At 42.6% G+C, this 55,295-nt stretch carries 59 protein-coding genes and 2 tRNA genes; 60 read left to right on the top strand and 1 reads right to left on the bottom strand.

The window, feature by feature from the left end:
- The first annotated feature begins 194 nt into the window (after nt 1–194).
- The 13 genes from AXI57_RS18975 to rsmI all read left to right on the top strand — a co-directional run bounded on the left by AXI57_RS18975 (nt 195) and on the right by rsmI (nt 9,547).
- Nucleotides 195–389 carry a sigma factor G inhibitor Gin gene (locus tag AXI57_RS18975; RefSeq protein WP_003328611.1) on the top strand — a complete coding sequence of 65 codons (195 nt, stop codon included), beginning with the start codon at nt 195–197 and terminating at the stop codon, nt 387–389.
- Nucleotides 390–541: 152 nt separating this feature from the next.
- Nucleotides 542–1,156 carry a 5-bromo-4-chloroindolyl phosphate hydrolysis family protein gene (locus AXI57_RS18970; RefSeq protein ID WP_061670939.1) on the top strand — a complete coding sequence of 205 codons (615 nt, stop codon included), beginning with the start codon at nt 542–544 and terminating at the stop codon, nt 1,154–1,156.
- A 19-nt stretch (nt 1,157–1,175) separates the two neighbouring features.
- Nucleotides 1,176–2,375, top strand: coding sequence for a toxic anion resistance protein (locus AXI57_RS18965; RefSeq protein ID WP_061670938.1), 1,200 nt, complete (start codon nt 1,176–1,178; stop codon nt 2,373–2,375).
- Between the two features lie 95 nt (nt 2,376–2,470).
- Nucleotides 2,471–3,910 (top strand): aminotransferase class I/II-fold pyridoxal phosphate-dependent enzyme, encoded by a 1,440-nt coding sequence (locus tag AXI57_RS18960; RefSeq protein ID WP_061670937.1) that lies wholly within the window; start codon nt 2,471–2,473, stop codon nt 3,908–3,910.
- Nucleotides 3,907–4,545, top strand: coding sequence for a dTMP kinase (gene tmk / locus AXI57_RS18955; RefSeq protein ID WP_003328607.1), 639 nt, complete (start codon nt 3,907–3,909; stop codon nt 4,543–4,545). The genes AXI57_RS18960 and tmk overlap by 4 nt, the downstream gene beginning before the upstream one ends.
- Before the next feature lie 71 nt (nt 4,546–4,616).
- The gene (gene darA, locus AXI57_RS18950) at nt 4,617–4,946 is read left to right on the top strand and encodes a cyclic di-AMP receptor DarA (RefSeq protein ID WP_003328606.1); all 330 of its coding nucleotides are present in this window, start codon (nt 4,617–4,619) and stop codon (nt 4,944–4,946) included.
- Between the two features lie 12 nt (nt 4,947–4,958).
- On the top strand, nt 4,959–5,399 hold the full coding sequence (locus AXI57_RS18945) for a YaaR family protein (RefSeq protein WP_003328605.1): 441 nt from the start codon (nt 4,959–4,961) through the stop codon (nt 5,397–5,399).
- An 11-nt stretch (nt 5,400–5,410) separates the two neighbouring features.
- Nucleotides 5,411–6,400: a DNA polymerase III subunit delta' gene (holB, locus tag AXI57_RS18940; RefSeq protein ID WP_010787388.1), complete on the top strand. Its 990-nt coding sequence runs from the start codon at nt 5,411–5,413 to the stop codon at nt 6,398–6,400.
- 2 nt (nt 6,401–6,402) lie between these two features.
- A complete protein-coding gene (gene ricT / locus AXI57_RS18935) occupies nt 6,403–7,230 on the top strand; it encodes a competence/sporulation regulator complex protein RicT (RefSeq protein WP_003328602.1) in 828 nt (275 codons plus the stop codon).
- 14 nt (nt 7,231–7,244) lie between these two features.
- Nucleotides 7,245–7,604, top strand: coding sequence for a replication initiation-control protein YabA (yabA, locus tag AXI57_RS18930; RefSeq protein WP_003328601.1), 360 nt, complete (start codon nt 7,245–7,247; stop codon nt 7,602–7,604).
- A 60-nt stretch (nt 7,605–7,664) separates the two neighbouring features.
- On the top strand, nt 7,665–8,408 hold the full coding sequence (locus AXI57_RS18925; protein WP_003328600.1) for a tRNA1(Val) (adenine(37)-N6)-methyltransferase: 744 nt from the start codon (nt 7,665–7,667) through the stop codon (nt 8,406–8,408).
- A complete protein-coding gene (locus tag AXI57_RS18920) occupies nt 8,395–8,694 on the top strand; it encodes a GIY-YIG nuclease family protein (RefSeq protein ID WP_003328599.1) in 300 nt (99 codons plus the stop codon). Before AXI57_RS18925 ends, AXI57_RS18920 begins: the two co-directional genes overlap by 14 nt.
- A complete protein-coding gene (gene rsmI / locus AXI57_RS18915; RefSeq protein WP_034717636.1) occupies nt 8,669–9,547 on the top strand; it encodes a 16S rRNA (cytidine(1402)-2'-O)-methyltransferase in 879 nt (292 codons plus the stop codon). The genes AXI57_RS18920 and rsmI overlap by 26 nt, the downstream gene beginning before the upstream one ends.
- Nucleotides 9,548–9,598: 51 nt before the next feature.
- Here rsmI and abrB read toward each other — a convergent pair whose 3' ends face one another.
- Nucleotides 9,599–9,889, bottom strand: a complete 291-nt coding sequence (gene abrB / locus AXI57_RS18910; RefSeq protein WP_087941801.1) for a transition state genes transcriptional regulator AbrB — start codon at nt 9,887–9,889, stop codon at nt 9,599–9,601.
- A gap of 486 nt (nt 9,890–10,375) precedes the next feature.
- On the opposite strand from abrB, the gene metG reads away from it, so the two are divergent.
- The 47 genes from metG to lysS all read left to right on the top strand — a co-directional run bounded on the left by metG (nt 10,376) and on the right by lysS (nt 55,045).
- On the top strand, nt 10,376–12,370 hold the full coding sequence (gene metG / locus AXI57_RS18905; protein WP_061670936.1) for a methionine--tRNA ligase: 1,995 nt from the start codon (nt 10,376–10,378) through the stop codon (nt 12,368–12,370).
- Nucleotides 12,371–12,448: 78 nt separating this feature from the next.
- Nucleotides 12,449–13,216, top strand: coding sequence for a TatD family hydrolase (locus AXI57_RS18900; RefSeq protein ID WP_061670935.1), 768 nt, complete (start codon nt 12,449–12,451; stop codon nt 13,214–13,216).
- 157 nt (nt 13,217–13,373) lie between these two features.
- Nucleotides 13,374–14,699, top strand: a complete 1,326-nt coding sequence (locus tag AXI57_RS18895) for a G5 and 3D domain-containing protein (RefSeq protein ID WP_061670934.1) — start codon at nt 13,374–13,376, stop codon at nt 14,697–14,699.
- Nucleotides 14,700–14,845: 146 nt separating this feature from the next.
- Entirely contained in the window at nt 14,846–15,406 is a 561-nt protein-coding gene (gene rnmV / locus AXI57_RS18890; protein ID WP_003328592.1) for a ribonuclease M5, read from the top strand.
- Entirely contained in the window at nt 15,399–16,277 is an 879-nt protein-coding gene (gene rsmA, locus AXI57_RS18885) for a 16S rRNA (adenine(1518)-N(6)/adenine(1519)-N(6))-dimethyltransferase RsmA (protein ID WP_061670933.1), read from the top strand. Before rnmV ends, rsmA begins: the two co-directional genes overlap by 8 nt.
- A 175-nt stretch (nt 16,278–16,452) precedes the next feature.
- A complete protein-coding gene (gene yabG / locus AXI57_RS18880; protein WP_010787394.1) occupies nt 16,453–17,328 on the top strand; it encodes a sporulation peptidase YabG in 876 nt (291 codons plus the stop codon).
- A 209-nt stretch (nt 17,329–17,537) separates the two neighbouring features.
- Entirely contained in the window at nt 17,538–17,798 is a 261-nt protein-coding gene (gene veg / locus AXI57_RS18875) for a biofilm formation stimulator Veg (RefSeq protein ID WP_003328589.1), read from the top strand.
- A 161-nt stretch (nt 17,799–17,959) separates the two neighbouring features.
- Nucleotides 17,960–18,145 carry a small, acid-soluble spore protein, alpha/beta type gene (locus AXI57_RS18870; protein ID WP_003328588.1) on the top strand — a complete coding sequence of 62 codons (186 nt, stop codon included), beginning with the start codon at nt 17,960–17,962 and terminating at the stop codon, nt 18,143–18,145.
- Between the two features lie 147 nt (nt 18,146–18,292).
- The gene (ispE, locus tag AXI57_RS18865) at nt 18,293–19,162 is read left to right on the top strand and encodes a 4-(cytidine 5'-diphospho)-2-C-methyl-D-erythritol kinase (RefSeq protein WP_003328587.1); all 870 of its coding nucleotides are present in this window, start codon (nt 18,293–18,295) and stop codon (nt 19,160–19,162) included.
- A 56-nt stretch (nt 19,163–19,218) separates the two neighbouring features.
- A complete protein-coding gene (purR, locus tag AXI57_RS18860) occupies nt 19,219–20,076 on the top strand; it encodes a pur operon repressor (RefSeq protein WP_061571119.1) in 858 nt (285 codons plus the stop codon).
- Nucleotides 20,073–20,450, top strand: a complete 378-nt coding sequence (ridA, locus tag AXI57_RS18855; RefSeq protein ID WP_061670932.1) for a 2-iminobutanoate/2-iminopropanoate deaminase — start codon at nt 20,073–20,075, stop codon at nt 20,448–20,450. The genes purR and ridA overlap by 4 nt, the downstream gene beginning before the upstream one ends.
- 194 nt (nt 20,451–20,644) lie before the next feature.
- On the top strand, nt 20,645–20,938 hold the full coding sequence (spoVG, locus tag AXI57_RS18850) for a septation regulator SpoVG (RefSeq protein WP_003328583.1): 294 nt from the start codon (nt 20,645–20,647) through the stop codon (nt 20,936–20,938).
- A 191-nt stretch (nt 20,939–21,129) separates the two neighbouring features.
- Entirely contained in the window at nt 21,130–22,506 is a 1,377-nt protein-coding gene (gene glmU, locus AXI57_RS18845) for a bifunctional UDP-N-acetylglucosamine diphosphorylase/glucosamine-1-phosphate N-acetyltransferase GlmU (RefSeq protein WP_061670931.1), read from the top strand.
- 16 nt (nt 22,507–22,522) lie between these two features.
- Complete coding sequence (locus AXI57_RS18840; RefSeq protein ID WP_010787401.1) at nt 22,523–23,476, top strand: ribose-phosphate diphosphokinase; 954 nt, start codon at nt 22,523–22,525, stop codon at nt 23,474–23,476.
- Nucleotides 23,477–23,558: 82 nt separating this feature from the next.
- Complete coding sequence (locus tag AXI57_RS18835; RefSeq protein WP_003328580.1) at nt 23,559–24,176, top strand: 50S ribosomal protein L25/general stress protein Ctc; 618 nt, start codon at nt 23,559–23,561, stop codon at nt 24,174–24,176.
- A 101-nt stretch (nt 24,177–24,277) separates the two neighbouring features.
- Nucleotides 24,278–24,844 carry an aminoacyl-tRNA hydrolase gene (gene pth / locus AXI57_RS18830; protein WP_003328579.1) on the top strand — a complete coding sequence of 189 codons (567 nt, stop codon included), beginning with the start codon at nt 24,278–24,280 and terminating at the stop codon, nt 24,842–24,844.
- Between the two features lie 56 nt (nt 24,845–24,900).
- Nucleotides 24,901–25,131 carry an anti-sigma-F factor Fin gene (locus tag AXI57_RS18825; protein WP_003328578.1) on the top strand — a complete coding sequence of 77 codons (231 nt, stop codon included), beginning with the start codon at nt 24,901–24,903 and terminating at the stop codon, nt 25,129–25,131.
- Between the two features lie 69 nt (nt 25,132–25,200).
- On the top strand, nt 25,201–28,734 hold the full coding sequence (gene mfd / locus AXI57_RS18820; RefSeq protein ID WP_061670930.1) for a transcription-repair coupling factor: 3,534 nt from the start codon (nt 25,201–25,203) through the stop codon (nt 28,732–28,734).
- A 134-nt stretch (nt 28,735–28,868) separates the two neighbouring features.
- Nucleotides 28,869–29,405, top strand: coding sequence for a stage V sporulation protein T (gene spoVT / locus AXI57_RS18815; protein ID WP_061571124.1), 537 nt, complete (start codon nt 28,869–28,871; stop codon nt 29,403–29,405).
- Between the two features lie 183 nt (nt 29,406–29,588).
- Nucleotides 29,589–31,190: a putative polysaccharide biosynthesis protein gene (locus AXI57_RS18810; RefSeq protein WP_061670929.1), complete on the top strand. Its 1,602-nt coding sequence runs from the start codon at nt 29,589–29,591 to the stop codon at nt 31,188–31,190.
- Nucleotides 31,180–32,667 carry a bifunctional methyltransferase/pyrophosphohydrolase YabN gene (yabN, locus tag AXI57_RS18805; RefSeq protein WP_061670928.1) on the top strand — a complete coding sequence of 496 codons (1,488 nt, stop codon included), beginning with the start codon at nt 31,180–31,182 and terminating at the stop codon, nt 32,665–32,667. The genes AXI57_RS18810 and yabN overlap by 11 nt, the downstream gene beginning before the upstream one ends.
- A complete protein-coding gene (locus AXI57_RS18800) occupies nt 32,654–32,914 on the top strand; it encodes an RNA-binding S4 domain-containing protein (RefSeq protein WP_003328572.1) in 261 nt (86 codons plus the stop codon). The genes yabN and AXI57_RS18800 overlap by 14 nt, the downstream gene beginning before the upstream one ends.
- Nucleotides 32,915–32,992: 78 nt before the next feature.
- Entirely contained in the window at nt 32,993–33,295 is a 303-nt protein-coding gene (yabP, locus tag AXI57_RS18795) for a sporulation protein YabP (protein ID WP_003328571.1), read from the top strand.
- On the top strand, nt 33,292–33,927 hold the full coding sequence (gene yabQ, locus AXI57_RS18790) for a spore cortex biosynthesis protein YabQ (RefSeq protein WP_061670927.1): 636 nt from the start codon (nt 33,292–33,294) through the stop codon (nt 33,925–33,927). The genes yabP and yabQ overlap by 4 nt, the downstream gene beginning before the upstream one ends.
- A gap of 17 nt (nt 33,928–33,944) precedes the next feature.
- Entirely contained in the window at nt 33,945–34,322 is a 378-nt protein-coding gene (gene divIC / locus AXI57_RS18785; protein WP_003328566.1) for a cell division protein DivIC, read from the top strand.
- A gap of 80 nt (nt 34,323–34,402) precedes the next feature.
- Nucleotides 34,403–34,789, top strand: a complete 387-nt coding sequence (locus AXI57_RS18780; RefSeq protein WP_004264630.1) for a S1 domain-containing RNA-binding protein — start codon at nt 34,403–34,405, stop codon at nt 34,787–34,789.
- 167 nt (nt 34,790–34,956) lie between these two features.
- Nucleotides 34,957–35,033, top strand: a tRNA-Met gene (locus AXI57_RS18775).
- A gap of 10 nt (nt 35,034–35,043) precedes the next feature.
- Nucleotides 35,044–35,115 (top strand) — tRNA-Glu (locus AXI57_RS18770).
- Nucleotides 35,116–35,340: 225 nt separating this feature from the next.
- A complete protein-coding gene (gene spoIIE / locus AXI57_RS18765; RefSeq protein WP_061670926.1) occupies nt 35,341–37,830 on the top strand; it encodes a stage II sporulation protein E in 2,490 nt (829 codons plus the stop codon).
- Between the two features lie 85 nt (nt 37,831–37,915).
- Nucleotides 37,916–38,653, top strand: a complete 738-nt coding sequence (locus AXI57_RS18760; protein WP_003328561.1) for a vWA domain-containing protein — start codon at nt 37,916–37,918, stop codon at nt 38,651–38,653.
- Nucleotides 38,619–39,635 (top strand): serine/threonine protein kinase, encoded by a 1,017-nt coding sequence (locus AXI57_RS18755; RefSeq protein ID WP_061670925.1) that lies wholly within the window; start codon nt 38,619–38,621, stop codon nt 39,633–39,635. The genes AXI57_RS18760 and AXI57_RS18755 overlap by 35 nt, the downstream gene beginning before the upstream one ends.
- A 105-nt stretch (nt 39,636–39,740) precedes the next feature.
- Complete coding sequence (tilS, locus tag AXI57_RS18750; protein WP_061670924.1) at nt 39,741–41,159, top strand: tRNA lysidine(34) synthetase TilS; 1,419 nt, start codon at nt 39,741–39,743, stop codon at nt 41,157–41,159.
- Nucleotides 41,153–41,695, top strand: a complete 543-nt coding sequence (gene hpt / locus AXI57_RS18745; RefSeq protein WP_087941800.1) for a hypoxanthine phosphoribosyltransferase — start codon at nt 41,153–41,155, stop codon at nt 41,693–41,695. Before tilS ends, hpt begins: the two co-directional genes overlap by 7 nt.
- 97 nt (nt 41,696–41,792) lie before the next feature.
- Nucleotides 41,793–43,712, top strand: coding sequence for an ATP-dependent zinc metalloprotease FtsH (gene ftsH, locus AXI57_RS18740; RefSeq protein ID WP_003328556.1), 1,920 nt, complete (start codon nt 41,793–41,795; stop codon nt 43,710–43,712).
- Between the two features lie 196 nt (nt 43,713–43,908).
- A complete protein-coding gene (locus tag AXI57_RS18735; protein WP_003328555.1) occupies nt 43,909–44,685 on the top strand; it encodes a type III pantothenate kinase in 777 nt (258 codons plus the stop codon).
- Between the two features lie 9 nt (nt 44,686–44,694).
- The gene (hslO, locus tag AXI57_RS18730; protein WP_061670923.1) at nt 44,695–45,570 is read left to right on the top strand and encodes an Hsp33 family molecular chaperone HslO; all 876 of its coding nucleotides are present in this window, start codon (nt 44,695–44,697) and stop codon (nt 45,568–45,570) included.
- A gap of 50 nt (nt 45,571–45,620) precedes the next feature.
- Nucleotides 45,621–46,511, top strand: coding sequence for a peptidyl-prolyl cis-trans isomerase (locus AXI57_RS18725; RefSeq protein ID WP_061670941.1), 891 nt, complete (start codon nt 45,621–45,623; stop codon nt 46,509–46,511).
- Between the two features lie 79 nt (nt 46,512–46,590).
- The gene (gene cysK / locus AXI57_RS18720) at nt 46,591–47,517 is read left to right on the top strand and encodes a cysteine synthase A (RefSeq protein WP_003328552.1); all 927 of its coding nucleotides are present in this window, start codon (nt 46,591–46,593) and stop codon (nt 47,515–47,517) included.
- 170 nt (nt 47,518–47,687) lie between these two features.
- On the top strand, nt 47,688–49,103 hold the full coding sequence (gene pabB, locus AXI57_RS18715; RefSeq protein WP_061670922.1) for an aminodeoxychorismate synthase, component I: 1,416 nt from the start codon (nt 47,688–47,690) through the stop codon (nt 49,101–49,103).
- A gap of 13 nt (nt 49,104–49,116) precedes the next feature.
- Nucleotides 49,117–49,701 carry an aminodeoxychorismate/anthranilate synthase component II gene (pabA, locus tag AXI57_RS18710; RefSeq protein ID WP_003328550.1) on the top strand — a complete coding sequence of 195 codons (585 nt, stop codon included), beginning with the start codon at nt 49,117–49,119 and terminating at the stop codon, nt 49,699–49,701.
- On the top strand, nt 49,701–50,540 hold the full coding sequence (pabC, locus tag AXI57_RS18705; protein ID WP_061670940.1) for an aminodeoxychorismate lyase: 840 nt from the start codon (nt 49,701–49,703) through the stop codon (nt 50,538–50,540). The genes pabA and pabC overlap by 1 nt, the downstream gene beginning before the upstream one ends.
- A 17-nt stretch (nt 50,541–50,557) precedes the next feature.
- A complete protein-coding gene (gene folP / locus AXI57_RS18700; RefSeq protein WP_061670921.1) occupies nt 50,558–51,415 on the top strand; it encodes a dihydropteroate synthase in 858 nt (285 codons plus the stop codon).
- The gene (gene folB / locus AXI57_RS18695) at nt 51,408–51,770 is read left to right on the top strand and encodes a dihydroneopterin aldolase (protein WP_061670920.1); all 363 of its coding nucleotides are present in this window, start codon (nt 51,408–51,410) and stop codon (nt 51,768–51,770) included. The genes folP and folB overlap by 8 nt, the downstream gene beginning before the upstream one ends.
- Complete coding sequence (gene folK / locus AXI57_RS18690; RefSeq protein ID WP_003328544.1) at nt 51,767–52,270, top strand: 2-amino-4-hydroxy-6-hydroxymethyldihydropteridine diphosphokinase; 504 nt, start codon at nt 51,767–51,769, stop codon at nt 52,268–52,270. Before folB ends, folK begins: the two co-directional genes overlap by 4 nt.
- On the top strand, nt 52,222–52,440 hold the full coding sequence (locus AXI57_RS18685; RefSeq protein WP_003328543.1) for a helix-turn-helix domain-containing protein: 219 nt from the start codon (nt 52,222–52,224) through the stop codon (nt 52,438–52,440). Before folK ends, AXI57_RS18685 begins: the two co-directional genes overlap by 49 nt.
- A 13-nt stretch (nt 52,441–52,453) precedes the next feature.
- The gene (gene dusB / locus AXI57_RS18680) at nt 52,454–53,455 is read left to right on the top strand and encodes a tRNA dihydrouridine synthase DusB (protein ID WP_003328542.1); all 1,002 of its coding nucleotides are present in this window, start codon (nt 52,454–52,456) and stop codon (nt 53,453–53,455) included.
- Nucleotides 53,456–53,545: 90 nt separating this feature from the next.
- Nucleotides 53,546–55,045 carry a lysine--tRNA ligase gene (gene lysS / locus AXI57_RS18675; protein WP_003328541.1) on the top strand — a complete coding sequence of 500 codons (1,500 nt, stop codon included), beginning with the start codon at nt 53,546–53,548 and terminating at the stop codon, nt 55,043–55,045.
- Nucleotides 55,046–55,295: the final 250 nt, after the last annotated feature.

The following is a 55,295-nucleotide window of genomic DNA, read 5'->3' as shown; positions in this document are numbered from 1 at the left end:
AGTAGGACGCCGCCAAGCAACGCAACCCAGTTCATGTTGAACTGGGTTTTTTGTTTTATGACCATTTAAATATAAACATATACAGACACCGAAAGCCTAAGCTGCCCATATACTAATTGCAAACTTCAAAAACATCTAAATATTGTATACAACGTTTGTTTTGGGGGAAGGCTATACAGTACGGAGGTGGAATAATGAGCGAAACGTCCAATCATGGGGAAACTTGTATTGTTTGTGATCAAAAGAAAAATAGAGGGATTCATATTTATACAAAATTTATATGTTCAGATTGCGAAAAAAAGGTAATCTCCACTTCAACATCAGACCCAGACTATGCCTTTTATGTGAAAAAGCTAAAAAGTATTCATACACCGCCATTATATTCTTAGACCTGAATAGGTCTTTTTTTTATTGAGGATTTTGATCACCGCCTTTCACTTTAGACAAAGGAACTGATACTATAAAGAAGAAAACTTGTTTAGAGACCAAACGTAGTAGATAATAATAGTAAATAAAAGTATGTTATAGGAGTCGATCATGTATGAAACCATTTCTTCGTTTTTTGATATGGATCTTAGCAAGCGGTACGACTTCTTTTTTTATAGGAATCATAAGCTTTTTTGTATTGAATCAACCCTTTTTCTTATCACTTATCTATGGAGTAGCGGCAGGCGGAGCTGCACTTTCTGCCGGGAGCTGGTATTCCAAACGCCTCTTTTTGAAAAAACATCAGCTGACGAGAAAAGAGTATACCTATATCAAGAAGAATCTTGAGGAAGCAAGAGGTAAAATCATACGATTGAGAAAAGCGCTCTTTCAGGCAAAAAGCATTCAGATATTTAAACAAAATGCAGAAATACTGAGGATTGTAAGAAGAATTTATGTCCTTGTAAAAAAAGAACCGAAGCGGTTTTACCAAGCAGAGCGTTTTTTTTACCAGACTCTTGATTCAATTGTAGAACTGATTGAAAAGTACAGCTTTCTTTCAACTCATCCGCGAAAAAACAAAGCTCTTTCCATGTCGTTGAGTGAAACACGGATAACACTTGCTGAGCTGACGAAGCGTTTAGAAGAAGATCTAAACCTTGTGATGGAAGAAGATATTGATGACTTACACTTTGAATTAGATATAGCGAAGCATTCTTTAAAAAAATGAAAGAAAGGAGGAAAGTGAATTGAGTAAAGATCATCAGGAGGTTCAAAAGAGAGAAGCTGCATTTGACGATCTATTATCAGATCCATTTGGGGAAAATGGCATTCCTTCACCCGAGGAACGCCCAAAAAAGGAAGAACAGCAGATCAGGCTAGTTGATGTGCTGCCTGAAGAAAATAAAGAAAAGGCGTTTCAGCTTGCGAGGAAAATTGACCCAAAAAATATGCAAAGCATCGTTTTATATGGATCACAGGCTCAATCCAAGCTGTTGGACTTCTCACACTCTATGATTGACCATGTGCAAAAGAAAGATGTCGGGGAAGTGGGAGTTATTTTGGGAGAGCTGATGAAAAAACTTGAACAAGTGAACCCTGACGAGCTGCAATCGAAGAAAAAGCGCTTCCTTTCCCGTATGTTCGGAAAAGTATCAAACTCTGTCCAGGAGGTTCTCTCAAGGTACCAAAAAACAAGTGTGCAGATTGACAGAATCAGCTTGAAGCTGGAGCATTCTAAAAATGCTTTAATCAGTGATAATAAATTGTTAGAGCAGCTTTATGAAAAGAATAAAGAGTACTTTGCCGCTTTAAATATTTATATAGCCGCAGGCGAGCTGAAAATTGAAGAATTAAAAACAAAGATCATTCCTGAGCTGAAGAAACAAGCTGAATCAAGTGAGCATAATCAGATGGCTGTTCAAGAAGTGAACGATATGGTTCAATTTGCTGAAAGGCTGGATAAACGAGTTTACGATTTGCTGTTGAGCAGGCAAATTACCATTCAGAGCGCTCCGCAAATACGGCTTATCCAAAACACAAACCAGACATTAGCAGAAAAAATTCAATCATCTATCGTGACGGCCATTCCGCTTTGGAAAAATCAAGTGGCGATCGCATTAACTCTTTTGCGCCAACGAAGTGCCGTTGATGCTCAGCAAAAAGTTTCCGATACAACAAATGAACTGCTGGTGAAAAATGCTGAGCTGTTAAAAACCAATACAATTGAAACAGCAAAAGCCAATGAACGCGGTCTGGTAGATGTTGATACATTAAAAAAAGTGCAGGAAAGCTTGATCAGTACACTAGAAGAAACTATGACCATTCAAGAAGAGGGCAGGATGAAACGCCGGCAGGCTGAAGAGGAACTTATGATGATGGAAGGCGATTTAAAGCAAAAACTTCTGACTATGAAAGCCAGCCAAAACAATCAGTTACCAAAAGTCTAAGCTTTAAGTTCTGTCACATGCACGATATAATAAGAGCATGCCTCGGTTATTTAGAAACCGAGTGCTCTTGACCAACTATTCAAAGGATTGTTTCGATGAACACACCTTTATATACTGCATTAGTTAATCATGCGCAAACAAACGCTTATTCGTTTCACGTTCCGGGACATCACAATGGAGATGTCTTTTTTGATGAAGCTAAATCTATATATCAGTCCCTTCTCACTATTGATATGACTGAGATTGCAGGGCTTGACGACTTGCATCAGCCTTCAGGAGTGATTCGAGAAGCGCAAGATCTTGTCTCAAGTCTGTATAGGTCAGACGAAAGTTTTTTTCTCGTGAATGGCACCACAGTGGGGAATCTGGCGATGATTTTATCTGTTTGCGAACCTGGTGATTCAATATTGATTCAGCGAAATTGTCATAAATCAGTGTTTCATGCCGTAGATATGGCTGGGGCAAAGCCGATCTATGTATCACCCGAAATGGATGAAGTCATGAATGTGCCGACACATGTTCATTTAGCGATAATTGAAGAAGCCATTGCAGCTTATCCGACGGCTAAAGGTCTTGTGCTGACGAACCCAACCTATTATGGACATACCGCTGATTTGACGGCTGTCATTGCTAAAGCGCATAAGCACGGCATCCCCGTTCTTGTAGATGAAGCACATGGCGCACATTTTGTTCTTGGCGAGCCCTTTCCTGCATCTGCGTTGCAAATGGGAGCGGATGTGGTTGTTCAATCTGCGCATAAAACCCTTCCTGCTATGACAATGGGCTCTTATCTGCATGTAAACAGCCGTCTGATCAACAGAGACAAGCTGGCCTATTACTTGGGCAGTTTGCAGAGCAGCAGTCCCTCTTATCCCATTATGGCATCTTTGGATATAGCCAGAGCTTATGTACAGCATGTCATCGAGGAAAAAAAGCTTTCAGGAATTTTGCAGCATTTGGACCATTTTAAACAAACGTTTGCTTCAATCCCGCAGATTGAAGTAATTGAACCTGTCAGCCCCTATATTCAGACTGATCCTCTGAAACTTTCGATTCGGTCAAGGCGCGGTCATTCAGGTTATACGCTGCAAAGAATATTGGAAAGTGTAAATATATTTTCTGAACTTGCAGATGAAAAACAGGTGCTGCTTATTCTTCCGCTGGGAGGAAAAAGAAAAATACCTGCTAATGTAGTCCAACAAGTTCAGCAAGCGATCGAAGACACACCTCCAGATCTCGTGTCTGTTTCTGTTGATTTGGCGTTTCCGCCTGTGACTGCTCTTCCATATGATAAAAAGACTTTAATCGGTTTCAAAAAAGAATATATAGAGATTGAAGCAGCGGCGGGCCGGCTGAATGCAGAAAATATAATTCCGTATCCGCCGGGAATCCCGCTGATTATGGCGGGAGAAAGAATAACGGAAGAAAGCATCCAAAAGCTGTCCGGCTTAATCAACATGAACGCGCACATTCAGGGCAGTATGAAAATGAAAGAAAATCAATTACTCGTATATATAGAAGAGGAGAAATCATGAGCGGTTTATTTATTACATTTGAAGGCCCTGAAGGAGCAGGAAAAACGACTGTTCTTCAGGAAATCAAAAAATCACTTGCAGCTAGGGGCCTTCAGGTCACGGCTACGCGGGAGCCAGGCGGCATAGACATTGCAGAACAGATTCGAGAGGTCATTTTGAATGAAAAAAATACTCTGATGGATGCAAAAACGGAAGCTCTGCTTTATGCAGCAGCAAGACGCCAGCATTTGGTGGAAAAAGTGAAACCGGCTTTGGAACAGGGACATATCGTTCTATGTGATCGATTTATTGATAGTTCATTGGCCTACCAAGGTTATGCCAGAGGTCTTGGAATCGATGAGGTGCTCTCAATCAATGAATTTGCCATCGGAGATATGATGCCCAACCTGACCGTTTATTTCTCAATCAAGCCGGAAGAAGGCTTAAGCCGGATTCATGCTAATGGATTGAGGGAAAAAAACCGTCTTGATCTTGAAGAGCTCAGCTTTCATACAAGAGTGCGAGAAGGGTATCACGAATTAATGAAGCGTTTTCCTAAAAGATTCCGTACAATAGATGCTTCACAATCAAAAGAGCGCGTGATTGAAGACGTCCAAATCGTTATAAATGAAGCATTGAAAAAAATTCAGTTGTGACCTGTTTCTCATTAGTTGATATAATAAAGTAAGTGATTCATGTTGTTTCCAATCTAAAGGAGGCCTTCAAGATGAAATTAATAGTTGCAGTTGTACAGGATCAGGATAGCAACAGGCTTTTAAAGACGTTAACCGACCACAACTTTAGAGTAACCAAATTGGCTACTACCGGAGGATTTCTCAAGTCGGGAAATACGACATTTATGATTGGTGTGGAAGATATTCGTGTAGAAAAAGCGCTCAATCTCATTAAAGAAAATGGAAGAAAACGTGATCAGATGATTGCGCCTGTGTCTCCAATGGGCGGAAATGCAGATTCCTACGTCCCTTATCCAGTTGAAGTTGAAGTTGGCGGTGCGACGGTATTTGTCCTTCCGGTCGATGAATTTCATCAATTTTAAGGATTTGAAATCGTGAAAATTAATCAAGATATACGTACAATAGTAGAAAAAAAGCAGCTTCCTTCTGTTAAATCAGCAGAGATCTCTGCGTCTTTTAAAACATCCATGGACAGCCAAAGCAGCAAACTGAAGTTTGACCAGCTGACAAGGCTTTTAAGTGATATAGAAGCGTTCGGAAAAAGACTGACAAAATCCAGAAACTTTAAAGACCTGGCCAGATTCAAAGGATTAGTAAAGCGTTTTGTCAAAGAAGCTGTAGACAATGGTCTATCGCATGAAACAGCCAGAAGTTTCGATTTATATGGAAACAGCAGAAAACTGGGAATTGTAAAAGAAATTGATGAGAAACTGATTCAGCTCACAGAAGAGATGATGAATCAGGAACAGCCGGCAATTGACTTGCTGGAACGTATTGGCGAAATAAAAGGTTTATTGATTAACCTTTACACATAGAGAGTGATACAATGGCAATAACCTGGAAAGAAATGACGGAGCAGCAGCCCAGAGTGATGAGGCTTTTGCATAATAGTATAGATAAAGACAGACTGTCCCACGCTTATTTGTTTGAAGGAAGAAAAGGAACGGGGAAATTAGATGCGGCATTGCTGCTTGCCAAGAGCTTTTTTTGCCTTGAGGACGGTGCGGAACCGTGTGAGAACTGCCGGAACTGCAAAAGGATCGAGTCTGGAAACCATCCCGATTTACATGTTGTCCATCCCGACGGTTTATCTATAAAAAAGGCACAAATTCAGGCACTCCAAGAAGAGTTCTCAAAAACAGGGCTCGAATCGCATAAAAAGCTCTACATTATTTCGCATGCAGACAAAATGACGGCAAACGCAGCGAACAGTCTGTTGAAGTTTTTAGAGGAACCAAATAAAGATACAATGGCTGTCTTGATGACAGAGCAGCCGCAAAAGTTGTTAGATACCATTATCTCTCGGTGCCAAACCCTAGCATTTCAGCCTTTGCAGCCAAAAGCGATAGAAGACAGACTGACAGAACAGGACGTATCGCCGCATATGGCAAGGCTTTTGGCGAATATGACCAATAATGTATCGGAAGCCGTCGAATTAAGTCGAAATGATGAGTTTGCAGAGTCGAGAGCGAAAGTGATAAAATTGTATGAAGTCTTACACCAGCGGAAAGGACATGCCTTTTTCTTTATTCAAGATCAATGGATGCCCTTTTTCAAGGAGAAAGCCCATCAAGAAATGGGTCTTGATATGCTCTTATTGATATATCGTGATGTGTTATCCATCCAAATAGGAAATGAAGATAAACTGATTTATCAAGACTTATTCCAATCAATAAAACAGCACGCGCTACAATCAACACAACAAAGCGTTACGAACCAAATTCTCGCTGTTTTAGAAGCAAAAAAACGGCTTCATTCCAATGTGAATGTGCAAGGATTAATGGAGCACTTGGTGTTAACGTTGCAGGAGGGATAAGCTTGTACAACGTAATTGGAGTCCGCTTTAAAAAAGCGGGGAAGATTTATTATTTTGATCCAAACGGATTTGATATAGAACATGACAGCTGTGTCATCGTAGAAACCGTCAGAGGTGTAGAATACGGGCAGGTTGTCATAGCAAATAAACAGGTGGATGAGCATGATGTCGTGCTTCCGCTTCGTAAAGTAATCCGCGTCGCAGATGAGCGTGATCTTCTCATTGTAGAAGAAAATAAGCAAGAAGCCATTTCGGCATTTGAAGTATGTCAGAAAAAAGTAAGTGACCATGGCTTGGATATGAAACTGGTTGATGTGGAATTTACATTTGACCGGAATAAAGTGATTTTTTATTTCACAGCCGATGGAAGAGTCGACTTTAGAGAACTTGTTAAGGATTTGGCGTCCATTTTTAAAACAAGGATTGAACTGCGCCAGATCGGCGTCAGAGACGAGGCAAAAATGCTCGGAGGAATCGGTCCTTGCGGAAGAATGCTGTGCTGCTCAACGTTTCTGGGTGATTTTGAACCGGTATCCATCAAGATGGCGAAGGATCAGAATTTATCCTTGAATCCAACTAAGATTTCCGGTCTATGCGGCCGTCTGATGTGCTGTTTGAAATACGAAAACGATGAGTATGAGACAGCAAAGGAACAGCTGCCGGATATAGGGGAAATGATTAAGACAGCGAACGGCCCTGCGAAGGTTGTCGGACTTAATATTCTGGAACGGGTGCTTCAGGTGGAACTGAAGAACCGTGAAAAAGTGATAGAATATACTTGGGAAGAGCTCTTGGAAGAGGGCGTCGTATCCGCGCAAACCACAGATTAACGAGGTGTGGAACCTTGGATAAAAAAGAGTTATTTGATACAGTCATAAACCTGGAAGAACAAATCGGATCGCTTTACCGCCAGCTGGGTGATTTAAAGCAGCATATTGGAGAGATGATTGAAGAAAATCATCATTTACAGCTTGAAAACGAGCATTTGCGCAAAAGGCTGGAAGATACGACGCAAAGAATTGAAAAATTCGAAGCGGATCAAAAAGAAACAAAAAACCAAAAGACAGAGCAGACTGATATAGGAGAAGGTTACGATAATCTGGCCCGGCTGTATCAGGAAGGCTTTCATATCTGTAACGTTCACTATGGAAGTGTGCGAAAAGAAGATTGTCTCTTCTGTCTGTCATTCTTAAATAAAAAATAGGCAAAAAGGCTTCCGGTGCAGACGGAAGCCTTTTTCAAAGATTGCTGAAAGGGTAGGATTATGGTTTCATTACGTGATGACGAGAGATTGGATTATTTGTTGGCTGAAGACATGAAAATTGTACAAAGCCCCACGGTGTTTGCTTTTTCTTTAGATGCAGTGCTGTTATCGAAGTTTGCATATGTGCCGATTCAAAAAGGAAAAATAGTGGATTTATGTACGGGCAATGGCATTGTGCCTCTTTTGTTAAGCACGAGGTCAAAAGCGGACATCATTGGAGTTGAAATTCAGGAAAGATTGCACGATATGGCGGTTCGCAGTGTGGAGTTTAATAAGCTGCAAAACCAAATTAAGATCATTCATGATGATTTGAAAAATATGCCGGAAGAGCTGGGGCACAATAAATATGACGTGGTCACATGTAATCCGCCTTATTTTAAAACACCGAAACAAACAGAACAAAATTTGAATGAGCATCTCAGAATAGCCAGGCATGAAATTCACTGCACGCTTGAGGATGTCATTTCCGTCAGCAGCAAACTGTTAAAGCAGGGAGGAAAAGCTGCGCTTGTTCACCGGCCGGGAAGGCTTTTGGAGATTTTTGAGCTGATGAAGGCGTATCAAATTGAACCGAAACGTGTTCAGTTTGTGTATCCTAAACAGGGCAAAGAAGCAAACACCATTTTAGTAGAAGGCATAAAAGGCGGGCGTCCTGACTTAAAAATACTCCCTCCGCTATTTGTGTATGATGATCAAAATGAATATACAAAAGAAATCAGGACCATTTTATATGGAGACAAATAATCATTACTTTTACGTTTTGAAATGTAAGGACAACAGTCTATATGCAGGATATACAAATGATCTGCAAAAACGCCTGAAAACACACAACGATGGAAAGGGCGCAAAGTATACAAGAGCAAGACGGCCTGTTACATTACTATTTGCAGAAGCATACTCAACTAAGCGGGAAGCGATGCAGGTTGAATATTATTTCAAAACGCTGACACGCAAGAAAAAAGAACTTTATATAGAAGAAAAACGGAACAGTAAGGAGGCAGTCTATGTTAAGGCGCCAAATGAGCTTTAATGGAAAGTCAGAAATGGGGATTCTTTATCTTGTCCCAACCCCTATCGGTAATTTAGAAGATATGACATTCCGGGCAGTAAACACTCTGAAGTCAGTGGATGTAATCGCTGCCGAAGACACCAGACAAACAAAGAAACTCTGCCATGTATATGAGATAGAAACTTCACTCGTCAGTTATCACGAACACAATAAGGAAAGCAGCGGCTATAAAATTATTGAATGGCTGAAATCCGGGAAAAATGTCGCGTTAGTCAGTGATGCGGGAATGCCGACCATTTCTGATCCGGGAGCGGAAATCGTCAGGGATTTTACGGAAATCGGCGGCTATGTTGTTCCATTGCCTGGCGCGAACGCCGCATTAACAGCGCTGACTGCTTCCGGTATCGTTCCGCAGCCCTTTTTCTTCTATGGATTCCTAAACAGACAAAAGAAAGAAAAGAAGAAAGAACTGGAGATCCTGAAAAAGCGTCAAGAGACGATCATTTTTTATGAAGCTCCGCACAGATTAAAGGAAACACTGTCGCTCATGTTAGACGCTTTAGGTGATCGGGAAATTGCGGTGACACGAGAGCTGACTAAGAAGTATGAAGAATTTATCAGAGGTTCGATTTCTGAAGCCATGAAATGGGCCGGTGAAGATCAAATTCGCGGTGAGTTTTGTCTTGTTGTCGAAGGAAATAGGAACACAGAACCAGAGGAAGAGATTCAATGGTGGGAAAACCTGACTGAAAAAGAACATGTGGAGCATTATATTGAAAAAGGGGCCACGTCTAAAGAAGCTATTAAAAAAGCATCTGTTGACCGCAATGTCCCAAAGCGGGAGATTTATGACGCTTATCATATTCAGCAATAAAAAAAGCCGTTCTTGTGTCGTGACAAGAACGGCTTTTTTTAAAAAGTCAGCTTATTTTTGGCTTTGAAGCTGGTTTTGGATTTCTTTAATGATTTGCTCAGCGCCTTCTTGGCTAAGAACCAATTTGCCGCCTGCAAGTTTAAGGTTATCGTCAGAAACTTCACCAGTTACTTGGCAAGTCATGTTAGGCTTATATTTTTTAAGGATGATTTTTTCATCATCAACATAAATTTCAAGAGCGTCTTTTTCTGCGATTCCAAGTGTACGGCGCAGTTCGATAGGAATAACTACACGTCCTAGTTCATCAACTTTACGTACGATACCAGTAGATTTCATAAACATTCTCCTCCCAAGAGATACTTATTTGTAAATTATAATTATCTTCGTCATTATTCGACAAAATCCTTACATTCATAGCATATCAAGGTTTCCAATAATCGTCAATCATTTTGTTTACTATTGTTTGTAAGAATTAGTTCTTATAGTCAATAAAGTCCTTGAAAATACTGAAATAACAGCTTTTATATGCTCTTTCATAAAGCCATTATCCTACTAAAAAAGCTTTTAAATCAAGACTTTCGAACCAAAGTTTTTTATATCAGTAGATTATATACGACAAAATTCGACATGAACAGACTTTTTTTATTTTCATTAAAGATTTTTAATTTTTATTCTCTTTTTTCTCCATATGTATATATCCTTGATCTTAAAGGCTAAGATGGTATCATAGATAGAGGACAAAATATAAAACATATTGTATATCAGTTAACAGCCGCTCTCGTCCATTGGGCGGGAGTTTTTTTGACATTCTGATTGGGAGGTTTCAAGATGCCGCAAGACAAAAATACATTCTATATTACAACACCGATTTATTATCCGAGCGGAAAATTACATATCGGCCATGCCTACACAACAGTGGCAGGAGATGCAATGGCACGTTACAAAAGATTAAAGGGCTTTGATGTTCGCTATTTAACGGGAACGGATGAGCACGGCCAAAAGATTCAGCAAAAAGCGGAAGAAGAAAATATCACACCGCAGGAATATGTAGACCGTGCAGCGGCCGATATTCAAAAACTATGGAAGCAGCTTGAAATCTCTAACGATGACTTTATTCGGACGACAGAGAGCCGGCATAAAGTTGTGATTGAAAAAGTGTTTCAAAAATTGTTTGATAACGGAGACATCTACCTCGATGAATATGAAGGCTGGTACAGCATTCCAGATGAAACGTTCTACACGGAAACGCAGCTTGTTGACATTGAACGGAATGAAAAAGGTGAAGTAGTCGGCGGGAAAAGCCCTGACAGCGGACATCCTGTTGAATTAATTAAAGAGGAGTCTTATTTCTTTCGTATGAGTAAATATGCGGATCGTCTTTTGGCTTTCTATGAGGAAAATCCTACTTTCATTCAGCCGGAATCACGTAAAAATGAGATGATTAACAACTTTATTAAGCCTGGACTAGAGGATCTAGCCGTTTCACGCACCACTTTTGACTGGGGCGTAAAGGTTCCGGGAAATCCAAAGCATGTCGTGTACGTATGGATTGACGCCTTGTTTAATTATTTAACCGCACTGGGCTTTGATACTGAAAATGATGAGCTTTATCAGAAGTATTGGCCTGCCGATGTTCATTTAGTCGGAAAAGAAATTGTGCGCTTCCATACGATCTATTGGCCGATTATGCTGATGGCTCTTGATCTCCCATTGCCTAAGCAAGTATTCGCACATGGCTGGCTGCTGATGAAGGATGGAAAAATGTCGAAATCTAAAGGGAATGTCGTTGATCCGGTAACATTGATTGAACGATATGGTTTAGATGAACTTCGTTATTACCTTCTTCGTGAAGTGCCGTTTGGATCAGATGGTGTGTTTACGCCAGAAGGATTTGTGGAACGGATTAATTATGATTTGGCGAATGACTTAGGAAACCTTTTAAACCGTACCGTTGCGATGATCAACAAATATTTTGACGGAAATCTTGGTTCATATGAAGGGACAATCACTGAATTTGACCAAACTCTTTCTTCCGTTGCTGAAGAAACGGTAAAGTCGTATGAACGTGCTATGGAAAACATGGAATTCTCAGTGGCCTTGTCGACATTATGGCAGCTGATCAGCCGTACAAATAAATATATTGATGAAACTGCTCCATGGGTGCTAGCTAAGGATCCGGCGAAAGAAAAAGAATTACAATCTGTTATGTATCACTTGGCTGAGTCGTTGCGTATTTCAGCTGTGCTACTTCAGCCATTCTTAACAAAAACACCGAAAAAAATGTTTGAACAGTTAGGCATAACTGATGAGGCTTTAAAAGCTTGGGACAGTATCACGCGCTTTGGCCAGCTGAATAAAACAAAAGTTCAAAAAGGCGATCCTTTATTCCCTCGTCTTGAAGCTGAAGAAGAAATTGCCTACATTAAAGAGAAAATGCAAGGAACAGCTCCGGGTCAAGAAGAGACAAAAGAAGAAGAGCCGCAAGAGGTCGATCGTTTACCTGAAATTACAATTGATCAGTTCATGGATGTAGAGCTTCGGGTGGCCGAAGTCCTTCAAGCAGAACCTGTGAAAAAAGCTGACCGATTATTGAAATTGCAACTTGATCTTGGATTTGAAAAACGCCAAGTTGTATCAGGAATTGCGAAGCATTACACTCCTGAACAGCTTGTCGGCAGAAAATTAATATGTGTAACAAATTTAAAACCAGTCAAACTAAGAGGAGAGCTTTCTCAAGGAATGATCCTTGCCGGAGAAGCTGACGGCGTGTTATCAGTCGTCTCTATTGACCAGTCCTTACCAAAAGGCACAAGAATTAAATAATATCAAACAAAGGGTGTTTCACGTGTAACAATTCGTCGAACACCCTTTGTGTTTTCGACAAGAAAGGAGTTTTTATATATGTTATTTGACACGCATGTGCATTTAAATGCCGAACAATATGATACAGATTTAGAAGAAGTGGTTCAGCGGGCAAGAGAGGAAAAAGTCGACCATGTTGTAGTGGTAGGTTTTGACCGTCCGACAATCACACGGGCGATGGAACTCATTGAGGAGTATGATTTTATGTACGCTGCCATCGGTTGGCACCCGGTTGATGCCATTGATATGACGGATGAAGACCTGTTATGGATAAAGGAGCTGTCCGCTCATGAAAAAGTGGTAGCTATTGGTGAAATGGGCTTAGATTATCACTGGGATAAATCACCTAAAGATGTGCAGAAGGAAGTCTTTAGGAAACAGATAGCTCTCGCAAAAGAAGTTCGCCTTCCGATCATTATTCATAATCGTGATGCAACCGAGGATGTTGTAACTATATTGAAGGAGGAAGGCGCGGAGGCCGTCGGGGGAATCATGCATTGCTTTACAGGCAGTGTGGAAGTCGCACGGCAATGTATGGACATGAATTTTTATTTATCCTTCGGAGGCCCGGTGACATTTAAAAACGCAAAAAAACCAAAAGAAGTTGTAAAAGAAATTCCAAATGATCGTTTATTGATTGAAACGGATTGTCCTTTTCTTACGCCGCATCCTTTTCGGGGAAAAAGAAATGAACCAAGCTATGTTAAATATGTCGCTGAACAAATTGCTGAATTAAAGGGCATGACTTATGAGGAAGTGGCAGCTGTCACGACAGAAAACGCGAAAAGACTTTTCCGCATAAACTGACAGCATACGCTGTTGCCTTTTGTTGGGGCTTGTCCTTTTCAACGACGATTCAAAAAAGTTCTACACGCTTTCTTCTTCTCATAGGATAGGTTTGTCGACAAGTCTTTCTTCCTTTTCCAGGTTCGGTTTTGCATAATTAGGAATACACACTGAGCTTTTGGGAGGAAAAGAAAGGAGGGTTGACAGCCTTTTAGATACTCTATATAATCTCTCCGAGGAGAAGGAGGCGTTTTTCATCACACAAAAAATGAAAAAGCTGTTTTCCGTAAAGCTTAGCAAAAGCAAAGTCATTCTGATTGCTGCTTGTTTGCTATTGGCAGGAAGCGGGACTGCGTACGGGGCTCATGAGCTCACGAAACAACCAATCTCAGTTTCTATCAATGGCAAAAAGGAACAAATGCGCACACATGCAAAAACTGTAGGGGAGCTTTTAGAGGCTCTGGACATAAAGACAAGAGAAGAAGACCAGATCACCCCTTCTAAACAGACAAAGATAACAGCTAACATGAATGTTGTGTATGCAGCTGCAAAACCTGTCGAGCTTACAAGAGACGGGGAAGAAAAGACATTATGGACAACGGCAAAAACAGTCGGTGCATTACTGGACGAACAAGATTTTGATGTGAAAGAACACGATCAAATAGATCCTGCAATAGATACAGAAATTTCTAAAGACATGAAGATAACCATAGATCCCGCGTTTCAGGTCACCGTAAATGACGCTGGGAAAGAGAAAAAGATATGGACGACTTCGACTACGGTCGCTGACTTTTTAAAACAGCACAAGATGAACATAAAAGACGAAGATAAAATCAAGCCTGCGTTAGACGATAAGCTGACGAAAGGAAAGGCTGATATTCATATTACTCGTATCGAAAAGGTCACCGATGTAGTTGAAGAAAAAATAGCGTTTGAAGTGAAAGAAAAAGAAGACGCATCTCTTGAACAAGGGAAAGAAAAGGTCGTTCAAAAAGGAAAAGAAGGCAAGCTCAAAAAACATTATGATGTTGTGAAGGAAAACGGCAAGGAAGTTTCGAGAGAGCTTGTAAAAGAAGAAACAGCTGAACAAAGTGAAGATAAAGTCATTGCTGTCGGCACAAAGCAAACCAGTCCGAAGATTGAAAAGGTCGGCGCGGCATCATCTGCTGATAATCAAGCTTCTGACACTGTATCACGCAGCAATGAATCAACAGGTAAAGTGCTTACTGTATCTTCTACGGCTTATACGGCAAGCTGCAGCGGTTGTTCCGGCCACACGGCTACGGGTGTCAACCTAAAGAATAATCCGGACGCAAAAGTTATTGCAGTTGACCCCAACGTTATTCCGCTGGGCTCTAAAGTCCATGTGGAAGGGTATGGCTATGCCATCGCCGCTGATACTGGGTCTGCTATTAAAGGAAAGAAAATTGACGTCTTTTTCCCTGAAAAATCGGCCGCTTACCGATGGGGAAACAAACAAGTCACGATTAAAGTTCTTAACTAAATTTGAGTATGTATTCAGAGGGTTTTGCGCCCTCTGTTTTTTTCGTTATAATAGATGGAGTGTATTTTCTGTTTATTAGACGCTTAAAATGAGGGAAAGTTTCGTTTGAATATAAAAAAGTTTTTACTTTTTATGTGGAGGCAGCAATGAAAATTAAAGAAATTATCGTGGTCGAAGGTCGCGACGATACAGCGCGTATAAAGCTGGCTGTTGATGCGGATACAATTGAAACAAACGGCTCAGCAATCGGTGACCATGTGATAAAACAGGTTCGCTTGGCGCAGGAGACAAGGGGCGTCATTATTTTGACCGATCCTGACTTTCCGGGCGAAAAAATCCGTAAAACCATATCTGAGGCTGTTCCCGGATGCAAGCATGCCTTCTTGCCGAAGCATCTTGCCAAACCTAAGAATAAACGGGGAATCGGAGTGGAGCACGCTTCGATTGAAAGCATCAGAGCTTGCTTGCAAAACGTTCATGAAGAAATGGAAGATCAGCCAAGCGAAATTGCTGCTGAAGATTTAATCCATGCCGGGCTGATTGGCGGTTCTGCTGCAAAACGCCGTCGTGAAAGGCTTGGCGATATATTAAAGATAGGCTATACAAATGGAAAACAACTTCAGAAACGGCTGCAAATGTTTCAAATTACAAAAAGCGATTTTATGAGTGCACTTGATGATGTACTGCGGGAGGAACAGAATGAATAAAGACATAGCGACGCCGATTAGAACGAAAGAAATACTGAAAAAATACGGTTTTTCTTTTAAAAAGAGCTTAGGGCAGAACTTCCTGATTGATACGAATATTTTAGACAGAATCGTGGATCATGCAGGAGTGACAGAGAGAACCGGTGTGATTGAAATCGGTCCGGGAATAGGGGCTTTAACTGAACAGCTCGCCAAACGGGCAAAGCAGGTCGTCGCTTTTGAAATCGATCAGCGCCTTCTTCCGATTCTGAAAGATACATTGTCTCCTTACGATAATGTAACCGTCATTCATCAGGATGTGCTAAAGGCTGACGTACGGACCGTCATCGAAGAGCAATTTCATGATTGTGATGAGATCATGGTTGTAGCAAACCTTCCGTATTATGTAACAACTCCGATTATCATGAAGCTGTTGGAAGAAAATCTTCCGTTAAAAGGGATTGTTGTGATGCTGCAAAAAGAAGTTGCGGAGCGTATGGCGGCTGATCCGTCTTCGAAGGAGTATGGTTCACTTTCAATTGCCGTGCAGTTTTATACCGAAGCAAAAACAGTAATGACCGTTCCGAAAACAGTATTTGTCCCTCAGCCTAATGTAGATTCAGCTGTTATTCGGCTGCTGCTTCGTGAGGGTCCTGCTGTCGATGTGGTGAATGAAGCCTTTTTCTTTCAGTTGATTAAGGCAAGCTTTGCTCAGCGCCGTAAAACCCTTTTAAATAATCTGGTGAACAACCTTCCTCAAGGGAAAGAAAAGAAACCAATCATTGAGGAAGTCTTGAAAGAAACACAAATTGACGGCAAGCGCCGAGGCGAAGCATTATCCATTGATGAATTTGCGGCCTTGTCTAATGGATTGTATAAAGCCCTTTTCTAAGAGGGCTTTTTTATTTTGCGTCACCACATGGACTGCCGGCACATAGGCTAGAGAAGGACCTTATATTCAGCCGTAAGGAAAGCTTGGACTTTTCAGGCGTCGCAGGGGAAGAGAGGGCCTTCAGAAAGGCTCTTTCTTTCTCAATGAGGCTTAGTCTATGTGTGGAGTGAGTAACATGCAATTTCAAATAGGGGATATGGTAGTCAGAAAATCCTATCAAATGGATATTTTATTTCGGATTATAGGCATAGAACAAACAAGCAAGGGTAATACAATCGCTATTTTGCATGGTGATGAAGTGAGATTGATTGCAGATGCTGATTTTTCTGATTTGGTGGCGGTTCAAAAAGATGAGCAGCTGATGCGGAGAAAGAAAGACGAGACCAGGATGAATGAATCGCTTGAATTGCTTCGCCAAGATTATAAATTGCTTCGTGAAAAACAGGAGTATCATGCCACAAGCCAGTATCAGCATCAAGAGCACTATTTTCATATGCCGGGAAAAGTGCTGCATCTGGATGGTGATGAAGCATATTTGAAAAAATGTCTCGCCGTCTACAAGAAAATAGGTGTACCCGTTTACGGCATTCATTGCCATGAAAAGAAAATGGCCGCTTCGATTGACGAATTACTCGACAAATATCGACCTGACATTTTAGTCATCACCGGCCACGACGCTTATTCCAAGCAAAAAGGCGGTATTGATGATTTGAGTGCTTACAGACATTCAAAGCACTTTGTCGAAACAGTCCAGAAAGCAAGGCGAAAAGTACCGCACTTGGACCAGCTTGTCATTTTTGCGGGTGCCTGCCAATCGCATTTTGAATCCTTAATAAGAGCGGGAGCCAATTTCGCAAGCTCTCCTTCAAGGGTGAACATTCATGCCCTCGATCCCGTTTATATCGTAGCGAAAATCAGTTTTACGCCCTTTATGGACCGGGTCAATGTATGGGATGTGCTCCGTAACACGCTGACCAGAGAAAAGGGATTAGGCGGCATTGAAACACGGGGTGTGCTTAGAGTGGGTATGCCGTTTAAGTCAAATCAATAAAATGAAAACCCGCATATTTCGTGTATGCGGGTTTTTAAATTTACATAATGATACATAATTTACCGAAACTTGCGGAAAATATCAAAGGAATCAAAAGAATTTTGTCAAAATAATTTTGTTGACAATAGCTTATTAACGTTGATATAATTTAAATTTTATTTGACAAAAATGGGCTCTTGTTGTACAATAAGTGTAGTGAGGTGGATGCAATGGCGAAGACGTTGTCCGACATTAAAAGATCGCTTGATGGGAATTTAGGTAAACGGCTGACGTTAAAAGCAAACGGTGGCCGCCGAAAAACGATTGAGCGTTCGGGCATTTTAGCTGAGACGTACCCTTCTGTTTTTGTGATACAATTAGACCAAGACGAGAATTCGTTTGAAAGAGTTTCATACAGTTATGCAGATATTTTGACTGCAACGGTTGAATTACGATTCAATGATGATGCAGCAAGCTCATTGGCATTTTAACGGGCAGTGAATCTTTTGTTCACTGCTTTTTGTTTTGTCTAAAAAATGATTTCCCAATAATTTTCTTGAAAGTTTCATCTGATTAAACAAATGATAAAAGGGTCACATGTTTTATCGTGGCGTGCACGAATGGCTATCATCTCTGAAAGGGGCTGTTTCGTTTGGGCAGACGTCGTGGAGTTATGTCAGATGAGTTTAAATATGAGCTGGCGAAAGACCTTGGTTTTTACGACACCGTAAAAAATGAAGGTTGGGGAGGCATTCGTGCTCGTGATGCCGGTAATATGGTTAAGCGGGCAATTGAATTAGCCGAACAGCAAATGGCTCAGAATCAGAATAACCGATAAGGCAGTGGCCCGGGGGACTTTTGTTCCCCGGTTTTTTGAATTTATCATGGAATACTTGATTGCCGGCTTTATCGGTATATACCTCCTGCTCTTCAAATGTGATACAATGTTCATACTTATGTTTAGATGGAGAAGTAGGTGAAAGCTATGCGTATTTTAGAAAAAGCGCCGGCCAAAATAAATCTGTCACTCGACGTCACGAAAAAGCGCCCGGATGGTTATCATGAAGTCGAAATGATTATGACAACAATCGATCTGGCTGATCGGATTGAACTGACAGAGATTGCTGAGGATGAAGTAAGGGTAGCCTCACACAATCGCTTTGTTCCAGACGACCAAAGAAACTTGGCTTATCAGGCTGCCAAGCTTATCAAAGACAGATACAAGGTGAAAAAAGGAGTTTCCATCATGATCACAAAGGTGATTCCGGTGGCAGCGGGCCTTGCGGGCGGAAGCAGCGACGCAGCGGCTACGCTCAGAGGGCTGAACAGACTGTGGAAATTGAACCTTTCTGTTGAAGAGCTTGCAGAGCTTGGGGCTGAAATCGGATCAGATGTCTCGTTTTGTGTATATGGAGGAACTGCTCTTGCGACCGGGCGAGGAGAAAGAATCAGGCATATTAGTGCGCCTCCGCACTGCTGGGTAATTCTTGCGAAGCCGACTGTAGGTGTGTCCACAGCAGAAGTATATAGGCAATTAAAGCTTGATAAAGTAGAGCACCCGGACGTAAACGGCATGATTGAGGCCATTGAAGAAAAGAGTTTTCAGAAGGTATGCGGCCAGTTAGGAAATGTACTGGAATCCGTAACGCTTGATATGCATCCGGAAGTGGCTATGATTAAAAATCAAATGAAGCGGTTTGGGGCAGATGCCGTTTTAATGAGCGGCAGCGGGCCGACTGTTTTCGGGCTGGTTCAGTATGAATCAAAGGTACAAAGAATATATAACGGGTTAAGAGGTTTCTGTGACCAGGTTTATGCTGTCAGAATGATCGGCGAACAGAATGCCCTTGATTAAATCCGTATGTTAAGTTATATTATTTTTAAAATTATTCGGATTTTGGGGGTAAGTTCATGAAGTTTCGTCGGAGCGGCAGATTGGTGGACTTAACAAATTATTTGTTAACCCATCCGCACGAATTAATACCATTGACCTTTTTTTCGGAAAGGTATCAATCTGCAAAATCATCCATCAGTGAAGATTTAACAATTATTAAACAAACCTTTGAGCAGCAAGGAATCGGTACATTGCTCACTGTTCCGGGAGCTGCTGGAGGAGTCAAATATATACCAAAGGTCAAGCATGCTGAAGCGGAAGAGTTTGTGCAGACACTTGGACAGTCATTAGTGAACCCTGAGCGTATCCTTCCGGGCGGTTATTTATATTTAACGGATATCTTAGGAAAACCATCTGTTCTTTCTAAAGTAGGGAAGCTGTTCGCTTCTGTATTTGCGGAAAGGGATATAGATGTTGTCATGACAGTTGCGACAAAAGGCATTCCGCTAGCTTATGCAGCTGCAAGCTTTCTTAATGTTCCTGTAGTTATCGTACGAAAAGATAATAAAGTAACAGAAGGGTCGACAGTCAGCATTAACTATGTTTCTGGATCTTCTAATCGTATTCAAACCATGTCTCTCGCGAAAAGAAGTATGAAAACGGGTTCAAACGTTTTGATTATTGACGACTTTATGAAAGCGGGCGGCACGATTAATGGTATGATTAACCTGTTAGATGAGTTCAATGCTAATGTAGCGGGGATCGGTGTCTTGGTTGAAGCTGAAGGAGTAGATGAACGTCTCGTAGATGAGTATATGTCTCTTCTTACTCTTTCAAAAATCAACATGAAAGATAAATCAATTGAGATTCAAAATGGCAATTTTCTGCGTTTTTTTAAAGAAAACCTTTTAAAGAATGGGGAGACAGAAAAATGACAAAAGCAGTCCACACAAAACATGCACCAGCAGCGATAGGACCGTATTCTCAAGGAATTATTGTCAATAATATGTTTTACAGTTCAGGCCAGATTCCCTTGACTGCCGCCGGCGAAATGGTAAACGGCGAGATTACTGAGCAAACTCATCAAGTATTCAGCAACCTGAAAGCAGTTTTGGAAGAGGCGGGCGCTTCTTTTGAAACAGTTGTGAAAGCTACCGTATTTATCGCTGATATGGAACAGTTTGGTGAAGTTAATGAAGTATACGGACAATACTTCAACACTCACAAACCAGCCAGATCCTGCGTTGAAGTAGCCAGACTCCCTAAGGACGCGTTAGTGGAAATTGAAGTAATTGCGTTAGTTAAATAACACAGAAAAAAGTGATTCTGAGCGCTCAGGATCACTTTTTTATTTATTTTATGCCGGGATAACTGCGGTATGACCTATTTGTGCATTATTATCCTATATTTTCAAAAAATATTTTTGAATTAAGCAGGAATTTAAAAAGAATCGTGGAATTGTTAGACTAATGCTTTTATATAGGGAAAAGGTGGTGAACTACTGTGGAAGTTACTGACGTAAGATTACGCCGCGTGAATACCGATGGTCGCATGAGAGCGATTGCATCCATCACGCTGGATCACGAATTTGTCGTACATGATATTCGTGTGATTGATGGAAACAATGGTCTTTTCGTTGCGATGCCGAGTAAACGCACCCCTGATGGAGAGTTCCGTGATATTGCTCATCCCATTAATTCTAGCACACGTGGAAAGATTCAAGATGCTGTGTTAAATGAGTACCATCGTTTGGGTGACACTGAAGCATTAGAATATGAAGAAGCTGGGGCTTCTTAAAATAACAAACAGCAAGGACTGCTTAGACGGCTGATCAAAGGGCCTCTATTTAGCGGTCCTTTTTTAATTCTGATTTTTCAATTATAAACCCGCTACATAGAAAATTCTTGCACTTAATGAAGTCTCCTTGAAATCAACGCATATTTAGGATATATTTTTCTATGGATAAAAGGGATATTGGAGGCCATTAAATGGATAAGCGGTTTGCAGTTGTTTTAGCGGCTGGACAAGGCACGAGAATGAAATCAAAGCTTTATAAAGTCCTTCATCCAGTTTGCGGTAAGCCTATGGTGGAGCATGTTGTAGACGAAGCTCTCAAATTATCTTTAGCTAAGCTTGTTACCATTGTCGGACACGGAGCCGAAGATGTGAAGAAGCAGCTCGGAGAAAAAAGCGAGTATGCGCTTCAAGCCGAACAGCTTGGAACAGCCCATGCTGTCAAACAGGCAAAACCTTTTCTTACAGGTGAAAAAGGAGTTACCATTGTTATATGCGGAGATACACCGCTTTTAACTGCAGAGACAATGGAAGCAATGCTGAAGGAACATAAAGAAAAAGACGCAAAAGCAACGATTCTGACCGCTGTAGCAGATGATCCGGCCGGATATGGACGCATCATCCGTAGTGAAAGCGGAGCGGTTCAAAAAATCGTGGAACATAAAGACGCTTCAGATCAGGAACGTCTTGTGAAAGAAATCAATACCGGAACGTATTGTTTTGATAACGAGGCTCTTTTTCGTGTCATCGAACAGGTTTCCAACGACAACGTGCAGGGCGAATATTATCTTCCTGATGTCATTGAAATTCTTAAAAATGAAGGCGAAACTGTTGCTGCTTACCAGACTGGTAATTTCCAAGAAACGCTCGGAGTTAATGATAGAGTCGCTCTTTCTCAGGCAGAATTGTTTATGAAACAGCGGATTAATAAACGGCATATGCAAAACGGCGTAAGCCTGATTGATCCGATGAACACATATATCTCCCCGGAAGCCGTCATCGGAAGCGATACTGTAATCTATCCCGGAACCGTGATCAAGGGTCAGGTTCAAATCGGAGAAGATTCAATCATCGGTCCTCATTCAGAGATTGAGAACAGCTCAATCGGCAGCCGCACTGTTATTAAACAATCAGTTGTCAATAACAGTAAAGTTGGGAATGATGTCAATATAGGCCCGTTCGCTCACATCAGACCGGAATCGACTATCGGCAACGAGGTAAAGATCGGCAATTTTGTTGAGGTTAAGAAAACTCAATTCGGAGACCGAAGCAAGGCTTCTCATTTAAGTTATGTCGGTGATGCTGAAGTAGGCGCGGACGTGAATCTGGGCTGCGGATCAATTACTGTTAATTATGATGGGAAAAATAAATTTTTGACGAAAATTGAAGACGGCGCCTTTATTGGCTGCAACTCCAATTTAGTCGCTCCAGTTACAGTCGGAAAAGGCGCGTATGTAGCTGCCGGCTCAACGGTAACGGAGGATGTGCCTGGCGAAGCGCTTGCCATTGCCAGAGCAAGACAAGTAAATAAAGATGACTATGTGAAAAAAATTCATAAAAAACAATCCTAAAATCGGAGGTTTATCCATGTCTAATCAATACGGAGATAAGAATTTAAAGATTTTTTCTTTGAATTCTAATCCAGAGCTTGCAAAAGAAATTGCGGATAATGTTGGAGTTCAGTTAGGGAAGTGCTCTGTTAAAAGATTTAGCGACGGCGAGGTTCAAATCAATATTGAAGAAAGTATTCGCGGCTGCGACTGCTATATCATTCAATCTACAAGTGACCCGGTCAATGAGCATATCATGGAGCTGCTGATTATGGTAGACGCGCTAAAACGCGCTTCTGCGAAAACCATTAATATCGTCATTCCATATTACGGATACGCTCGCCAGGACAGAAAGGCAAGAGCGCGTGAACCGATCACGGCTAAGCTTTTTGCGAATCTGCTTGAAACTGCCGGTGCGACCCGTGTCATCGCCCTTGACCTGCATGCGCCGCAGATCCAAGGTTTCTTCGATATACCGATTGACCATTTGATGGGTGTTCCGATTTTAGGAGAATATTTTGAAGGCAAGAACCTTAAGGATATCGTGATCGTTTCCCCTGACCATGGCGGAGTGACACGTGCGCGCAAGCTTGCAGACCGATTGAAAGCGCCGATTGCGATTATTGATAAACGCCGTCCGAGACCAAACGTGGCGGAAATCATGAATATTGTCGGTAACATTGAAGGCAAGACTGCTATTCTTATTGATGATATTATCGATACTGCGGGTACAATTACGCTTGCCGCTAATGCGCTTGTTGAAAACGGGGCGGAAGAAGTGTATGCGTGCTGTACACACCCTGTATTATCCGGCCCTGCTGTTGAACGGATCAATAACTCAAGAATCAAGGAGCTTGTTGTGACAAACAGCATCAAACTTCCTGAAGAAAAGAAAATTGAGCGATTCAAGCAGCTTTCTGTAGGCCCGCTTTTGGCAGAAGCCATTATCCGCGTTCACGAAAAGCAATCTGTCAGCTTTTTATTCAGCTAATTCGGCGGCCGATGTTTAAATCCTAATCGTTATGGGTATTGTTCTATTAGGACGAGAAAACGATAATAGGATGGTGCTGAATATGGCAACTTTAAAAGCAAAAGAAAGAACGGATTTTAAACGTTCATCTCTTCGAAAAATCCGTACTTCAGGACATGTTCCAGGTATTATATATGGTAAAGAAACGACAAACACACCCGTCTCCCTAGACAGTATAGAACTTATTAAAACACTGCGGGATGAAGGGAAAAACACGATTATTACGATTGACATCGACGGAAAGAAACATGCCGTGATGGTGTCTGAGCTTCAAACTGACCCGCTGAAAAACGAAGTCACTCACGCTGATTTTCAAGTTGTGAATATGAGTGAAGACATTGAAGTGGATGTTCCTATTCATTTGACTGGAGAATCAGTCGGAGTAAAAGAGGGAGGCGTATTGCAGCAGCCGCTGTATGAGCTTTCTGTAAAAGCTAAGCCAAAAGCGATACCGCAATCCATTGAGGCGGATATATCCGGTCTTGATATTAACGATGTGTTGACGATTGCAGACTTATCAGCTGACGGCGAATACTCCTTTAATCATGAGTCAGATGAAGTGGTGGCTTCTATTCTTCCGCCTCAGCAGCAAGAAGCGGCTGAAGGGGAGGAAGAGGAACAGACGGGCGGTCAGCCTGAAGGCGAAGACGAAAATCAATAATGGCTTAAGGCGTAACCCTCCCGCGGTTACGTCTTTTGTGCTAGAATGAGAAGAATTATAGCTCGCCTGCGCGAGCTTACGTAACTAAGGGAGGATTCGCCATGCTTGTGCTTGCCGGTCTGGGAAACCCGGGAAAGAATTATGAAAATACACGACACAATGTAGGCTTTATGACAATAGACCAGCTCGCAAAGGAATGGAATATTGAGCTGAATCAGACTAAATTTAATGGTTTGTACGGAACCGGATTTGTTTCCGGACAAAAGGTTCTACTTGTTAAACCGCTTACATATATGAATTTATCAGGAGAATGTTTGAGGCCGTTGATGGATTATTATGACGTGGGGAATGAAGAGCTAAAAGTGATTTATGATGATCTGGATCTGCCGGCAGGTAAAATTCGTTTGCGGACGAAAGGCAGCGCCGGGGGGCATAACGGCATTAAGTCGCTCATTCAGCATTTAGGCACGTCTGAATTCGACCGGATCCGAATCGGAATCGGACGTCCTGTAAATGGTATGAAAGTAGTTGACTATGTGTTAGGAGCCTTCACAAAAGAAGAAGCGCCTGCCATCGATGAAGCGATTTCAAAATCAGTAAAAGCTTGTGAGGCTTCATTAAGCAAACCGTTTTTAGAGGTAATGAACGAATTTAACGCGAATGTATAAGATAAATAATCGAAGCCCATACTAGCTGAAAACGACTTTATCAGGAGGTTCGGCGTATGGCTTTGCATTATTACTGCCGACATTGCGGCGTTAAAGTAGGAAGCCTTGAACAATCACTCGTCACAACGGATTTACTTGGATTTCATCACTTAACAAATGAGGAAAGAAACGATATGATTTCTTATAAAGATAATGGAGATGTCCATGTTCTTACAATTTGTGAAGACTGCCAAGAGGCTCTTGAACGAAATCCGCATTTTCATGAATATCAAACATTTATTCAATAAAAAGCTTTGGTGTAGACACTAGACCAAAGCATTTTTCTGTTCTTATAGGAAACAGAGAGGAGGGGCCATATGGATAACATTCAAACCTTTATTAAAGAAAGCGATGACTTTAAATCCATCGTAACCGGTTTACACGAGGGTTTAAGGGAACAACTGCTCGCGGGTCTGTCAGGTTCCGCGCGGTCTGTGTTTACTTCCGCCCTTTCGGAGAAAATCAATCAGCCCATTTTTTTAATCACGCATAATCTGTATCAAGCCCAGAAAGTAACGGAAGACTTGACTGCTCTCTTGGAGGATCAGTCTGTTCTTTTATACCCAGTCAATGAACTGATATCTTCTGAAATTGCAGTGGCAAGCCCTGAACTGCGTGCACAGCGTCTTGACGTCATCAACAGATTGACGGCTGGTGAAACGCCGATTGTCGTTGCCCCTGTGGCAGCGGTCAGAAGAATGCTTCCGCCCGTCGATGTCTGGAAAAACAGCCAAATGACAATTACAACTGGTGAAGATATAGAGCCGGATCAGCTGTCCTCACGCCTTGTAGAAGTGGGGTATGAGCGTTCCGATATGGTTTCTGCACCCGGCGAATTCAGTATTCGCGGCGGAATAATAGATATTTACCCATTAACAGCTGAACATCCGGTACGGATCGAATTATTTGATACAGAAGTTGATTCTATCCGCACCTTTAATTCAGATGATCAAAGATCAATTGAAACGCTTACTTCCGTCAGTATCGGTCCGGCGAAAGAACTGATTATCCGAGCGGAGGAAAAAGCCCGCGCGATTGAAAAAATAGATAAAGGGCTTGCTGCCAGTCTGAAAAAGGTAAAGGCGGATAAACAAAAAGAGATTCTCCACATGAATATTTCTCATGATAAAGAGCGTCTGTCAGAAGGCCAAACAGATCAGGAGTTAGTGAAGTATCTCTCATATTTTTATGAGAAACCTGCTAGTTTGCTAGATTATACTCCGCCTGATACTCTTCTTTTGTTAGATGAAGTCAGCCGGATTCACGAAATGGAAGAACAGCTTCAAAAAGAAGAAGCGGAATTTGTGACGAATCTTTTAGAGGAAGGGAAAATTCTGCATGACATCAGTCTGTCCTTCAGCTTCCAAAATCTAGTGTCCAAACAGCAGCGACCTATTTTATACTATTCTTTATTTTTGCGCCACGTACAGCATACGAGCCCGCAAAACATCGTCAATGTATCCAGCAGACAAATGCAGAGCTTCCATGGCCAAATGAATGTCCTTGCAAGTGAAATGGAACGATTCAAAAAATCAAATTTCACAGTGGTATTTTTAGGGGCAAATAGGGAGCGGACAGAAAGACTTTCGTCTGTGCTTGCTGATTATGAAATAGAAGCCGCTATGATTGACAACAAAAAAGCCCTTGCCCAAGGACAGGTGTATGTCATGGAGGGCGAGCTTCAGTCAGGATTTGAACTGCCGCTGATGAAGCTTGCGGTCATCACAGAAGAAGAATTATTTAAAAATCGCATGAAAAAGAAGCCGAGAAAACAAAAGCTTACAAACGCAGAACGAATCAAAAGCTATTCAGAGCTTCAGGTCGGCGATTATGTTGTTCATGTGAATCACGGGATCGGTAAGTATTTAGGAATTGAAACCCTTGAAATCAATGGAATCCATAAAGATTATTTAAACATTCATTATCAAGGCAGCGACAAGCTCTACGTACCCGTTGAACAAATTGACCAAGTCCAAAAGTATGTCGGTTCAGAAGGGAAAGAGCCGAAGCTTTACAAATTGGGCGGCAGTGAATGGAAGCGCGTAAAGAAAAAAGTAGAAACCTCTGTTCAGGATATTGCTGACGACCTCATCAAGCTTTACGCAGAAAGGGAAGCGAGCAAAGGCTACGCCTTCTCACCTGATCATGAAATGCAGCGCGAATTCGAATCAGCCTTCCCTTATCAAGAAACGGAAGACCAGCTGCGCTCTATAAATGAAATCAAAAAGGATATGGAAAGAGAACGGCCGATGGACCGCCTGCTGTGCGGAGATGTAGGTTACGGTAAAACAGAGGTCGCCATACGTGCGGCGTTTAAAGCAATTGCAGACGGCAAGCAGGTTGCATTACTCGTGCCGACAACCATATTGGCTCAGCAGCACTATGAAACGATTATGGAACGATTCCAAGACTATCCGCTTACGGTTGGTCTGCTCAGCAGATTCCGGACAAGAAAAGAAGCGAACGAGACGATTAAAGGTTTGAAAAACGGAACTGTGGATATGGTGATCGGGACTCATCGCCTTTTATCAAAGGATGTCGTTTACAAGGATTTGGGCTTACTCATCATAGATGAGGAGCAGCGTTTCGGCGTGACGCATAAGGAAAAAATCAAACAAATCAAAGCAAATGTTGATGTATTAACATTAACGGCGACACCGATCCCAAGAACATTGCATATGTCTATGCTCGGGGTAAGGGATTTATCTGTTATCGAAACACCGCCTGAAAATCGTTTTCCTGTGCAGACATACGTTGTTGAATATAACGGAGCTCTTGTAAGAGAAGCGATTGAACGGGAATTGGCCCGCGGAGGCCAGGTATATTTCTTATACAATCGTGTCGATGACATCGAGCGGAAAGCGGATGAGATCTCCATGCTTGTCCCTGACGCCAAAGTGGCTTATGCCCATGGGAAAATGACAGAAAATGAATTAGAAAGTGTTATGCTTAATTTTCTGGAAGGGGAATCAGACGTTCTTGTCAGCACCACTATTATCGAGACAGGCGTGGATATACCGAATGTGAACACCCTTATTGTGTTTGACGGCGATAAGATGGGCCTCTCCCAGCTCTACCAGCTCCGGGGACGTGTCGGTCGTTCCAATCGCGTAGCTTACGCTTATTTCACATATCGCAGAGACAAAGTGCTGACGGAAGTAGCGGAAAAACGGCTTCAAGCCATTAAAGAATTTACGGAGCTGGGATCTGGTTTTAAAATCGCAATGCGTGACTTGACGATTCGCGGAGCCGGAAATCTTCTTGGCGCTCAACAGCACGGATTTATTGATTCAGTCGGTTTTGATCTTTATTCACAAATGCTCAAGGAAGCGATTGAAGAGCGCAGAGGAGACACGTCGAAATCTGAGCAATTTGAAACCGAAATTGACGTGGAACTTGATGCGTATATTCCGGAAACCTATATACAAGACGGAAAACAAAAAATAGATATGTATAAACGCTTTAGATCAGTCGCAACACTTGAAGAAAAAAATGAGCTTCAAGATGAAATGATTGACCGATTTGGAAATTATCCGAAAGAAGTGGAATACTTATTTACCGTCGCTGAAATGAAGGTTTACGCAAAAAATGAGCGGGTCGAATTGATTAAACAGGACAAAGACGCGGTCAGATTTACAATTACTGAGTCTGCGAGCGCTGAAATTGACGGTCAGAAATTGTTTGAGCTGGGAAATAAATACGGCAGACAAATCGGACTGGGAATGGAAGGAAAAAAATTAAAAATCTCCATTCAAACCAAAGGCAGAAAAACAGACGAATGGCTGGAAACCGTACTCGGGATGCTAAAAGGACTCAAAAAAGTAAAAAAACAAACCATTGCTTCATCATAAATTTTGTTACTCTCTGGTGTATATTACATTTGATGTGACGGATACTAATTTCAAGCGAGGCGGAAGGTACATAAAGTAGACAGCTTTAGGTCTTTCCCATATATATCATCAAATGAAAGAGAGGCACCAGAGAGATGAAAGCAACCGGTATCGTACGTCGTATTGATGATTTAGGACGGGTCGTCATCCCTAAAGAAATCCGAAGAACTTTAAGAATCAGGGAAGGTGATCCGCTCGAAATTTTTGTTGATCGTGATGGAGAAGTTATTTTAAAGAAATACTCTCCTATCAGCGAGCTTGGAGACTTTGCAAGGGAATACGCAGACGCACTTTATGACAGTCTTGGGCATTCTGTATTGATTTGTGACCGAGATGTATTTATCGCAGTCTCAGGCAGTTCCAAAAAGGACTATATGAACAAATCAATCAGCGAATTGCTTGAGAAGTCCATGGATCAGCGCAGCTCCGTTGTAGAGAGTGACGTCAAGTCAGCGCAGCTTCTTGATGGCATTGATGAAGACATGAATTCTTATACCATCGGCCCAATTGTGGCAAATGGCGATCCAATTGGAGCTGTGGTCATTTTTTCAAAGGATCAATCATTGGGTGAGGTAGAACATAAAGCTGTAGAAACGGCAGCCGGCTTTCTCGCTCGTCAAATGGAACAGTAGGTCTTATACCATTTACTGAAACCAATACATTCTTAAACGATGATAGAACAGCTCACATATGTGCTGTTCTTTTTCATTGGTTGAAAAAGGATTCCAAGCCTGGGGATATGTTATAATAAGCTCGTTTTTACCCGTTTTAACAGAGAACCATTGAGGTCCCCTGCAAGTGGAAGGAGCTTTTGGATGAATGATTCAATAGACGTCAAACGGCATCAGATGTGGCAAGGGGCTTTTGTTTTAGTATTCGCGGGCGTGGTGACCAAGATACTAAGCGCCGTTTACAGAGTCCCATTTCAAAACATTGTCGGCGATGTTGGATTTTATATATATCAGCAGGTGTATCCTTTTCTCGGTATCGCGGTTATGCTTTCAACATCAGGATTTCCGGTCATTATATCAAAGCTGATGAATGATTATGGAGAAAAAAACAGCGGCAAAATATTAAAAATAGCCGCGTTGTTTTTATCATCAGTCGGTTTGATCTTGTTTATCCTTCTCTATGCGGGCGCGGTTCCGATAGCGCGGTTTATGGGAGACATTCAGCTCACTTTGTTAATACAAGTAGCGGCATTTGCCTTTCTCCTGTTTCCGTTCGCTGCCCTATTAAGGGGCTATTTTCAAGGGATCAGCTACATGCTGCCATCTGCGTTATCACAAATTTCAGAACAGCTTTTGCGTGTTGCAGTTTTGCTCGGATTGTCATTTTGGATTGTGAAAGAAGGGTACTCTCTCTATGCCGCGGGTGCGGCCGCGGCCTCCGGCTCGCTTGCCGGAAGTATGGCGGCGCTCATTTTATTATGCTTATTTTGGTTTAAAGCGAAGAAAGTCGAAAATAAGAACTCAGAACAAGAATTAGATGTGGTCGGAACAACTGCAATCGTAAAAAAATTGCTGCTTTATTCTGTGACAATTTGTGTCAGCAGTTTGCTTTTGATATTGATCCAGCTGGTGGATGCTCTAAACCTATATGCATTGCTGTCATACGGATTAGCGGACGAAGAAGCAAAGCGGCTTAAAGGTATTTATGATCGCGGCCAGCCTCTTATTCAGCTCGGAACCGTTTTTGCCGTAAGCATTGCGGCATCTCTGGTACCGTATATTTCAAAGGCTGTAAAAGAAAATGAAATGTCGTTATTAAAGGAAAAGATAACGTCCTCGTTAAAGCTTTCTCTTGTCATTGGAACTGGGGCGTCGGCAGGGCTTATTTGTATACTTGAACCTGTCAATATGATGCTGTTTCGGAATACCGAAGGAACAGCAGCCTTGCAGATTTTCAGCTGTTCCATCTTTTTTACTTCTATTGCCGTTACCGCTGCAGCTGTTTTGCAGGGAGCGGGAAATACAGTTTTCCCTGCCATTTCGGTCTGTGCGGGAATAGCGGCCAAATGGATATTGAATTCCGTTCTGGTACCGAGCTGCGGTATTGAAGGCGCGTCGCTTGCAACAGTCATTTCTTTTGCGGCAGTCGCCGGGCTCAATCTGTTTCGGTTATGGCAAAAAGGGTGGCTGAAAAATCTGGGAAGCTCCATTTTTCCGCTTCTTAGCTCAGCGCTTTTGATGTCAGTGGTCCTGTTCGCGTATCTGAGTATCTGTTCTATGGTTTTCCCTGAGGCAGGAAGGGGAATAGCCGCTGTTGAGAGTTTATCGGCAGTAGCCATTGGTGGCGCTGTGTTTATTTATTGTATGATGAATATGAATATATTTACGGACGAAGAGCTGAACAGCGTGCCTTTTGGCAGCAAGTTGAGCAAATTCAAAAGAAGGAGAGAACAAAATGGCAGGTAATATTACAGTCGTCGGTCTCGGGGCCGGCGATATGGACCAGTTGACTCTGGGCGTACATAAGCTGCTGACAAAGGCTGAGGCTCTCTATGTCAGAACAAAAGACCACCCCCTGATCGAAGAGTTGGAGAAGGAAACGGGCCACATTCGTTTTTTTGACGACATTTACGAAAAGCATGGCCAGTTTGATGCGGTATACGAAGAAATTACCGACATCCTGTTTGCGGAAGCAGAACATCAAGACATTGTTTATGCCGTGCCAGGTCACCCTTTCATGGCAGAAAAAACCGTCCAGCTGCTCATTGATCGGCAGGAGGAAAAACAAGTGAAGGTAACCGTCGCCGGAGGCCAAAGCTTTCTTGACGCTACGTTTAACGCGCTGAAGATAGACCCGATTGAAGGGCTTCAATTCGTTGATGCGGGAACCCTGACGCCTGATGAGCTGGAACTGCGCCATCACTTAATCATTTGTCAGGTATACGATCAGATGACAGCCTCAGAAGTGAAATTAACATTGATGGAAAAGCTTCCGGACGATTATGAGGTTGTGATTGTCACTGCGGCGGGAAGCCGCGAGGAAATAATACAAACCGTCCCTCTGTACGAGCTTGACCGCAGCGTCGAAATTAATAATTTAACAAGTGTGTATGTTCCGCCGATTAAAGAAGAGAAGCTCCTTTACCAAGAGTTCTCCGCGTTCCGCAGGATCATTCGGGAGCTGCGCGGACCGGACGGCTGTCCATGGGATAAAAAACAGACTCACCAAACGTTAAAACAATACATGATCGAAGAATGCTACGAGCTTCTTGAAGCGATTGATGAAGAAGACACCGACCATATGATTGAAGAGCTTGGCGATGTTTTGCTTCAAGTGCTCCTCCACGCACAAATTGGTGAAGATGAGGGATACTTTACGATAGATGATGTCATAAGAGAGATCAGCGCAAAAATGATCAGAAGACATCCGCACGTGTTTAAGGATGTTAAGGTTCAGGACGAGACTGACGTCTTAGCCAACTGGGAAGAGATAAAAAAAGCTGAAAAACCAACGTCAGAAGCATCGTTATTAGATACCGTGCCGAAAACACTCCCATCCCTGTCTAAAGCGGCAAAGCTTCAGAAAAAAGCTGCGAAAGTCGGATTTGATTGGGACGACGTCGGCGACATCTGGGAAAAAGTCAATGAAGAAATGAAGGAGTTCTCCTCCGAGGTTTCCGAGAACGTTCCTGATGAGCATAGCTTAAAGGCCGAATTTGGAGATGTTTTGTTCGCACTGGTCAATGTAGCGCGCTACTATAAAATAGAACCGGAAGAAGCGCTTGCAATGACGAATGACAAGTTTCGCCGGCGGTTCTCGTATATTGAGCAAACAGCAAAATCAAAAGGAATAGAGCTGTCGGACATGTCGCTTGAAGACATGGACAAATTGTGGAATGAAGCAAAAGAAACTGAGAGGAGATCAGAACATGAGACTCGATAAATTTTTAAAAGTATCCCGGCTGATCAAACGCCGTACCTTGGCAAAGGAAGTTGCCGATCAAGGAAGAATTTCCATTAACGGAAACCAGGCAAAAGCAAGTTCTGATGTCAAAGCGGGAGATCAATTAGAAGTTCGCTTCGGCCAAAAACTCGTTACCGTTCAAGTCAATGAATTGAAAGACACGACTAAAAAAGAAGAGGCCGCCAATATGTACACGATTCTGAAGGAAGAAAAACTCGGCGAATAGGCTTGTTCTAAACAATTCCCCCGCCTCATACAATGCAGTAATAATGCTAAAAGTATCGAGGATATGGGGGCTGGATAGATGAATTCATATTATGAACAAAAAGGATCTTCTTCTGTTCCGGAACAGCATGATATCACAATGAAAGGCCGGAAGCATTTAGATATTTCAGGCGTCAAGCATGTTGAAAGCTTTGACAATGAAGAATTCCTGCTGGAAACCGTTATGGGTATGCTTTCTGTCAGAGGCGAAAATCTTCAAATGAAAAACCTAGATGTTGAAAAAGGAATTGTATCTATCAAAGGCAGGGTATTCGACCTTGTTTATTTAGACGAGCAACAAGGGGATAAAGCTAAAGGATTTTTTAGCAAGTTGTTTAAATGACGCTCACGACTCAATTCTATACGATGCTGGCAATGGCCGGCATGGGCGCCTGGCTTGGGGCGTCATTAGACACGTACAGGCTGTTTGTCGTTCGGGCGAGAACAGCCAGATGGCTTTTATTTATCCATGATATCCTTTTTTGGACCGTACAAGGGCTGCTCTTCTTTTATGTCTTACTCAATGTGAACGAGGGTGAACTCAGGATATACATTTTCTTGGCAGTTTTATTAGGCGTTGCGACGTATCAAAGCCTTTGCAAACGAATGTATATAAAAATACTGAAATTCACCATCTATCTCGCGGTTTCTGTATACCAATCCATAAAAAGGCTCGTTCAGCACGTGTTATTCCGTCCAGTTGTCTGGGTATGTACACTGATTATCGGGCTCGTCATGTTTTTGATACAGAAAGTATACCGCTTGATTACTTTTCTTTTGTTGTGTCTGTATAAAATCGTAAAGGTATTATGTTTTCCCATATATTTTCTTTTGAAACAATGTCTGAAACTTCTTCCTGAAACATTGCGTCTAAGGATCAAACGCTATTTTCAAAAAGGTGCAGGATTTTTAGAAAAGAAGAAGAAACTATTCATAACAATCAAAACGACCATTACACGTTACCTGAAAAGGTGAAAGGAGGACCGTCTGGTTTGAATTTATCCAGGGAACGAACGATAACTGAAATACAAAACGACTATAAAGAACAAGTAGAGCGTCAATCACAGCAGAAAAAAAGAAGACGAAAAGGGCTATTCAGGCGGTTAGCCGTATTTGGCGCCCTTGTATTATTAACGGCAATTGTCTTAGCAAGTTCTGTTTGGACGCAAACCGCTTCCCTTAGCGCCAAAGAAGAAAAGAAAGCGCAGCTGCAAAAAGAACTGAAAAGCATGAAGGCAAAACAATCAGATTTAGAAGAAGAAATTAACAAATTAAAAGATGAAGAATACGTCACAGAGCTTGCCAGAAGGGACTATTTCTTGTCTGGCGACGGTGAAATTCTCTTCAACGTAGAGAAGAAGAATAAGTAGCCTTGTTGACACTTAAATTTTTATTTAGGTATAATTAAGCAAACGATCTTTTTATAAGCCTAAGGAGGAGCACTTTTTTTATGTCGATAGAAGTTGGCAGCAAGTTGCAAGGGAAAATAACAGGTATTACAAATTTCGGAGCGTTTGTTGAATTGCCTGGAGGCTCAACCGGTCTCGTTCATATCAGTGAAGTAGCCGATAATTATGTAAAAGACATTAACGAACACCTAAAAGTCGGCGACCAAGTTGAAGTGAAAGTCATCAACGTTGAAAAAGACGGGAAAATTGGTTTATCTATAAAAAAAGCTAAAGACCGTCCGCAAGCCAGACCTAGAAATGATTTCCGTCCAAAAGAATCTTTTGAGCAGAAAATGAATAAGTTTTTAAAAGATAGCGAAGACCGCTTATCATCTTTAAAACGCAACACGGAATCAAAACGTGGAGGGCGCGGAGCAAGAAGAGGTTAACCTTGCTGCTTTCTATAAATAAAATGGAGCATCCGTTTATCCCAGCGGGTGCTTTTTTTATTTTTATGTCTCTTTTATAGTCAGAAAATTATAACATTTAAGTTTCTGTTGACGGATAAGATAAACCTTTGTATTATATAACTTGTGCTTGTAAGCACAAATGACATGGCGGTGTAGCTCAGCTGGCTAGAGCGTACGGTTCATACCCGTGAGGTCGGGGGTTCGATCCCCTCCGCCGCTACCATATCATTTACGGCCCGTTGGTCAAGCGGTTAAGACACCGCCCTTTCACGGCGGTAACACGGGTTCGAATCCCGTACGGGTCATCAAGCGAAAAATCGGCTTCTATAGAGGAGCCGATTTTTTTATTTCGATCATCACGGTTATTTGACACATTTCTGAGAAATCCTCGGAAAAATAAGAGAGTAATGAGGATCAGGGCAGAAACCGTCGAAGACTTCTTTGAATTCGTTACCTTCTTTTGACAAAATCCTATCTGTGCTTTCGCTATAATGACAAGCAACGAATAGAACAGGTGGGAGATGAGTGAAATGGAAAAAGCAGAAAGAAGAGTGAACGGGCCGATGGCGGGACAAGCTTTAGAAAAACTTCAATCCTTTTTTGATAAAGGTACGAAGCTGGTGGTCCATCATCTGCATTCACTATTTTTCTATAAGGGTTTCATTTATGTAATAATCGGTTTTTTACTCGGACGAGCTTTTATTCTATCTGAGGTCCTTCCTTTCGCGCTTCCTTTTTTCGGTGCCATGCTGCTTATCAGAAGAGACAAAGCATTTTATGCATGTTTGGCATTGCTGGCGGGCGCGCTGACCATATCTCCAAAACATTCTCTGCTTATTTTATCGGCATTGCTTGTGTTCTCCATCTTTTCAAAGATTGCTTCCTTTATGATAGAGGACCGGGTCAAAATGCTGCCGATCGTGGTGTTCTTGTCCATGGCCGTTGCAAGAGCGGGGTTTATCTACGCGCAAAATGGCGCATTTACAACCTATGATTATGTAATGGCTATCGTAGAAGCCGGGCTTTCCTTTATATTAACGCTGATCTTTCTCCAAAGTCTTCCGATTTTCACCGTAAAAAAAGTGAAGCAATCATTAAAAATAGAAGAAATTATTTGTTTTATGATTTTAATTGCCTCTGTCCTTACCGGTCTGGCAGGTGTATCTTTCCAAGGGATGCAGGCGGAGCATGTTTTGGCCCGTTATGTTGTGCTGAGTTTTTCTTTTATCGGCGGGGCCAGCATCGGTTGTACTGTAGGCGTAGTGACGGGATTGATTCTCGGTCTTGCTAATATCGGAAACCTGTACCAAATGAGTTTACTCGCGTTTTCCGGCCTGCTGGGCGGTCTGTTGAAAGAAGGAAAGAAAGCAGGTGCGGCAATCGGCCTGATCATAGGATCTCTCCTTATATCACTATATGGTGAAGGCTCAGCAGGGCTGATGACGACGTTATATGAATCGTTAATCGCTGTTGTGCTGTTTTTGCTGACCCCCCAATCGATTACTAAAAAAGTGGCGAAATACATTCCGGGGACTGCCGAACATATTCAGGAGCAGCAGCAATATGCGAGGAAGATCAGAGATGTAACCGCTCAAAAGGTTGACCAGTTCTCCAATGTCTTTCACGCTTTATCAGAAAGCTTTGCCACCTTCTATCAAACAGTGCCGGAAGATCAGAATGAAGACAGCGAAGTTGATCTTTTCCTAAGTAAGATCACGGAGCATTCTTGCCAAACCTGCTATAAGAAAAATAAATGCTGGGTTCAGAACTTTGATAAAACATATGACGTAATGAAACAAGTTATGCTTGAAACCGAACAAAATCAATACACAACAAACCGCCGTCTGAAAAAAGAGTTCGAACAGCATTGTTCAAAATCCCGTCAAGTGGAAGAACTGATTGAAGACGAGCTTGCTCACCATCAGGCCCATTTGACACTAAAGAAAAAGGTCCAAGACAGCAGGCGGCTGGTTGCTGAACAGCTTTTGGGCGTTTCCGAAGTTATGTCAGACTTTTCTCGGGAAATAAAAAGGGAAAGAGAACAGCACTTTATCCAAGAGGAGCAAATTATAGAGGCTTTGCAACACTTCGGAATAGAAATACAGCAGGTAGAAATCTACAGCCTTGAACAAGGCAATATTGACATTGAAATGACAATCCCTTTTAGCGGAGGGCATGGAGAAAGTGAAAAAATCATTGCACCTATGCTTTCAGATATACTTGAGGAGCAGATTTTGGTAAAAGCCGAACAGCATTCAGACCATCCAAATGGATATAGCCATGTGGCTTTCGGTTCAACTAAATCATACAGGGTGTCTACGGGCGCGGCTCATGCGGCAAAAGGAGGCGGCCTTGTCTCCGGCGACAGCTACAGCATGATGGAGCTGGGCGCGCGAAAATATGCAGCGGCAATCAGCGATGGCATGGGAAATGGCGCAAGAGCGCACTTTGAAAGCAACGAGACAATAAAGCTGCTAGAAAAAATTCTCGAATCGGGAATTGATGAAAAAATAGCAATCAAAACAATCAATAGTATCTTGTCGTTACGGACAACTGATGAAATCTATTCCACACTGGACCTGTCCATTATTGATCTTCAGGACGCGAGCTGTAAATTCTTGAAGGTCGGATCGACACCAAGCTTTATTAAACGCGGGGAGCAAGTCATAAAAGTACAGGCAAGCAACCTGCCAATCGGCATTATTAACGAATTTGATGTAGAAGTTGTAAGCGAACAGCTGAAGGCCGGTGATCTCCTGATTATGATGAGTGACGGTATTTTTGAAGGTCCTAAGCACGTGGAGAACTATGACTTATGGATGAAGCGCAAAATGAAAGGGCTAAAAACCGAAGACCCGCAAGAAATTGCGGATGTAATGATGGAGGAGGTCATCCGTACGCGATCAGGTCAAATCGAAGATGATATGACTGTCGTTGTTGTCCGAATTGACCATAACACTCCAAAATGGGCGTCAATTCCTGTTCCGGCTCTCTTTCAAAATAAACAAGAAATTTCATAACCGTTCCGTATAAATCAAATTTCTTCTGGCGAAGATGGAAATAAATCAGACTGAGAATGATCGTATTCTCCAGGAGGAATGGAATGTGAAAAGTGGACATTTAAATCAGATTCTGCTGATAACGGACGGCTGCTCTAACCATGGAGAAGACCCGCTGGCAATGGCGGCTTTTGCTAAGGAGCAGGGAATTACGGTGAATGTCATCGGTATTATGGAGGAAAACACAGTCGATCATGAAGCAATGAAAGAAGTCGAAGGCATAGCCCTTGCCGGCGGAGGTGTGCACCAGGTAGTGTACGCATCACAGCTCTCTCAGACCGTACAGATGGTGACGAAAAAGGCAATGACTCAAACTCTGCAAGGCGTTGTCAATCAAGAGCTTAAGCAAATCTTGGGAAAGAATGTGGAAATGGAGGAACTCTCTCCGGAAAAACGCGGCGAAGTGATGGAAGTGGTTGATGAACTGGGGGAAACGGTGCATCTTCAGGTGCTAGTGCTTGTTGATACAAGCGCCAGTATGGCTCCGAAGCTCCCCACAGTGAAAGAGGCGCTGATTGATCTCTCTATCAGTCTCAACTCAAGAATCGGGAATAATGAATTTGCGATGTTTATATTTCCCGGGAAAAAACAAGAGGTCGAGCTTGTGCTGAATTGGACGCCAAAGCTGCAATCTCTTTCCACACTCTTTGCGAAGCTTTCAACAGGCGGCATTACACCTACCGGCCCGGCGCTACGTGAAGCGACACAGCATTTTGAGAAAATACGTTCAAGAAGGGGCATGTTGGAAGATGATGAACGACGCTTTGACGAGTTTGGCATGTAGTCTGTCGACGGGCACTATAATCCAAGGGAAATGGAATGGTAAACCTTACAGATTGCTTAAACAGCTTGGAAAAGGGGCTAACGGAATCGTTTATTTGGCGGAAGCATCAGATGGACTTGTTGCCTTGAAAGTTAGTGATGACAGCATGTCTATTACTTCTGAAGTGAATGTCTTAAAATCTTTTTCAAAGGCCCAATCGAGAACTATGGGGCCTTCTTTTTTTGATGTCGATGATGCCTTCGTTCCAAGTGCGAAAATCAATATTTCCTTTTATGTGATGGAATATATAGAAGGTCCGCTGCTTTTGCAATATGTCAGCCAAAGGGGCTTGGAATGGGTGCCTGTGCTAATGGTTCAACTTTTGTCGAGTCTCTCTGTTCTTCATCAGCAAGGTTGGATTTTCGGTGATCTGAAGCCGGATAACCTGATTGTAAACGGTCCGCCTGCGAGAATACGCTGTATAGATGTCGGGGGTACAACAAAGGAAGGCCGAGCCGTAAAAGAATATACAGAGTTTTTCGATAGGGGCTATTGGGGATATGGCACAAGAAAAGCAGAGCCCTCATATGACCTCTTTGCTGTTGCGATGATTATGATCAATTGTGTACATAAAAAGGAATTCAAAAAGTCGCATCAGCCGAAGGAACAGCTTCGCTCCATCATTGAGGGCAACCCATTTTTAAAAAAGTATAAAAAAGTGCTGGTGTCCGCTTTGAACGGAGATTATCAATCAGCCGATGCGATGAAAAATGACTTGCTGGCAGCAGGCCGTCAGAATGAAAGAAGAAAAGCGCCTGCTCCGACATCGTCTCAAGCGTCATCAGGAACACAGCAGCCAAAGCCTCGGCAAGGCAAAGTGACACAAACGAGGTATAAAGCCAAAAAGAAAGCAGTCAAGTCGAGCGGATTGTTTGAAACAACCCTTATCGTTATTAGCGTCCTTGCGCTCTATTTTGCATACATTGTCCTTTTTTTGATTTGATTGTTTTTAGATATGCAAAACCCGTGCTTCTTCTTTGCTTGGAAGGTTTGAAAGTGATAGGATATGTATATCTTTAAAATACCTGCTCATCGTGAGGAGGACGTTGTGAACAGTGTGAAAGACTTTTTCGAAAAATACAATCTTCATTTAGAAGGGGCAACAATCATTGTAGGCGTTTCCGGAGGCCCTGATTCAATGGCTCTTCTCAACTTCCTGCACACACAATTTGGCCGTGCTTCGGTTATTATCGCCGCGCATGTTGACCACAGTTTCAGAGGAGCAGCATCTGAAGAAGATATGCGATTTGTACAAGCATATTGCGAGACTGAACGGATCACCTGTGAAACAGTGAAAATTGACGTTTCTGCTTATGCTGAAATGAACAGACTCAATAAGCAGGCCGCCGCGCGTGAGTGCAGATACCGGTTCTTTAAGGACCTTATGGTCAAGCACCAGGCTGATTATTTAGCGCTTGCCCATCATGGTGATGATCAGGTTGAAACCATGCTCATGAGGCTGGCGAAAGGCACCCTCGGAGCAGGACTGGCCGGAATGCAGCCAGTACGGAAGTTTGAGACCGGATGGCTCATCAGACCATTCCTTTCAATTACAAAGGAAGATGTGCTTACATATTGTCTCGAACATGATGTAAGGTACAGGACAGATGAGAGCAATGCCAAAGATGATTACACCAGAAACCGGTTCAGAAAAGCCGTGCTTCCCTTTTTAAAACAAGAATCACACGATGTGCACAGAAAGTTTCAAAAGGTAAGCGAATCCCTGACTGAAGATGAACAATACTTGCAGTCATTAACGAAAGATGAAATGAATAAAGTAATCACAAGCCAGTCTGAAACATCAGTTGAATTGAATTCCGCCGCATTGCTTGCCCTCCCAATGCCTTTACAAAGAAGAGGAGTTCAACTAATATTAAACTATCTTTATGAAAACGTTCCATCGTCTTTTTCCGCCCGGCACATTCAGCAATTTTTAGAATGGGCGAAAAACGGCAGTCCTTCGGGAGTGCTTGACTTTCCAAACGGACTGAAGGTGGTCAAATCATATCAGACATGTTTGTTTACATTTGAACAATTGCAATGTAAAGAAGTTCCCTTTGAATATCAAATAAGCGGAACTGCCGGTGAAACGGTGATTCTCCCTGGCGGTTCTCAGATAACGGTTGAGCGCGATGCTGAATCTCTTGATGGAATTGGGAATGCTGTTTTTATTACAAGTCAAGACAAGGTGCGATTTCCTTTAACAGTCCGCACGAGAAGAATAGGTGACCGGATGAAACTTAAAGGGATGAATGGCTCAAAAAAGGTAAAGGATATATTTATTGATAAAAAATTGCCTCTGCAAATGAGAGACAGCTGGCCGATTGTGACTGATGCAACCGGTGAAATTATCTGGATACCCGGCTTGAAAAAATCCATTTTTGAAGATCTTGTGATTCCAAACGGCGACCGCATTGTATTACAATATAGACAGCATGAAATGTGTAGGGGGCAAGCAAAATCATGAAACAAGATATTGAATCAGTTTTGATCTCTGAAGAAGAGATTCAAAAGAAAGTAAAAGAGCTTGGAGCTGATTTAACAAGCGAGTACAAAGATAAATTTCCGCTGGCGATCGGTGTATTAAAGGGAGCTCTTCCTTTTATGGCAGACCTCTTGAAACATATTGATACATATTTGGAAATGGATTTCATGGATGTATCAAGCTACGGAAATTCAACCGTTTCTTCTGGAGAAGTAAAAATCATAAAAGATTTGGATACATCTGTAGAAGGCCGGGACATCTTAATTATTGAAGATATTATCGACAGTGGGTTAACGTTAAGTTATCTTGTAGAGCTCTTCCGATACCGTAAAGCAAAATCAATTAAGATTGTTACCCTTTTGGATAAACCAAGCGGAAGAAAAGCGGATATTAAAGCAGACTACGTAGGCTTTAAAGTTCCTGACGCATTTGTTGTGGGTTACGGACTTGATTACGCTGAGCGATATCGCAATCTGCCTTATATCGGAGTGTTAAAACCGGCAGTTTATGAAAGCTGATAAGCGGCCTGCTTCCGAGATGGTTATTGGTTGTATTGGAATGATTTTCTATGATACTATTGAACATAGTTGTGCTTACTGTGGGAGGAGGTAAGGAATGAATCGGGTCTTCCGTAATACCATTTTTTATTTACTTATTTTATTAGTAGTAATCGGGGTTGTGAGTTATTTCCAAACCTCAAATCCGAAAACAGAAAATATGTCGTACAGTACGTTTATCACAAACCTGGATAACGGGAAGGTAGATAGCGTTTCGGTTCAGCCTGTCAGGGGTGTTTATGAGGTAAAAGGACAGCTGAAAAACTACGACAAGGATCAATACTTTTTGACTCATGTTCCTGAAGGAAAGGGAGCAGACCAGATATTTAGTGCGTTGAAAAAGACGGATGTGAAAGTTGAGCCCGCTCAAGAAACGAGCGGATGGGTGACGTTCTTGACGACCATCATCCCGTTTGTCATTATCTTCATTCTGTTTTTCTTCCTGCTTAACCAGGCTCAAGGCGGCGGAAGCCGTGTTATGAACTTCGGTAAGAGTAAAGCGAAGCTCTATACAGAGGAAAAGAAACGTGTCAAATTTAAAGATGTAGCTGGCGCTGATGAAGAAAAGCAAGAGCTTGTCGAGGTTGTTGAGTTTCTTAAAGATCCTCGCAAGTTCGCCGAGCTAGGCGCAAGAATACCTAAAGGCGTACTGTTAGTAGGGCCTCCTGGTACTGGTAAAACATTACTTGCCAGAGCTTCTGCGGGCGAAGCCGGTGTACCTTTCTTCAGCATCAGCGGATCTGATTTCGTTGAAATGTTTGTCGGTGTCGGTGCTTCCCGTGTGCGTGATTTGTTCGAAAATGCTAAGAAGAACGCGCCTTGTTTGATCTTTATTGATGAGATCGACGCAGTAGGGCGTCAGCGTGGAGCAGGTCTTGGCGGCGGGCACGATGAACGTGAACAGACGCTTAACCAGCTGCTTGTTGAAATGGACGGCTTTAGCTCAAACGAAGGAATCATCATTATTGCGGCTACAAACCGCGCGGATATCTTGGACCCTGCCTTGCTTCGTCCGGGACGTTTTGACCGTCAGATCACTGTCGACCGACCTGATGTCATCGGCCGTGAAGCGGTATTGCAAGTCCATGCGAGAAACAAACCGCTTGATGAAACAGTTAATCTCAAAGCGATCGCTACGAGAACACCTGGATTCTCCGGCGCTGATTTAGAAAACCTATTGAATGAAGCAGCTCTTGTAGCCGCTCGTCAAAATAAGAAAAAAATTGATATGCGCGACATTGATGAAGCAACGGATCGAGTCATTGCCGGTCCGGCTAAGAAAAGCCGTGTCATATCGAAGAAAGAACGCAATATCGTAGCTTATCACGAAGCCGGTCATACCGTCATCGGACTTGTTTTGGATGAAGCGGATATGGTTCATAAAGTAACAATTGTACCTCGCGGGCAGGCTGGCGGTTATGCGGTTATGCTTCCTAGAGAAGACCGTTACTTCCAGACGAAACCTGAACTGCTTGATAAGATTGTCGGTCTCTTGGGCGGACGTGTTGCTGAAGAAATCATCTTTGGCGAAGTCAGCACAGGAGCGCACAATGACTTCCAGCGCGCGACAAATATAGCAAGAAGAATGGTTACAGAGTTCGGTATGTCCGACAAACTGGGTCCGCTGCAATTTGGCCAATCCCAGGGCGGTCAAGTATTCCTAGGCCGTGATTTCAACAACGAGCAAAACTACAGTGAACAAATCGCTTATCAAATCGATCAGGAAATTCAGCGTTTCATTAAAGAAAGCTATGAACGCGCGAAGACTATTCTGACAGAAAATCGCGATAAGCTTGAATTGATCGCTCAAACATTGCTTGAAGTTGAAACATTGGATGCTGAACAAATCAAGCATCTTACAGATCATGGTACATTGCCGGAGCGCAAGTTCTCAGATGATCATGAGAAGAGCGATGATGTAAAAGTTAACATTCTGTCAAAAACAGAAGAAGAAAAGAAAGACAATCCTAAAGAATAAATTCACTTTCTTACTCTGAAAAAACTGCCAGCTTGTCTTGGCAGTTTTTTTGTTGTGAAAAAGGATAAAAGACAGTTATTTCTGAACACCCGGATATGGTATCGTTTTATTTACAAATCAGTTACTGATCGTGTATGGTATTGTAGAATGTTGTAAAACTAATGATAGAGAAACTATTCAAAAGTGGTGATAGAGGTTGTTACTGGTTATTGATGTGGGGAACACCAACACCGTGATTGGTGTATATCATGATGGGGAATTAGAATATCACTGGCGTATTGAGACCAGCAGGCATAAAACAGAAGATGAGTTCGGAATGCTTCTGCACTCTTTATTTGAATATGTCGGTCTTATGTTTGAGCAAATTGAAGGAATTATTATTTCATCAGTTGTGCCGCCGATTATGTTTGCATTAGAAAGAATGTGCAAGAAATACTTTCATATCGACCCGCAAATTGTCGGTCCCGGTATGAAAACAGGTTTAAATATAAAATATGATAATCCAAAAGAGGTCGGGGCAGACAGGATCGTCAACGCCGTCGCGGCCATTCAGTTATACGGCAGCCCTCTCATTGTTGTCGATTTTGGAACGGCGACGACGTATTGTTATATTGATGAAAACAAACAATACATGGGCGGAGCGATAGCCCCGGGTATTACAATTTCTACAGAGGCGCTGTACTCCCGTGCCGCGAAATTGCCTCGAATAGAAATTGCCCGTCCTGATCAAATCATCGGCAAAAACACAGTTACTGCGATGCAGTCGGGAATTTTATTTGGCTATGTCGGCCAAGTGGAAGGAATCGTTAAAAGAATGAAATGGCAGTCGAGCCAAGAGCCTAAAGTCATTGCGACCGGGGGCCTTGCGCCATTGATTGCGAATGAATCAGATTGTATAGATATCGTCGACCCGTTCTTAACCCTGAAAGGGCTTGAAATTATTTATGAACGGAATCGCGTAGGAAGTGTATAGGAGGTTACAATGGATTATTTAGTTAAAGCTCTTGCGTATAACGGAAAGGTTCGGGCATATGCAGCGGACACTACTGATATGGTTAATGAGGCTCAAAGGCGCCATGATACATGGCCGACAGCTTCAGCGGCGATAGGCCGTACAATGACAGCAACACTAATGCTCGGAGCTATGCTGAAAGGCGACAATAAGCTTACGGTTAAAGTGGAGGGCGGCGGCCCAATCGGTGCAATTGTTGCCGATGCCAATGCAAAAGGAGAAGTGCGGGCATATGTATCAAATCCGCACGTTCATTTTGACCTGAATGAACATGGCAAGCTTGATGTCAGACGAGCCGTAGGTACGGACGGAACATTAAGTGTCGTAAAAGATGTGGGAATGCGTGATTATTTCACAGGCCAAGTAGAAATAGTCTCCGGAGAGTTGGGAGATGATTTCACGTATTATCTCGTTTCGTCTGAGCAGGTTCCTTCTTCAGTCGGCGTGGGTGTGCTTGTCAATCCTGATAACACCATTTTAGCATCCGGAGGATTTATCCTGCAGCTCCTGCCGGGAACCGATGAGGAAACCATCACAAAAATTGAACAGCGTCTCTCTCAAGTAGAGCCTATTTCTAAGCTGATCCAAAAAGGTCTGACGCCAAAAGAGGTTCTGGAAGAAGTATTAGGGGAGAAACCTGATATTTTGGAAACCATGCCGGTCAAATTTCACTGTCCTTGTTCAAAAGAACGATTCACAACAGCCATTTTGGGACTAGGCAAAAAAGAAATTCAAGATATGATAGAAGAAGACGGACAAGCCGAAGCAGAATGCCATTTTTGTAATGAAAAATATTTATTTACAAAAGAAGAGCTGGAAGAGCTTCGAGACGAAACAACCCGCTAAGCTCTTTAGCGGGTTGTTTTATGATTGAAAAGAAGGGGCTGAAGTTGAATTTGAAATCAAGAACAATTTGGACAATCATTGTGGGTGTGCTTTTGGTCAGTTGTATCGTTGTTGCGTATAAGTTAACGAAATCACAGGCGGCAGCAACCCAGTCTCAAGAATCGATCGCTACCATTGGAGATAAAAGTGTAACAAGAGAAGATTGGCTGAAGAAAATGGAGGATGAATACGGAAAGGCGACACTTGAAGACATGATTAACGTCCGCGTGGTGGAACAGCTCGCCAAAAAGAACAAACTCAAGGTATCAGATAGTGATATCGAGCGTGAATTTCTCTTGATCAAAGCAGTGAATAATTCTTTTTATGAGGACGAGCATACAACTGAAAAAGAGTGGAAGGACCAAATCCGTTACAATATCCTGCTGGAAGAACTGCTCACAAAAGACATTGATATTTCCGAGAAAGAAATGAAATCATTTTACACTAAAAATAAAGAGCTGTATCAATTTGATGATTCATACCGAATCCGTCATATCGTGGTAAAGGATCAAGAAGAAGCAAACCGGGTCTTAAAGGACCTAAAGGGCGGGTCAAGTTTTGAAGCAGTGGCGGCAGAACGTTCAACCGACAGATATACTTCACCATACGGCGGGGATCTTGGTTTCGTCACAGAAGCACAGGACAGCATTCCGGCCGCATATATAACGGAGGCCAGAACGCTTAAAGAAAACGAATGGTCGGCTGAACCGATTAAAGTCAGTAAAGGGTATGCGATTATTCAGCTGAAGGAAAAACTGAATGCCAGAACATTTACATACGACGAAGTGAAGGACCAGATTAAACGGCAGATTGCCATGGATCAATTAGGCGATAAAGCCACTGTCAAAACCCTTTGGAAAGAAGCTGACGTGTCTTGGTTTTACGATGATGAAGAAAACTAAAAGATTGACAAAAAATTTTGAAATTGATAGATTGTATACATAATACCAATAAAAATAGTCGGAAATTGAGGTGTCGAGGATGGTACGTGTAGCAAACTCCATTACTGAATTGATTGGAAATACTCCAATAGTCAAACTAAATCGTCTGGTTGAAGAAAACAGCGCGGATGTTTATCTGAAACTCGAATATATGAATCCGGGAAGCAGCGTAAAGGATCGTATAGGATTTGCGATGATTGAAGCTGCTGAAAAAGAAGGCAAACTGAAAGCCGGAGATACAATCATCGAGCCCACAAGCGGAAACACGGGAATCGGGCTTGCGATGGTAGCTGCTGCTAAAGGTTTAAAAGCCATTTTAGTCATGCCTGACACAATGAGTATGGAACGCCGCAACCTTCTTCGCGCTTACGGTGCTGAATTAGTGCTTACACCAGGCGCTGAGGGAATGAAAGGCGCGATCAAAAAAGCAGAAGAACTAGCTGAAGAGCACGGTTACTTTGTGCCTCAGCAATTTAATAACCCGGCAAACGCCGAAATTCATCGCCAAACAACCGGTAAAGAAATCGTTGAGCAGTTCGGTGAAGACCAGCTTGATGCGTTCGTAGCCGGAATCGGAACAGGCGGAACCATTACAGGAGCAGGTGAAGTACTGAAGGAAGCTTATCCTTCTATAAGAATCTATGCGGTTGAGCCGTCTGATTCTCCAGTGCTTTCAGGAGGAAAACCAGGCCCTCATAAAATTCAAGGAATTGGGGCGGGATTTGTGCCTGAAATCTTAAATACTGAAGTTTATGATGAAATTTTCCCTGTGAAGAATGAAGAAGCCTTTGAATATGCGCGTAAAGCTGCACGTGAAGAAGGAATTCTAGGCGGAATTTCATCCGGCGCCGCAATCTATGCAGCGCTTCAAGTAGCGAAAAAACTAGGAAAAGGCAAAAAAGTCTTGGCTGTTATTCCAAGTAACGGTGAACGCTACTTAAGTACACCGCTTTACCAATTTGAATAGAAAATGTGTGAAAACTCCCGGATCTGCGCCGGGAGTTTTTTTATGTGAATGTCTCGAAAACGCCAAGTATGCTGCGAATCTTATTTTTGGAAGCGAAATTCACCTTTTTTCACTAACAAGATTGCTTTAAAATAAAGATAAGCAGAAAACGAAGGCAGAGGATTGATACAATGGCACAACGAAGACCGGCAGGCAGAAAAATACCTTTTGACCAAGAAACTTTTTTACAACAATATGAGAATCTTGCGCAGTCCAGAAAACAGCATGTTCTTTTGGATAGCGCCAGAGGCGGGAGATACAGTATTGCCGGTCTTGATCCGATTGCGACAGCAAAGGGAAAAGACGGTATCACCACTATAAAATTTAATGGAGAAACAATATTTAAAGAAGGTGACCCATTCCGCGCGTTTTACAGCTGGTTTGAAACTCTTCAAACTGAAACGAATGAAGAATTTCCCGACTTTCAAGGCGGAGCAATCGGCTTTCTCAGTTATGATTACGCACGCTACATTGAAAACTTTAAGATGCTTGCATTAGACGATTTGGAAACACCGGATCTGTATTTTCTCGTATTCGATGATATAGCTGTCTATGACCATGAAGAAGAAGCGCTCTGGCTGATTACCCATACAGAGAAAGATGACCAAGCGTTAGCGGAGATGAAGCTTTCCGCCCTGGAACAAATGTGGTTAGCGGAAAACAGCGCATCACCGCTTCCGCAAGAACCAAAACCAAGCGCTGACAAATCATTTGCAGTTCCGTTTACTGAAGAGAGTTTTTCTCAGGCTGTTGAGAAAATTAAGCAATACATTGCAAGCGGAGATGTATTTCAAGTCAATCTTTCCGTCAGGCAGTCCACAACTCTCTCTGCTCATCCGTACAAGATCTATAAAACGCTGAGAGAGATAAATCCATCTCCGTATATGTCGTATCTTGAAACCCCGGAATTTCAAATTATATGCGGTTCTCCGGAGCTTCTTGTCAGCAAAAAAGGCAAAATGCTTGAGACTAGACCGATCGCGGGAACGCGCTCTAGAGGAAAAGACGGCGCAGAGGATGAAGCGCTGGCAAACGAATTAATTCAAAACGAGAAGGAACGGGCAGAGCATGTCATGCTGGTCGATCTTGAACGGAATGATCTAGGCAGAGTATCCAGTTATGGATCTGTACGGGTCAATGAATTTATGGCTATAGAAAAATACTCCCATGTCATGCACATTGTTTCCAATGTACAAGGCGAATTGCGTGAAGGAAATGACGCCGTAGACATTATCCATGCAGTATTTCCGGGAGGCACCATTACGGGCGCGCCGAAAGTAAGAACGATGGAAATTATAGAAGAACTTGAGCCCACAAGGCGCGGGCTTTATACTGGATCTATAGGATGGCTGGGATATAATCAAGATATGCAATTTAATATCGTGATCCGGACAATCTATGCAGCCGGGGGGCAAGCCTTCATGCAATCCGGCGCAGGAGTTGTCATTGATTCGGTTCCTAAGCATGAGTACAGGGAATCCTTCAAAAAAGCTTTTGCGATGAAGAAGGCGTTAGAGCAGAGCCAAGAAGAGAAAAAAATTAGATGAGGTGAGCTGAGAAATGATTTTAATGATTGATAATTACGATTCATTTACGTACAACCTAGTGCAATATTTAGGCGAGCTTGGTGAGGAACTTATCGTCAAACGAAACGATGAAATCACAATCGAGCAAATTGAGGAGCTGTCGCCGGACTTTTTAATGATTTCTCCTGGACCGTGCAGTCCTGATGAGGCTGGGATCAGCCTGGAAGCAATCAAACATTTTGCTGGTAAGGTACCCATTTTTGGGGTATGTCTCGGACATCAATCAATCGCACAGGTTTTCGGCGGAGACGTTGTAAGGGCGGAGCGCCTCATGCATGGGAAGACATCTGAAATAGAACACGATGGTTTAACTGTATTTGAAGGTTTGCAAAACCCGCTTGTCGCCACCCGGTACCATTCGCTCATTGTAAAAGCAGAGACACTTCCGGACTGTTTCACGGTGTCGGCCCGGACAAAAGAAGGAGAAATCATGGCTATTCGGCATAATGCCCTTCCGATTGAGGGAGTTCAATTCCATCCCGAATCGATTATGACCTCTTTTGGCAAAGACATGCTTAGAAATTTCATAGAGACGCACCGTAAGGAAGTAACGGCGTGATCATATATTTGAACGGTCAATTTATAGAGGAGAAAGAAGCATCTCTTTCTCCTTTTGACCATGGTTTCTTGTACGGTATCGGTGTGTTTGAAACCTTCAGGCTATATGAAGGCCGGCCTTTTCTGATCGAATGGCATTTAGAAAGGCTGGAGCGGGCGGCAAAGGATCTGCAGATCAAGCACAGAATAACAAAAGAAGAACTTACGGATATGGTGGACAACCTGCTCCGGCTGAATCATATAGAAGACGGAAACGCCCGTGTCAGGCTGAATATCTCTGCGGGCGTCAGCACCAAGGGCTTTACCGCTCAAACTTATGAAAACCCCACAGTACTCTGTTTTGTAAATCCTTTGATTCCGGAAAACCTGCCCGTTCAAAAAGAGGGGAAGGTTCTGACTATCCGGAGAAATACGCCGGAAGGGCAGTATCGGTTAAAATCACATCATTATTTAAATAATATGTATGCAAAACAAGAGCTTGGCAACGATCCTCGGTATGAAGGGATTTTCTTAACCGAGGACGGCGCTGTAGCAGAGGGCATCATTTCTAATATTTTTTGGTCTATAGGTAAATGCATTTATACACCGTCGCTTGATACCGGAATACTTGACGGAGTGACAAGGCGTTTTGTGATTGAAAAAATGGAGAAGCTTGGAGCGGAAGTAAAGACTGGCCGTTTTCGGCTGGAGTCCCTCTTAACGGCTGACGAAGCATGGATGACAAACTCCGTTCTGGAGATTGTTCCATTTTCTAAGATTGAAGAGGCAGCATTTCCCGGCGTAAGCGGGGAAATGACAGCCTTTCTTCAAGAACTATATACGAATGACAGGCTAGGATAGAAAAGAGGGGGAAGAGAATGGCGCAGCAAACGATTGAACAAACCAAACTGCTTCACGCCAAGCATCACAAGTTATCATTGAAAGAAAAGACGCTGGTGATGGGGATTTTAAATGTAACGCCGGACTCTTTCTCGGACGGCGGGAAATACGAAAATACAGATATGGCGCTCCGGCATGCCATACAGATGATTGACGACGGCGCCCATATTATTGATATAGGCGGAGAATCAACCAGGCCCGGTGCTGAGTATGTATCAGAAGACGAAGAGCTGTCACGAGTCATTCCGGCTATTGAGCGAATAACGAGTGAACTGGATGTCCCAATCTCTATAGATACGTATAAAGCAGCTGTTGCTGATGAAGCAGTTAAAGCGGGAGCTTCCATCATTAACGATATTTGGGGAGCGAAAGCAGAGCCGGAAATGGCAGCTGTGGCAGCTGCTCATAAAGTTCCCATTGTGCTGATGCATAACCGCTCGGAGCGGAATTACGATGACTTAATTCCTGATATGCTTGCTGATTTAATGGAAAGTGTAAAAATCGCAAAAGAGGCCGGAGTGGCGGACAAGCATATTATCCTTGATCCGGGTATCGGGTTTGCGAAAACATATCATGATAACCTGGCTGTTATGAATAAGCTTGAGATCTTCAGCGGACTCGGCTATCCGATGCTTCTAGGAACTTCGAGGAAAAAATTCATCGGCCGTGTATTGGATCTTCCGCCTGAAGAGCGAGCGGAAGGCACGGGTGCAACGGTGTGCCTCGGCATTCAAAAGGGCTGTGATATAGTCAGAGTGCATGATGTTAAACAAATCGCAAGAATGGCTAAAATGATGGATGCCATGCTGAATAAAGGAGGGGCGCATCATGGATAAAGTCTATGTGGAAGGCATGGAGTTTTACGGATATCATGGTGTTTTTGAAGAAGAAAACAAACTCGGACAGCGCTTCAAAGTCGACTTGACAGCGGAGCTTGATTTGAGCAAAGCCGGTCAGACGGATGACTTGGAACAAACGATTAACTATGCTGAGCTTTACCATGTGTGTCAGGATATCGTAGAAGGCGAACCGGTAAATCTTGTTGAGACGTTGGCGGAACGCATTGCCGATACCGTACTGAAAAAATTTCTGCCGGTACAGCAATGCACGGTAAAAGTCATTAAGCCGGACCCTCCTATTCGCGGGCACTACAAATCAGTTGCCATCGAAATGACGAGAACTAAATCATGAACAATACAGCCTATATTGCGCTCGGCTCAAATATCGGAGATCGGGAAAGCTATTTGAGACAAGCTGTGGTGCTGCTCCATCAGCATGAAGCCGTTACAGTAACAAAAGTGTCTTCCATCTATGAAACCGATCCGGTCGGTTATGAAGCGCAGGATGAGTTTTTGAATATGGCGGCAGAAATTAAAACCTCTTTGACTCCATTCGAGCTGCTTGATCTTACGCAGAGTATTGAATCAGAATTGGGAAGAAAGAGAGATATCAGATGGGGACCGCGAACGGCAGACCTTGACATTTTGCTTTATAATCGTGAAAATATTGAAACAGAGCAATTAATTGTTCCGCATCCGAGAATGTATGAGCGTTTATTTGTCCTTGCGCCGTTAAAAGAGATTTGCCCGCAAGTGGAAAATAATAAAATAAGCGCTGAAACAAACCAAGAAGGTGTAAGAGTATGGAAGCAGAAATCTGGGGTAGACGAATTCGTGCATTCAGAAAGCTGAAAGGGTATACTCAAGAAGGATTTGCAAAGGCTTTAGGCATATCAGTTTCCATTCTCGGCGAAATTGAACGAGGGAACCGTTTGCCGTCACCTGCTATTATTAAAGATGTGGCCGATGCTTTAAATATAAGTGCGGAGGAATTAGCCCCGCCAGAAAATAATAATAAATGAAAGGAGGGGAAAAATGTTTAAAATCGGTGATATTCAATTGAAAAACCGGGTTGTGCTGGCCCCTATGGCTGGTGTCTGCAACTCAGCATTCAGATTGACTGTAAAGGAATTCGGAGCCGGATTGGTATGCGCTGAAATGGTCAGCGACAAAGCGATCCTTTACAACAATGCGAAAACAATGGGTATGCTTTACATTGATGAACGTGAAAAACCGCTCAGCCTTCAAATCTTCGGAGGAAAAAAGGAAACCCTTGTGGAAGCGGCGAAGTTTGTAGACCAGAACACAACTGCTGATATCATTGATATTAACATGGGATGTCCAGTACCAAAGATTACAAAATGTGATGCGGGAGCAAAATGGCTTCTCGATCCTGATAAGATTTATGAAATGGTTTCTGCAGTAGTGGAATCCGTCGATAAGCCGGTCACTGTAAAAATGAGAATGGGCTGGGATGAAGACCACATTTTCGCGGTGAAAAACGCACAGGCTGTTGAGCGTGCGGGCGGAAAAGCAGTTGCGCTTCACGGCCGTACAAGAGTGCAGATGTACGAAGGAACCGCAAATTGGGATATCATCAAAGAGGTTAAGCAATCAGTATCTATACCGGTAATCGGTAACGGTGATGTCAAAACGCCGCAGGACGCTAAGCGGATGCTTGATGAAACCGGAGTCGACGGTGTTATGATCGGACGTGCAGCGCTGGGGAATCCATGGATGATTTACCGTACGGTTCAATACCTTGAAACAGGTGAATTAAAAGACGAACCGCAAGTGCGTGAAAAAATGGCGGTATGTAAGCTTCATCTGGACCGCTTAATTGATTTAAAAGGTGAAAATGTAGCAGTCAGAGAGATGAGAAAACACGCTGCTTGGTACTTGAAAGGCGTAAGAGCCAATGCGAAAGTTCGTAACGAAATTAACCATTGCGAAACGCGGGAAGAACTTGTGCAGCTATTGGATGCATTTACGGTTGAAGTTGAGGCAAAAGAGCTTCAAGACGCAAAGGTAGGATAACGATCACCTCTATTTGCTGCTCACTGCCAGTTTTTTTGCTGGCAGTTTTTCTGCTTTTTTCATGAAAATAAACGTAACGGAGTGATACCAATGAGTCAAGAAGAGCAAAATCATGAGGAATTGAACGACCAGCTGCAAGTCAGACGAGATAAAATGAACCAATTAAGAGATAACGGCATAGATCCTTTCGGGAAACGCTATGACCGCTCCCATCAATCTGAACAAATCATCGCAGCGTACCAAGAACTATCTAAAGAAGAATTAGAAGAAAAAGCGATCGAAGTTACAATTGCAGGCCGCATGATGACAAAACGCGGCAAAGGAAAAGCCGGATTTGCCCATCTCCAGGACTTAGAAGGCCAAATCCAAATTTACGTAAGAAAAGACAGTGTCGGCGACGAGCAATATGAGATTTTCAAAACGTCCGACCTCGGTGACTTAATCGGTGTTACAGGAAAAGTGTTCAAAACAAATGTTGGGGAACTATCTGTTAAAGCAACGTCATTTGAATTGCTGACAAAAGCTTTACGTCCGCTGCCGGATAAATATCACGGCCTGAAAGATGTGGAACAGCGCTACCGCCAACGCTATCTTGACCTCATTGTGAACCCTGATAGTAAAAACACATTCATTGCACGAAGCAAAATCATTCAAGCAATGAGAAGATACTTAGATGATCACGGATACTTAGAAGTTGAAACACCAACAATGCACAGCATTCCGGGAGGAGCATCCGCACGCCCGTTTATCACTCATCACAATGCATTAGACATGCCGCTTTACATGCGTATAGCAATCGAACTGCACTTAAAACGTTTGATTGTCGGCGGTTTAGAGAAAGTATATGAAATCGGCCGTGTTTTCCGCAACGAAGGCGTATCTACACGTCATAACCCTGAATTCACTATGATTGAATTATATGAGGCGTATGCTGATTATCAAGACATCATGAGTTTAACGGAAAATCTTATCGCTCATATCGCTCAAGAAGTGCTCGGCTCTACAACTATCCAATACGGTGAAGAACAAATTGATCTTAAACCTGAGTGGAAAAGACTTCATATGGTAGACGCAGTTAAAGAAGCAACAGGCGTTGATTTCTGGAATGAAGTGACTGTTGAGCAAGCGCGTGACTATGCAAAAGAACATGGCGTGGAAATCACGAAATCTATGACAGTAGGCCATATCATTAACGAGTTCTTTGAACAAAAAATCGAAGAAACATTGATTCAGCCAACATTTATTTACGGTCACCCTGTAGAGATTTCTCCTCTTGCTAAGAAAAACCCTGAGGACCCTCGCTTTACAGATCGTTTTGAGCTGTTTATCGTCGGCCGTGAGCATGCGAATGCATTTACCGAACTAAATGACCCTATCGACCAAAGAGAACGATTTGAGGCGCAATTAAAAGAAAGAGAAGAAGGGAACGACGAAGCGCATATGATGGACGAAGACTTTGTCGAGGCTCTTGAATACGGAATGCCGCCAACAGGCGGACTTGGCATCGGTATTGACCGTCTTGTCATGCTTTTAACAAATGCTCCTTCTATTAGAGATGTATTATTATTCCCTCAAATGAGACAGCGTTAATTTAAAAGAGTGCCAGCCTTATCATGAATAGGGAAGGCACTCTTTTTTTGAAACAAAATCACTATTAAAGTTTTTTTGTTTTTTCTTCAAAAAAACTATTGCACTATTATTTATAGGATGGTATATTATTATTCGTTGCCGCTAAACAAGGCGATAACGAAAAAAAGAATTTGAAAAAAGTTGTTGACTTTGAAAGAGCGAATTGATATAATAATAAAGTCGCTCAAACAAAGCGGACAAGATGATCTTT

The sequence above is a fragment of the Bacillus atrophaeus genome (assembly GCF_001584335.1).
Taxonomy (GTDB): Bacteria; Bacillota; Bacilli; order Bacillales; family Bacillaceae; genus Bacillus; species Bacillus atrophaeus.
Note: the sequence above shows the minus strand (reverse complement) of the source record. Positions and strands in the feature narration are given on the sequence as shown.

Bases quoted from the DNA above. Each gene is read 5' to 3' on its own strand.
- ispE (WP_003328587.1), top strand. From the start codon at position 18,293: ATGCGTATTTTAGAAAAAGCGCCGGCCAAAATAAATCTGTCACTCGAC.
- spoIIE (WP_061670926.1), top strand. From the start codon at position 35,341: ATGGAAAAAGCAGAAAGAAGAGTGAACGGGCCGATGGCGGGACAAGCT.
- AXI57_RS18835 (WP_003328580.1), top strand. From the start codon at position 23,559: ATGGCAACTTTAAAAGCAAAAGAAAGAACGGATTTTAAACGTTCATCT.
- AXI57_RS18840 (WP_010787401.1), top strand. From the start codon at position 22,523: ATGTCTAATCAATACGGAGATAAGAATTTAAAGATTTTTTCTTTGAAT.
- rsmI (WP_034717636.1), top strand. From the start codon at position 8,669: ATGTTAAGGCGCCAAATGAGCTTTAATGGAAAGTCAGAAATGGGGATT.
- AXI57_RS18825 (WP_003328578.1), top strand. From the start codon at position 24,901: ATGGCTTTGCATTATTACTGCCGACATTGCGGCGTTAAAGTAGGAAGC.
- ridA (WP_061670932.1), top strand. From the start codon at position 20,073: ATGACAAAAGCAGTCCACACAAAACATGCACCAGCAGCGATAGGACCG.
- yabN (WP_061670928.1), top strand. From the start codon at position 31,180: ATGGCAGGTAATATTACAGTCGTCGGTCTCGGGGCCGGCGATATGGAC.
- AXI57_RS18800 (WP_003328572.1), top strand. From the start codon at position 32,654: ATGAGACTCGATAAATTTTTAAAAGTATCCCGGCTGATCAAACGCCGT.
- abrB (WP_087941801.1), bottom strand. From the start codon at position 9,889: ATGTTTATGAAATCTACTGGTATCGTACGTAAAGTTGATGAACTAGGA.
- dusB (WP_003328542.1), top strand. From the start codon at position 52,454: ATGTTTAAAATCGGTGATATTCAATTGAAAAACCGGGTTGTGCTGGCC.
- AXI57_RS18900 (WP_061670935.1), top strand. From the start codon at position 12,449: ATGTTATTTGACACGCATGTGCATTTAAATGCCGAACAATATGATACA.
- purR (WP_061571119.1), top strand. From the start codon at position 19,219: ATGAAGTTTCGTCGGAGCGGCAGATTGGTGGACTTAACAAATTATTTG.
- lysS (WP_003328541.1), top strand. From the start codon at position 53,546: ATGAGTCAAGAAGAGCAAAATCATGAGGAATTGAACGACCAGCTGCAA.
- pabA (WP_003328550.1), top strand. From the start codon at position 49,117: ATGATTTTAATGATTGATAATTACGATTCATTTACGTACAACCTAGTG.
- AXI57_RS18780 (WP_004264630.1), top strand. From the start codon at position 34,403: ATGTCGATAGAAGTTGGCAGCAAGTTGCAAGGGAAAATAACAGGTATT.
- metG (WP_061670936.1), top strand. From the start codon at position 10,376: ATGCCGCAAGACAAAAATACATTCTATATTACAACACCGATTTATTAT.
- cysK (WP_003328552.1), top strand. From the start codon at position 46,591: ATGGTACGTGTAGCAAACTCCATTACTGAATTGATTGGAAATACTCCA.
- AXI57_RS18755 (WP_061670925.1), top strand. From the start codon at position 38,619: ATGATGAACGACGCTTTGACGAGTTTGGCATGTAGTCTGTCGACGGGC.
- pth (WP_003328579.1), top strand. From the start codon at position 24,278: ATGCTTGTGCTTGCCGGTCTGGGAAACCCGGGAAAGAATTATGAAAAT.
- folB (WP_061670920.1), top strand. From the start codon at position 51,408: ATGGATAAAGTCTATGTGGAAGGCATGGAGTTTTACGGATATCATGGT.
- AXI57_RS18920 (WP_003328599.1), top strand. From the start codon at position 8,395: ATGGAGACAAATAATCATTACTTTTACGTTTTGAAATGTAAGGACAAC.
- AXI57_RS18960 (WP_061670937.1), top strand. From the start codon at position 2,471: ATGAACACACCTTTATATACTGCATTAGTTAATCATGCGCAAACAAAC.
- yabG (WP_010787394.1), top strand. From the start codon at position 16,453: ATGCAATTTCAAATAGGGGATATGGTAGTCAGAAAATCCTATCAAATG.
- folK (WP_003328544.1), top strand. From the start codon at position 51,767: ATGAACAATACAGCCTATATTGCGCTCGGCTCAAATATCGGAGATCGG.
- AXI57_RS18975 (WP_003328611.1), top strand. From the start codon at position 195: ATGAGCGAAACGTCCAATCATGGGGAAACTTGTATTGTTTGTGATCAA.
- yabP (WP_003328571.1), top strand. From the start codon at position 32,993: ATGAATTCATATTATGAACAAAAAGGATCTTCTTCTGTTCCGGAACAG.
- folP (WP_061670921.1), top strand. From the start codon at position 50,558: ATGGCGCAGCAAACGATTGAACAAACCAAACTGCTTCACGCCAAGCAT.
- AXI57_RS18810 (WP_061670929.1), top strand. From the start codon at position 29,589: ATGAATGATTCAATAGACGTCAAACGGCATCAGATGTGGCAAGGGGCT.
- AXI57_RS18925 (WP_003328600.1), top strand. From the start codon at position 7,665: ATGGTTTCATTACGTGATGACGAGAGATTGGATTATTTGTTGGCTGAA.
- AXI57_RS18685 (WP_003328543.1), top strand. From the start codon at position 52,222: ATGGAAGCAGAAATCTGGGGTAGACGAATTCGTGCATTCAGAAAGCTG.
- ftsH (WP_003328556.1), top strand. From the start codon at position 41,793: ATGAATCGGGTCTTCCGTAATACCATTTTTTATTTACTTATTTTATTA.
- darA (WP_003328606.1), top strand. From the start codon at position 4,617: ATGAAATTAATAGTTGCAGTTGTACAGGATCAGGATAGCAACAGGCTT.
- glmU (WP_061670931.1), top strand. From the start codon at position 21,130: ATGGATAAGCGGTTTGCAGTTGTTTTAGCGGCTGGACAAGGCACGAGA.
- AXI57_RS18970 (WP_061670939.1), top strand. From the start codon at position 542: ATGAAACCATTTCTTCGTTTTTTGATATGGATCTTAGCAAGCGGTACG.
- mfd (WP_061670930.1), top strand. From the start codon at position 25,201: ATGGATAACATTCAAACCTTTATTAAAGAAAGCGATGACTTTAAATCC.
- holB (WP_010787388.1), top strand. From the start codon at position 5,411: ATGGCAATAACCTGGAAAGAAATGACGGAGCAGCAGCCCAGAGTGATG.
- rsmA (WP_061670933.1), top strand. From the start codon at position 15,399: ATGAATAAAGACATAGCGACGCCGATTAGAACGAAAGAAATACTGAAA.
- spoVT (WP_061571124.1), top strand. From the start codon at position 28,869: ATGAAAGCAACCGGTATCGTACGTCGTATTGATGATTTAGGACGGGTC.
- tmk (WP_003328607.1), top strand. From the start codon at position 3,907: ATGAGCGGTTTATTTATTACATTTGAAGGCCCTGAAGGAGCAGGAAAA.
- pabB (WP_061670922.1), top strand. From the start codon at position 47,688: ATGGCACAACGAAGACCGGCAGGCAGAAAAATACCTTTTGACCAAGAA.
- yabQ (WP_061670927.1), top strand. From the start codon at position 33,292: ATGACGCTCACGACTCAATTCTATACGATGCTGGCAATGGCCGGCATG.
- hslO (WP_061670923.1), top strand. From the start codon at position 44,695: ATGGATTATTTAGTTAAAGCTCTTGCGTATAACGGAAAGGTTCGGGCA.
- rnmV (WP_003328592.1), top strand. From the start codon at position 14,846: ATGAAAATTAAAGAAATTATCGTGGTCGAAGGTCGCGACGATACAGCG.
- veg (WP_003328589.1), top strand. From the start codon at position 17,538: ATGGCGAAGACGTTGTCCGACATTAAAAGATCGCTTGATGGGAATTTA.